The organism is Ruegeria sp. G12, from assembly GCF_056533565.1.
The window spans coordinates 1-57671 of the sequence record NZ_JBQFOO010000013.1 but is presented as its reverse complement, the minus strand read 5'-3'; the positions used below and the strand labels follow the sequence as shown (position 1 = coordinate 57671).

Annotated in this window: 46 protein-coding genes (1 of these 46 running past the window's edge); 18 read left to right on the top strand and 28 right to left on the bottom strand. The window is 59.2% G+C overall.

Annotation, left to right across the window (positions count from 1 at the left end; all coding sequences use genetic code 11):
• The 3 genes in view from ACR0JN_RS21535 to ACR0JN_RS21525 are tightly spaced (at most 10 nt apart) and all read right to left on the bottom strand, a layout consistent with a single transcriptional unit that may run on beyond the window.
• Nucleotides 1-451: the start of a protoporphyrinogen/coproporphyrinogen oxidase gene (locus ACR0JN_RS21535; protein WP_480888541.1), read on the bottom strand. It extends 989 nt beyond the left edge of the window; only the first 451 of its 1440 coding nucleotides appear in the window; it begins with the start codon at nucleotides 449-451; the stop codon falls past the left edge of the window.
• The gene (locus tag ACR0JN_RS21530; protein ID WP_480888540.1) at nucleotides 448-1410 is read right to left on the bottom strand and encodes a lysylphosphatidylglycerol synthase transmembrane domain-containing protein; all 963 of its coding nucleotides are present in this window, start codon (nucleotides 1408-1410) and stop codon (nucleotides 448-450) included. Before ACR0JN_RS21530 ends, ACR0JN_RS21535 begins: the two co-directional genes overlap by 4 nt.
• A gap of 10 nt (nucleotides 1411-1420) precedes the next feature.
• On the bottom strand, nucleotides 1421-2338 hold the full coding sequence (locus tag ACR0JN_RS21525) for a glycosyltransferase family 2 protein (RefSeq protein WP_480888539.1): 918 nt from the start codon (nucleotides 2336-2338) through the stop codon (nucleotides 1421-1423).
• Between the two features lie 493 nt (nucleotides 2339-2831).
• Between ACR0JN_RS21525 and ACR0JN_RS21520 the strand changes: the two genes are divergently transcribed.
• Nucleotides 2832-4265 (top strand): lipopolysaccharide biosynthesis protein, encoded by a 1434-nt coding sequence (locus tag ACR0JN_RS21520; RefSeq protein ID WP_480888538.1) that lies wholly within the window; start codon nucleotides 2832-2834, stop codon nucleotides 4263-4265.
• Nucleotides 4266-4267: 2 nt separating this feature from the next.
• Here the strand turns inward: ACR0JN_RS21520 and ACR0JN_RS21515 are convergent, their stop codons facing one another.
• Nucleotides 4268-5773 (bottom strand): PepSY-associated TM helix domain-containing protein, encoded by a 1506-nt coding sequence (locus ACR0JN_RS21515; RefSeq protein WP_480888537.1) that lies wholly within the window; start codon nucleotides 5771-5773, stop codon nucleotides 4268-4270.
• A 256-nt stretch (nucleotides 5774-6029) separates the two neighbouring features.
• On the opposite strand from ACR0JN_RS21515, the gene ACR0JN_RS21510 reads away from it, so the two are divergent.
• Together ACR0JN_RS21510 and ACR0JN_RS21505 are read left to right on the top strand one after the other, a co-directional pair.
• Entirely contained in the window at nucleotides 6030-7013 is a 984-nt protein-coding gene (locus ACR0JN_RS21510) for a glycosyltransferase (RefSeq protein ID WP_480888536.1), read from the top strand.
• Nucleotides 7010-9061 carry a hypothetical protein gene (locus ACR0JN_RS21505; protein ID WP_480888535.1) on the top strand — a complete coding sequence of 684 codons (2052 nt, stop codon included), beginning with the start codon at nucleotides 7010-7012 and terminating at the stop codon, nucleotides 9059-9061. Before ACR0JN_RS21510 ends, ACR0JN_RS21505 begins: the two co-directional genes overlap by 4 nt.
• Before the next feature lie 11 nt (nucleotides 9062-9072).
• Here the strand turns inward: ACR0JN_RS21505 and ACR0JN_RS21500 are convergent, their stop codons facing one another.
• From ACR0JN_RS21500 to rfbF, 5 genes are read right to left on the bottom strand one after another with little or no spacing between them, the layout of a single operon-like run.
• Nucleotides 9073-9438: a GtrA family protein gene (locus tag ACR0JN_RS21500; protein WP_480888534.1), complete on the bottom strand. Its 366-nt coding sequence runs from the start codon at nucleotides 9436-9438 to the stop codon at nucleotides 9073-9075.
• Between the two features lie 32 nt (nucleotides 9439-9470).
• Entirely contained in the window at nucleotides 9471-10349 is an 879-nt protein-coding gene (locus tag ACR0JN_RS21495) for an NAD-dependent epimerase/dehydratase family protein (RefSeq protein ID WP_480888533.1), read from the bottom strand.
• Nucleotides 10349-11581: a methyltransferase domain-containing protein gene (locus ACR0JN_RS21490; protein ID WP_480888532.1), complete on the bottom strand. Its 1233-nt coding sequence runs from the start codon at nucleotides 11579-11581 to the stop codon at nucleotides 10349-10351. The genes ACR0JN_RS21495 and ACR0JN_RS21490 overlap by 1 nt, the downstream gene beginning before the upstream one ends.
• Complete coding sequence (locus tag ACR0JN_RS21485; protein WP_480888531.1) at nucleotides 11578-12663, bottom strand: NAD-dependent epimerase/dehydratase family protein; 1086 nt, start codon at nucleotides 12661-12663, stop codon at nucleotides 11578-11580. Before ACR0JN_RS21485 ends, ACR0JN_RS21490 begins: the two co-directional genes overlap by 4 nt.
• Nucleotides 12645-13418: a glucose-1-phosphate cytidylyltransferase gene (rfbF, locus tag ACR0JN_RS21480; RefSeq protein ID WP_480888530.1), complete on the bottom strand. Its 774-nt coding sequence runs from the start codon at nucleotides 13416-13418 to the stop codon at nucleotides 12645-12647. Before rfbF ends, ACR0JN_RS21485 begins: the two co-directional genes overlap by 19 nt.
• A gap of 630 nt (nucleotides 13419-14048) precedes the next feature.
• Here rfbF and ACR0JN_RS21475 point away from each other — a divergent pair.
• Together ACR0JN_RS21475 and ACR0JN_RS21470 are read left to right on the top strand one after the other, a co-directional pair.
• A complete protein-coding gene (locus tag ACR0JN_RS21475) occupies nucleotides 14049-15575 on the top strand; it encodes an NAD(P)/FAD-dependent oxidoreductase (protein WP_480888529.1) in 1527 nt (508 codons plus the stop codon).
• 75 nt (nucleotides 15576-15650) lie between these two features.
• Nucleotides 15651-17618 (top strand): hypothetical protein, encoded by a 1968-nt coding sequence (locus tag ACR0JN_RS21470; protein ID WP_480888528.1) that lies wholly within the window; start codon nucleotides 15651-15653, stop codon nucleotides 17616-17618.
• A 9-nt stretch (nucleotides 17619-17627) separates the two neighbouring features.
• Here ACR0JN_RS21470 and ACR0JN_RS21465 read toward each other — a convergent pair whose 3' ends face one another.
• From ACR0JN_RS21465 to ACR0JN_RS21440, 6 genes are all read right to left on the bottom strand, one after another.
• Nucleotides 17628-19733 carry a hypothetical protein gene (locus tag ACR0JN_RS21465; RefSeq protein WP_480888527.1) on the bottom strand — a complete coding sequence of 702 codons (2106 nt, stop codon included), beginning with the start codon at nucleotides 19731-19733 and terminating at the stop codon, nucleotides 17628-17630.
• A gap of 8 nt (nucleotides 19734-19741) precedes the next feature.
• On the bottom strand, nucleotides 19742-21085 hold the full coding sequence (locus tag ACR0JN_RS21460) for a glycosyltransferase family 87 protein (protein ID WP_480888526.1): 1344 nt from the start codon (nucleotides 21083-21085) through the stop codon (nucleotides 19742-19744).
• A gap of 198 nt (nucleotides 21086-21283) precedes the next feature.
• Complete coding sequence (locus ACR0JN_RS21455; RefSeq protein ID WP_480888525.1) at nucleotides 21284-22207, bottom strand: sulfotransferase family protein; 924 nt, start codon at nucleotides 22205-22207, stop codon at nucleotides 21284-21286.
• Nucleotides 22191-23213 carry a glycosyltransferase family 2 protein gene (locus tag ACR0JN_RS21450; RefSeq protein ID WP_480888524.1) on the bottom strand — a complete coding sequence of 341 codons (1023 nt, stop codon included), beginning with the start codon at nucleotides 23211-23213 and terminating at the stop codon, nucleotides 22191-22193. The genes ACR0JN_RS21455 and ACR0JN_RS21450 overlap by 17 nt, the downstream gene beginning before the upstream one ends.
• A complete protein-coding gene (locus tag ACR0JN_RS21445) occupies nucleotides 23213-24694 on the bottom strand; it encodes a hypothetical protein (protein WP_480888523.1) in 1482 nt (493 codons plus the stop codon). Before ACR0JN_RS21445 ends, ACR0JN_RS21450 begins: the two co-directional genes overlap by 1 nt.
• Complete coding sequence (locus ACR0JN_RS21440) at nucleotides 24691-25695, bottom strand: UDP-glucuronic acid decarboxylase family protein (protein WP_480888522.1); 1005 nt, start codon at nucleotides 25693-25695, stop codon at nucleotides 24691-24693. Before ACR0JN_RS21440 ends, ACR0JN_RS21445 begins: the two co-directional genes overlap by 4 nt.
• 624 nt (nucleotides 25696-26319) lie before the next feature.
• Between ACR0JN_RS21440 and ACR0JN_RS21435 the strand changes: the two genes are divergently transcribed.
• On the top strand, nucleotides 26320-26865 hold the full coding sequence (locus ACR0JN_RS21435; RefSeq protein WP_480888521.1) for a VPLPA-CTERM sorting domain-containing protein: 546 nt from the start codon (nucleotides 26320-26322) through the stop codon (nucleotides 26863-26865).
• 63 nt (nucleotides 26866-26928) lie between these two features.
• Here the strand turns inward: ACR0JN_RS21435 and ACR0JN_RS21430 are convergent, their stop codons facing one another.
• The 4 genes from ACR0JN_RS21430 to ACR0JN_RS21415 form a co-directional block, all read right to left on the bottom strand.
• A complete protein-coding gene (locus ACR0JN_RS21430; RefSeq protein ID WP_480888520.1) occupies nucleotides 26929-27813 on the bottom strand; it encodes a glycosyltransferase family 2 protein in 885 nt (294 codons plus the stop codon).
• Nucleotides 27794-28618 carry a CpsD/CapB family tyrosine-protein kinase gene (locus ACR0JN_RS21425; RefSeq protein WP_480888519.1) on the bottom strand — a complete coding sequence of 275 codons (825 nt, stop codon included), beginning with the start codon at nucleotides 28616-28618 and terminating at the stop codon, nucleotides 27794-27796. The genes ACR0JN_RS21430 and ACR0JN_RS21425 overlap by 20 nt, the downstream gene beginning before the upstream one ends.
• Nucleotides 28619-28649: 31 nt before the next feature.
• Entirely contained in the window at nucleotides 28650-30113 is a 1464-nt protein-coding gene (locus ACR0JN_RS21420; RefSeq protein WP_480888518.1) for a GumC family protein, read from the bottom strand.
• 79 nt (nucleotides 30114-30192) lie between these two features.
• On the bottom strand, nucleotides 30193-30969 hold the full coding sequence (locus ACR0JN_RS21415) for an ExeA family protein (RefSeq protein ID WP_480888517.1): 777 nt from the start codon (nucleotides 30967-30969) through the stop codon (nucleotides 30193-30195).
• Between the two features lie 807 nt (nucleotides 30970-31776).
• Between ACR0JN_RS21415 and ACR0JN_RS21410 the strand changes: the two genes are divergently transcribed.
• The 7 genes from ACR0JN_RS21410 (at nucleotide 31777) to ACR0JN_RS21380 (ending at nucleotide 41939) form a co-directional block, all read left to right on the top strand.
• The gene (locus ACR0JN_RS21410) at nucleotides 31777-32406 is read left to right on the top strand and encodes a sugar transferase (protein WP_480888585.1); all 630 of its coding nucleotides are present in this window, start codon (nucleotides 31777-31779) and stop codon (nucleotides 32404-32406) included.
• Nucleotides 32407-32498: 92 nt separating this feature from the next.
• Entirely contained in the window at nucleotides 32499-34931 is a 2433-nt protein-coding gene (locus ACR0JN_RS21405; RefSeq protein WP_480888516.1) for a tetratricopeptide repeat protein, read from the top strand.
• A 108-nt stretch (nucleotides 34932-35039) separates the two neighbouring features.
• Nucleotides 35040-35654 carry a polysaccharide biosynthesis/export family protein gene (locus tag ACR0JN_RS21400; protein ID WP_480888515.1) on the top strand — a complete coding sequence of 205 codons (615 nt, stop codon included), beginning with the start codon at nucleotides 35040-35042 and terminating at the stop codon, nucleotides 35652-35654.
• Nucleotides 35655-35833: 179 nt separating this feature from the next.
• Nucleotides 35834-37255: a hypothetical protein gene (locus ACR0JN_RS21395; RefSeq protein ID WP_480888514.1), complete on the top strand. Its 1422-nt coding sequence runs from the start codon at nucleotides 35834-35836 to the stop codon at nucleotides 37253-37255.
• A gap of 133 nt (nucleotides 37256-37388) precedes the next feature.
• A complete protein-coding gene (xrtD, locus tag ACR0JN_RS21390; RefSeq protein WP_480888513.1) occupies nucleotides 37389-39008 on the top strand; it encodes a VPLPA-CTERM-specific exosortase XrtD in 1620 nt (539 codons plus the stop codon).
• Between the two features lie 217 nt (nucleotides 39009-39225).
• Nucleotides 39226-40800, top strand: a complete 1575-nt coding sequence (locus ACR0JN_RS21385) for a hypothetical protein (RefSeq protein ID WP_480888512.1) — start codon at nucleotides 39226-39228, stop codon at nucleotides 40798-40800.
• A 38-nt stretch (nucleotides 40801-40838) separates the two neighbouring features.
• Nucleotides 40839-41939 (top strand): acyltransferase family protein, encoded by a 1101-nt coding sequence (locus ACR0JN_RS21380; protein ID WP_480888511.1) that lies wholly within the window; start codon nucleotides 40839-40841, stop codon nucleotides 41937-41939.
• A 7-nt stretch (nucleotides 41940-41946) separates the two neighbouring features.
• Here the strand turns inward: ACR0JN_RS21380 and ACR0JN_RS21375 are convergent, their stop codons facing one another.
• A complete protein-coding gene (locus ACR0JN_RS21375; RefSeq protein ID WP_480888510.1) occupies nucleotides 41947-43197 on the bottom strand; it encodes a glycosyltransferase family 4 protein in 1251 nt (416 codons plus the stop codon).
• Nucleotides 43190-44452, bottom strand: coding sequence for a nucleotide sugar dehydrogenase (locus tag ACR0JN_RS21370; RefSeq protein ID WP_480888509.1), 1263 nt, complete (start codon nucleotides 44450-44452; stop codon nucleotides 43190-43192). The genes ACR0JN_RS21375 and ACR0JN_RS21370 overlap by 8 nt, the downstream gene beginning before the upstream one ends.
• A 412-nt stretch (nucleotides 44453-44864) precedes the next feature.
• Here ACR0JN_RS21370 and ACR0JN_RS21365 point away from each other — a divergent pair, with 412 nt between their 5' ends.
• A complete protein-coding gene (locus ACR0JN_RS21365; RefSeq protein WP_480888508.1) occupies nucleotides 44865-46331 on the top strand; it encodes an oligosaccharide flippase family protein in 1467 nt (488 codons plus the stop codon).
• A gap of 3 nt (nucleotides 46332-46334) precedes the next feature.
• Here the strand turns inward: ACR0JN_RS21365 and ACR0JN_RS21360 are convergent, their stop codons facing one another.
• The 3 genes from ACR0JN_RS21360 to ACR0JN_RS21350 are packed head-to-tail and all read right to left on the bottom strand — an operon-like array spanning nucleotide 46335 to nucleotide 49134.
• A complete protein-coding gene (locus tag ACR0JN_RS21360) occupies nucleotides 46335-47501 on the bottom strand; it encodes a DegT/DnrJ/EryC1/StrS family aminotransferase (RefSeq protein ID WP_480888507.1) in 1167 nt (388 codons plus the stop codon).
• A gap of 15 nt (nucleotides 47502-47516) precedes the next feature.
• Entirely contained in the window at nucleotides 47517-48149 is a 633-nt protein-coding gene (locus tag ACR0JN_RS21355) for a GNAT family N-acetyltransferase (RefSeq protein ID WP_480888506.1), read from the bottom strand.
• A gap of 37 nt (nucleotides 48150-48186) precedes the next feature.
• Nucleotides 48187-49134: a GNAT family N-acetyltransferase gene (locus ACR0JN_RS21350; protein WP_480888505.1), complete on the bottom strand. Its 948-nt coding sequence runs from the start codon at nucleotides 49132-49134 to the stop codon at nucleotides 48187-48189.
• A 306-nt stretch (nucleotides 49135-49440) separates the two neighbouring features.
• On the opposite strand from ACR0JN_RS21350, the gene ACR0JN_RS21345 reads away from it, so the two are divergent.
• The 4 genes from ACR0JN_RS21345 to ACR0JN_RS21330 are packed head-to-tail and all read left to right on the top strand — an operon-like array spanning nucleotide 49441 to nucleotide 53326.
• Entirely contained in the window at nucleotides 49441-50400 is a 960-nt protein-coding gene (locus ACR0JN_RS21345) for a glycosyltransferase family 2 protein (RefSeq protein WP_480888504.1), read from the top strand.
• Nucleotides 50397-51614, top strand: a complete 1218-nt coding sequence (locus tag ACR0JN_RS21340; protein WP_480888503.1) for a GNAT family N-acetyltransferase — start codon at nucleotides 50397-50399, stop codon at nucleotides 51612-51614. The genes ACR0JN_RS21345 and ACR0JN_RS21340 overlap by 4 nt, the downstream gene beginning before the upstream one ends.
• A gap of 7 nt (nucleotides 51615-51621) precedes the next feature.
• On the top strand, nucleotides 51622-52644 hold the full coding sequence (locus ACR0JN_RS21335; protein WP_480888502.1) for a lipid II:glycine glycyltransferase FemX: 1023 nt from the start codon (nucleotides 51622-51624) through the stop codon (nucleotides 52642-52644).
• A 1-nt stretch (nucleotide 52645) separates the two neighbouring features.
• The gene (locus ACR0JN_RS21330; RefSeq protein WP_480888501.1) at nucleotides 52646-53326 is read left to right on the top strand and encodes a polysaccharide deacetylase family protein; all 681 of its coding nucleotides are present in this window, start codon (nucleotides 52646-52648) and stop codon (nucleotides 53324-53326) included.
• Nucleotides 53327-53331: 5 nt separating this feature from the next.
• On the opposite strand, the gene ACR0JN_RS21325 is transcribed toward ACR0JN_RS21330, so the two are convergent.
• From ACR0JN_RS21325 to ACR0JN_RS21310, 4 genes are all read right to left on the bottom strand, one after another.
• The gene (locus tag ACR0JN_RS21325; RefSeq protein ID WP_480888500.1) at nucleotides 53332-54261 is read right to left on the bottom strand and encodes a sulfotransferase domain-containing protein; all 930 of its coding nucleotides are present in this window, start codon (nucleotides 54259-54261) and stop codon (nucleotides 53332-53334) included.
• Between the two features lie 53 nt (nucleotides 54262-54314).
• Entirely contained in the window at nucleotides 54315-55646 is a 1332-nt protein-coding gene (locus ACR0JN_RS21320; RefSeq protein WP_480888499.1) for an O-antigen ligase family protein, read from the bottom strand.
• 154 nt (nucleotides 55647-55800) lie between these two features.
• Entirely contained in the window at nucleotides 55801-56592 is a 792-nt protein-coding gene (locus ACR0JN_RS21315; RefSeq protein ID WP_480888498.1) for a sulfotransferase family 2 domain-containing protein, read from the bottom strand.
• A gap of 150 nt (nucleotides 56593-56742) precedes the next feature.
• The coding region (locus tag ACR0JN_RS21310; RefSeq protein ID WP_480888497.1) for a hypothetical protein at nucleotides 56743-57671 on the bottom strand (929 nt) is incomplete at its 5' end.

Here is a 57671-nt window from a genome sequence, read left to right as displayed (position 1 = left end):
GCCCGTCATAAAGCACGGTCGAGAATGTCTCGGGGCCCGCGCTTTTTTTGCGGAAGGGTTTCAACGCCATGTCCCCGATCAGCGATGCGGCAAAGGGCTTGGGCAGGCGCATCAGCGCGTCGGTCAGTTTCAGCGGGAAGTGTATCCACTTGCCGCCCAACCGGATGCGCCCGTGGCGCGGACGCAGCAGCAGATCGTCGCCCAGCAGGGATTTCACATCGGCCAGTACCTCGGGCTCTGCCGCCGGGTGAAACCGGTGCGAGCCATAGTCGCAGATCACCCCTTCGACCGGGAACGAGGCCGAGTTGCCGCCCGCGATGGACGCACGTTCGATCACGGTCACCTTGGCCTGCCCGGTCAGGGCATGGGCGGCGGCCAGACCAGCCGGTCCGGCACCGAGGATAATGATTTCAGGCGTGTCACCGCCGTTGGGTCGGGAAACATCCGTCACTTGCACTCTTCCTTTTGGGAACTTGCCGGGGCGCTGAACCGCATCCCGGACATGGTCAGAACCAGCGCGCCTAACCCGCCCGCTGTAAACAACACAACCTGCCAGACCAGCCCGGCAGCCACGACTGCGGGCGCGCTGGCACCGAAGGGGGCCAGAAAGCTGGCCAGCGTCGCCTCGCGCAGGCCCAGCCCGTTCAGGGATACCGGCAGCACGGCGATGATCTTGGCCAGCGGCCAGGCGAATATCCACGGGCCAGCCACCACATCGACACCCGCCGCAATGGCCAGCCACCAGGCCAGCAGGACCAGCACCAGCTGGATCAGGACCGAGGCGATGAAGGCCACGGCCAGCGTGCCGGGTTTGCGCCCCATCCCGGCCAGCGCATCGGCCAGACGATGGGCAAATCCTTTGCCGGGCAGCGACGGGATGTAGCGCCAGGGCAGGGGCAGCAGGCGCGGTAGCGCGACCATGCCCGCCAGCGCCGCCAGCAGGATCAGCGCGACAGGCCAGATCGCATGCCCGCCTGCCGCACTTTCCCATGTCAGCACCAGACCCAGACAGGAGAGCGTCAGCAGCGCCACCATATCGATCAGCCGGTCAACCGTGGCACCCGCAACGACCTGCGCTCCGTCTTTCATCGTGGCTTGCGCCAGACCGGCGCGCACCGTGTCACCTCCGATTGCCCCCGGCAGGCACAGATTGGCGGCTAGCCCTGCAAAATGCGCTCGGATGGCCAGCGGGGCGGCAAACCCACGTCCCAGCAGCAACCACCATTTCAGCGCCGCGCCCACATGGGCCAGCAGGAACAGGATCAGCACGCAGGCAAAAACCCAGATCGGGATCGCCTTCAGCGCGGCCACGATGGCGTCAGCGGGCAGAATCCAGAACAGGACCGCCAGCACCAGAACTGACCCGGCCACCCGGATCAGCCACCGCCGTTGGCTTGGATCGGAAAGCATACCGCTCACCTCACGGTCTGAGATGCAGCCGCGAGATCATGTCGGCGATCAGCCCCAGCGACCAGATCATGATCGCCGCCAGGAACGAGAACACCGCCGTTTCGCTGAGGTTCCAGTAGAACATGTCGATAATGAATTTCACCGTGCCTAATGTGAAAAACGCCAGACCCAGCGGGATGAACACCCGCAGTGGGTTGAACAGCGTGCTGATGCGCAGGATCAGGATGATGAAGTTCAGGAAATCGATGGGTCTGATTTTCGACTTGCCCACCCGCTTACCGTATTCGATCGGCGTATAGATCATCCGCTTGCCGTTCGAGGTCATGCACAGCGTGATCGTGGTGGTGAACGAAAAGTTCTGCGGCAACAGCGGCAGGAACGGGACCAACTCGGATTTGCGGAACACCCGCAGGCCCGAGTTCAGATCGTTGATCTTGCGCTCGGCCAGGAACGAGGCAAAGGCGAACAGGAATTTCTTGGCCGGCCTGCGAAGCAGCGGCACGTTTTTCATCGCCGCACCCCGGTCGCCGACGACCATGTCCTGATCGCGGCACATGGCCAGCATGCCGGGCAGGTAACGCGCGGGATAGGTGCTGTCGGCATCCAGAATGGCCACATATTCATACTGCGCCATCCGCACCCCACGCTTGAGGCTGGCCCCATAGCCGGAGTTGACGTCGTTGAAGGTCACGGTCGCACCGCTGGCCTCGGCCTCGGTGCGGGTGTTGTCCTGGCTGGCATCGTCGACCACGATGATCTCGTAGGGAATGCCCAGCGGTTCCAGATGGGTGCGCACGTCCTCGACGGTGCCACGGACGGCGTTTTCTTCGTTATAGGCGGGGATGACCACACTCAGGCTCATGCCTGATGTGTCCGGCGCACCGGTTGTGGAGTTGTCCGGGGTAATCTGCTCGGCAACCTTGTTCATGAAAATGGAAACCCTTTACGTACTTAATATGTATTCTGCCCGGCTTTGTCCGCACGGCGTCTGTGGCGACGGGCCTAATTCCTTCCGCCGCCCATAGTATTCAAACACAGACAGGCTGAATATAGACAATAATTTTGACCAAATTCGATCTTTCCGGCGTCCTGTTGTAAGCGTCGCCCACAAACTGTCATCCTGCCTTGTATTTCAATGCTTTCAACTGTCTCTGCGCCTGTGCGGCAGCGCAACACAAGGTTTTCCGGAATGTTTGGTCGTCTGGGGCCCTGTATGCCGCAAAGCGAATGTTTCCAAATTGGCTCTTATCAGGGCCTAAGCGCCGGTTTGATCCCGGATTCACCAGACTGCTCTGAGTTACAGCGCAGGCGCGTGACCGGGACATTGGCAGGCGTCTCGACAGCGTTGTCTCTAAACCGATACGCTACACCCCAGAATGCCGGCGGTTTCGTTTGGCAGTAGGGCAGTGGGAAGGATTTTGATGTCACGGGGGCGGCGTTTCACCAGCGGCGTTGCATGGATGTCCGTTGGCGTCTGGGCCGAGCAGGCATTCAATTTCATAATCATTGCCATTCTTGCGCGACTGCTTGGGGCCGAGGCCTTTGGCCTGGTGGCAATGGCCGCTGCCTTTGTCCTGTTTTCCGAATTTCTGGTCCGCGAAACCATATCCGAGATTTTGCTGACCCATGACACGCTGACGCCTGAACGGCTGAACTCGGTCTTTTGGCTGTTGGCGCTTCTGGGGGTTGGCCTGACCGCGCTTATTATTCTGGGTTCGGGGCCGGTCTCGGGGTTTTATGACGAGCCGATTGCCGGGCAATTGCTGATCGGGTTGTCGCCAACGGTGCTGATGATCTCGCTCACGGCGGTGCCGGTGGCGCTGTTGCGGCGCGAGATGCGGTTTCGCGTTCTCGCCCTGCGTGCGGTGCTTGGGGCCATCGTTGGCGGGGTGGTCGGGATCGGAATGGCCCTTGCGGGCTATGGGGTCTGGAGCCTGGTCGGCCAGCGGGTGGCGATGACCGCCACCAATATCGTGATGGCCTGGGGGGCCGTATCGTGGCGGCCCAGTTTCCACGTCTCGGGGCATCAGATCCGGCAGGTTCTGCATTTCAGCCACCGCATCATCGGGCTGCGCGCGGCCGAACTGGTGGCGGTGCAGTCCCCTGCGGTTCTGATCGGTGCGATGCTGGGTCCGGTCTCAGCCGGGTATTATGCGATAGCCTGGCGGGTTGTGGAAACGGCCTCGTTCCTGACCATCACGCCGTTGCGCATGGTCTCGCAGCCCGCATTTGCGGCGGTGACGCGCGGAGGCGGCAAGGCGTCCGAGATGCTTTTGGATGTCATGCGCCTGACCGGGTTCGTGACCTTTCCGGCCTTTGCCGGATTGGCGGTTCTGTCGGAGCCGGTGCTGGTCCTGCTGTTTGGCCAGAAGTGGATTCCGGCAGCCCCGGTTCTGAGCCTGATGTCGGTTTTCGGAATGTATCTCTGTACTGAGAGGGTGCAGCAGACATTCTGCCTGGCGTCAGGTCAGCCCGGCAGGCTGGCGGTGCTGTCGTGGATCGAGGTGGTGTTGGCCGCCATTGCGATCACGGTCGCCGCCCCCTACGGGGTGCCGGTTGTGACAGCCGCCTTTATCGCCGTCTTTCTGTTCATGTGGCCGTTCAAATTCGCCAATCTGGCCGCGATCTCGGGGCAGCCTGCGGTTGGGCTGGCGTCGCTGCATGCTTTGCCCCTGATCTCGGCGGGGATCATGGCGGCGGGTGTTGCGGGATGTCTGGCGCTTTTGGGCGATCAGGCAAACATTGTGCGTCTGGCCGTGGGCATCGCGACAGGTGTGGTGATTTACACATGCCTCGCCTTCATGACGATGCGGGACAGGTTCGCTGTGCTCAAGGCGCTGGCCGCCCGGGTGTAATTTCACCAGATGGGGCTGCCCATTCGGAACGTGACCTTCTGTTCGTCGCCCCCCTGTTTCTTCAGGTAAGCGATGACCTCATTTCCCGCCTCCAGCGGATCAAATCCGAAACGGCCCAGAGCTTTATCTCCGTCCTGGGTCAGATCGACCGGCTGGGCTGCAGCGCCGTTGACCTCGATCAGGGCCGTGTCGACATCCGCAGCACCAATTTGCAGCTCGATTTCGATCGGGGTATCGCGCCTTAGCGGTTGATGCAGGATCAGCTGTGCCACCGCGCCTTTGGCATCAACCGGGTTCACGCGCGACGGTATATAGGCATCCGGATTCACACGCCAATATATGACGGAAAGCATGCCCAGCAGGAGCAGCGGATAAATCCAGCGCAGAACGCCCATCCCGCGCCAGATGCGCCTGAAAGACCCCTGCGCCGGGGCCGCAGGGGCCAGACGGGCCGCGTAGATCAGCGAGCCGGTAAAGGCCAGACCCGTGGCCACAAGCCCCAGCACAATCCAGAGCGCCATTGAAAACGCGCCGCCCCAGAGCCCGTAATGCAGCAGTTCCATCAACAGCTCCAATGTGCCCAGCCCCTTTAGGTCAGCGGGTGTGTGGACGCCAAGAACCTCAAGCGTCAGCGGGTCCACGGCGACGGTGCTGCCGCCGAGAAGCTGGGAAAAATCCGGATGCGGGCCACCGAATTTCAAAGCGCCACCCTTGCCGCCGGGAATGACCAGGATGTTCGGCTCAAGGCCGGGCAGGGCGGCGCGCGCATTGGCTTCGGCCCGGTCGATAAAGGCCCCGTCAAACCCTTCGGGCAGGGCGGTTTCGCGCGGGGCGGGGGGTGGGAATTTCAGCTTTTCCCCTTCGATCCCCAAACCACCCAGCAGGAAGTAAAAACTGGTGATGGCAATCACAAGAACCAGCGGCAATGTCCACAAGGCCGTCAGCCGATGGGCCCCCCCGGCCCATGATCTGATCCCGCCCGCGCTGCTGGGCCATCTGAAAAACCCTTTCCAGAACCGCCGGTAGGTGATCAACCCGCTGACCATCTGAAACAGCAGCAGGATCGACGTCGCGCTAAAAAGAATGAACACGATTCTGTTGTCGGTCAGAAACGTATCGTGAAGGCCCGCAAGAATGCTGGCGAACCCGGGATCGCCTGTCTCATAGACGACGGCCCCGGTGGTGGGGTCCGTCCAATAGCTGACGCGTTCGCCCCATCCCGAACGTCCGAACGTGCGGTCCACAAACCACGGCGCGGGACGTTTGAGGATCACGAAAGCATCGCCTTCGGGGTGGGCGGCTTTGATCCCTTCGTAGATATCGCCAAAGCTGGCTGTACGTTCTTCCTCTGTGGCAGAGGTCCAGATCGCGGGCCTGCCTATGGATTCAAGCTCGAACCCGGCCACAAGCAATGTGCCTGTCAGAAACATGAAGGTGAAAAAGACGGAAAGATATAACCCAATCCAGGTGTGAAGCCGGAATAACTGGTTACGGATTTTACGAGTCATGTGAACACAATCGGCCAATGGATTCGGGTGATAGTAATGCAATTAATTGGGTCGAAAAGAAGGACGCAAGAACGCAGGCTGTATCCGGTGCCATGCCCGGGGAATTAGACCGGGTCTGTGGCGGCAAGCACACTGCATTTTAAAACATTCCCGCCGATTGCCTGTTGCGCGAATCTGCAAGGGCGCAGGATGGTATAAGCGTGACCGAACCGGCGGTGGGTAACCGGTGTTTGTAGTTGTTAAGCAAAGATATGATATGAAAACCATTTCTGTTGTCTCGCCGTGCTTTAACGAAGAAAACAACGTGGCGGATTGCTACGAGACCGTTAAAGCGATTTTCGACAAGGATTTGCCTGGGTACAGGCGGGAACATATTTTCATCGACAATGCCTCGAGCGATAGAACCGTGGAAATTCTGCGGGACATTGCCGAAAAAGATCAGGATGTGAAGATCGTGGTGAATGCCCGTAATTTCGGGGTGTTCCGGTCCACGTTCAACGGGCTGCGCTATGCAACCGGCGACGGTATCGTCGTCATGCTGCCGGTCGATCTGCAGGACCCGCCCGAGATGATCCCCGAATTCGTCGAGCTTTGGGAAAGCGGGTATGACGTGGTGGCCGGTGCGCGCAGCACGCGTGAAGAAGGCTTCCTGATGCGCAGCGCACGCGGGGTATTTTACAACATAATCAACGGCTTGTCTGATGTTTGGTTGGAGCCTTCGGTTGGAGAGTTTCAACTGATCGACCGCAAGGTTCTGACTGCGGTGCTGTCCCATAAGGATCATTATCCCTATATCCGCGGCATCATCGCAAGCTGCGGGTTTCGCAGGATCATCCTTCCTTATGTCTGGAAGGCGCGGAAAAAAGGCCTGTCCAAACACAGCCTGATGGCGCTGACCGATCAGGCGCTGAATGCCATTTTCTCATTCACGCGCGCACCGATGCGGTTCTGCACGCTCAGCGGCCTGGTGATCGCCACAAGCTGTATCCTGTTTTCCCTGATTTCCGTGCTGCTGTATTTCATCAATCCCGATCAGGCCCCGCGCGGGACCACGACCATCATCGTGGCGCTGTTTTTCCTGTCGGGGATTCAGATGCTGTTTATCGGCATGCTCGGGGAATATATCACTTCGATCCACAATCAGGTCCGAGGCGGCCCGATTGTCACCGAACAGGAACGTATAAATATCGAAGGCCCCGCCCGGGATCCAGCACTGATCAAAGACGAGCATCTGGCATGAAGACATGTCTGATTCCACTGCGGTGGTGGGGTGCTGCGCTGGCCCTTTTGGCATGCGCCGGGCCGGTCTGGGCTGCGGATGCTGCGGTCACGAATGCCACGCTGGCCGAGATGCGTATCTGGTTTGCCGCGATGGCTGCGGCATCGGTGCTTTTGCTGGCCGTGTTCTGGTCTCGCGGGCAAGTGCTGTTTGGCCTTTTGGGCGCGGCGGTGCTTTTGGGCAGCGCGGCCAGATTGTGGCTGACGCAGCCGCTTTGGTTTCCCAGGCTCGAAATTTCGGCAGACCCGCCTGAAAACCTGATCATGCTGGCGATACTGGCCGCGCAGGCGGGGCTGGCGTTTTTCGTCCTGATGCGGCCTGCCGGTCGGGCCGCAATACGTGGCCTGTTCGCGCAGGCAGGGGGATTGCGCCTGACCCTGCTGGTGGTGCTGATCGCGGCTTTCAGCGTATCGGCCACGCCTTACATCAACTATGGCTACTACACCGCCTTCGGGCTGCAGATCGGTGTCGGGGGCGTTTTGTCCCTTGTGCAGATCGCCACGCTGATTGCGGTCTTCACCGTCTCTGGCCCCGATCAGGCCCCGCGCCTGCCGGTGTCCGGTCTGGCCCTTTTTGCGACCCTTGCCAGTGCCGTACTCGCCTGGACAGCCTTTGACCGCGTGCCGCATGTGGAGGATGAGCTGTGCTATCTTTTCCAGGCCCGCATCTTTGCCAGTGGTGCATTGTGGAGCCCGGCCCCACCCGAGGCCGCCCAGCCTGCGTTGGAATATTTCCTGCTCGATATCCGGGATGACCGGTGGCTTTCGGTCTTTGCGCCGGGCTGGTCTGCGATCCTGTCCATCGGCGTGCTCATCGGGGCACCTTGGCTGATCAACCCGCTGCTGACCGGGGCCTCGGTCTGGCTGACCCATGACATCCTGCGGCGCACCGTCAGTCAGGAGCGTGCCGATCTGGTGGCTCTGCTGATGGCGACCTCACCATGGGTTCTGGCCGTGGGCGCGTCTTTGATGGCGCATTCGGCGACCGTCTTCATGATTCTTGTTGGCCTGTGGTGCCTGCTGCGGGCAGGGTCGGGATCAACGCTGCGCAGTGTTGCGTTGACCTTTGTCGCCGGTTTGGCCCTGGGCTGGGTTTTTGTAATCCGACCGCTCGACGGGGTGATCGTAGGAGGCTTGGCGGGCCTGTGGCTGCTGCGTCGCCTGCCCACCGGGTTCGGGCAGGTTGCGACCTATGCCGTGGGCGGGGTGCTGTCCGGGTCAGCCTTCCTGCTGTTCAACTATGCCTTCACCGGGCAGATTTTGCTGACGCCGCAGGCGGATTACTTTGTCCGCATCTGGGGGGAAACCGGCAATGCCTTTGGGTTCGGCCCAACCGTCGGGCCGCCCGCGAAAAACTTTGGTGCGCTCGACATGTGGCCCGGTCACAGCCCGCTGGAAGGGCTGATCAACATGCTGCACGGGTTTGCGGCGCTCAATATGGAGCTTCTGGGCTGGGTTTTCGGGTCCCTCATACCGATCTGGGTCGCCTTGCTCTGGCGCAACAGCCTGACAAAGTTCGACTGGGCGATGCTTGTGGTTTTCATGACCATCATCGGCGCACTGTTCTTTTACTGGTTTATCGGCGGGTTCTATATCGGTCCGCGATACTGGTACACGGCAGCCCTGCCGGCGCTGGTTCTGGCCGGGGCCGGGATTGAAGAGGTTCGCCGCCGCCTGCCGGAAAAATACCACGGCCGTCTGGGTGGTGTTGTGCTGTTGTTATGCGCGGTCTCGGTCGTCAGCTTCACCACATGGCGCGGTGTTTCGAAATATCAGGATTACGGCAACTATTCCGGCGATATCAGACGAATGGCGCAGGCCGACGATATTGGCAACGCGCTGGTGTTTGTGTCCTCGCAACGCAATATCGGGTCCGCGCTTTACCTCAACGATCCGTTTCTGCCGCCCGACAAGCCGATTTTCCTGCGCGATCTGGGGGCCGAGCAGAACGCGGCCGTGATTGAGGCCTTCCCCGGGCGCGAGGTTATCTATCTGGGAGATACCGAGTAGACAGCGGCCTGTCAGGTTTCGGGCTGCCAGGGAAAGCGGTCGGTGAGCGCCTTTGAAACAAGTACAAAGGCCAGAACAGCAGCCGGCAGGACCACCAGCCCTTGTGCGACGATCGGTGGCAGGCCTGCGATCAGCAGCCCCTCCAGCGAGAGGGCGTTGAATATGTAAACCACCCCGTAGGACAGCAGGTAAAGCGGCAGTCTTCCGAACCCTTTGGTGTCGAAGACAAGCCGGGCGTGGGTCATGAAATTCCACATTATGCCGACAATGAAGGCCAGGATCAGGGCCACCTGCGGCGGCAGGCCCGCAAGGTTCAGAACGCTGAAAAGCGCAAAGCCAAAAGCGGTATTCACCACGCCGACCAGGGCGAAAAGCATAAAGGACTGCTTGCGAAGAACAGGTGCGCGTTTCATGCCGGTTCCTTTTTGGTCCCAAGAACCTGGGCCACCCCCGAAACAATATCATGCTGCGGCACAAATTCGGCCTCGTCCCGCAGCCGGGTCACGTCTGCGGCCAGCCGGTCCGGGTCGTCCGGTGCGCGGGTGATTGCGCCCAGCCGGATCAGATCGGGGTGATGCATCTGGTGTGCGACCTCTGCGATCAGGTCCCGCACCGGGATTGTGGTGCCGCTGGCCACATTGACCGCGCCGGTCACATCGGTTTCCAGCAGGCAGAGCAGTGCGCGGGCCAGATCGTCCACATGCAGGAAATCCCGCTCCTGCAACCCGTCGGTACAGTCCACCGGCTGACCCGCCCGGAGGTTCGAGATCAGATCGCCAAACAACCGCCCCGGTGGCTCCCCCGGCCCGTAGACAAAAAAGATGCGCGCCCAGACCAGCGACAGGCCAAGCGCGTCCTGCGCCTTGCACAGCGCCAGACCGGTCCCGGCCTTGGCCGCCCCGTACAGAGTGCGGGGCTGCAAGGGGCTGGTTTCGGTCAGCTCCGGTACAGACCAGTCATATTCGGCGCAGCTTCCGGCGCAGACCGCACGCTGGCCGCCTGCGCGTGCGAAGCCCTGAACCAGATGCAGCGTAGCCGCCATCCAGTCCAGATTGGCCGGGGAAACCCAGCGGTCGCGCGGCCCGTCATGCCAGGCCAGATGAACCAGATGGCTGGCGCGGGCTGTTTCAAGGGCCTTGGTCGTCGCATCGGGGTCCAGAAGATCGCAGGGGATATCGCTGGTCGGGTTCCGGCCCAGCGTGATCACCTCATGCCCCGCTTTGGTCAGAGCCGAGGCCGTCGCGCGTCCGATCAGGCCGGTTGCGCCGGTCAGCAGGACCCGTGCCATCAGCTGATCCGGACCTCGGGCACGGCGGTGGCAAACCGGGTGCCATGGTCTTTTAGGTCGGCCAGTTGGTCCGTGACCTCGTCCCGAATGTTCCAGGGCAGGATCAGCACGTAGTTGGGAGGTGCCTCGCGCAGCGCCTCGACCCCGTGCACGGGGATATGGCTGCCGGGCAGCAGGGTGTTCTGCTTGGCGGGGTTACGGTCGACGCAGTAGGAAATCAGATCGGGTCCGATCCCGGCATAGTTCAGCAACGTGTTGCCCTTGGCTGCGGCACCATAGGCGGCGATGGTATCCCCCCGGGCTTTGGCCTCGCGCAGGAAGGCAAGCAGCCCGTCGCGCAGCGCTTCGACCTGACCGGTGAAATTCATGTAGCCTTCAGGCCGGTCAAACTGCGCCGCAGCCTCGTCGGCGCGGACTTTGGCCAGACCGGGTCCTTCGGAATGGCTGGCTCCTTCAAGGCAGGCAAACACCCGTAGCGAACCGCCATGGGTGGGCAATTCTTCGACGTCGAACACGCGCAGACCCGCTTTGGCAAAGATCTTCTCGACCGCCAGCAGCGACAGATAGGAATAATGCTCGTGATAGATCGTGTCGAACTGCACTTCGTTGATCAGGTTCAGAAGGTGCGGGAATTCGACCGTATAGACCGCATCACCCGTCAGCAGCGTGGCGATCCCGGCAACGAAATCATTGATATCGGGCACATGCGCCAGAACATTGGCCGAGGCGATCAGCGACGGGGGTTTTTCGGCCGCTGCAACCTTTTGTGCCAGCGCCTCGCCAAAGTAGTCGACCAGCGTGCGCACGCCTTTTTCTTCGGCCGCCGCCGCCACGCTGCCCGAAGGCTCGATCCCCAGCACCGGGATGCCCTGTTCGACGAAATACTGCAGCAGATATCCGTCATTCGAGGCGATCTCGATCACCAGATCATCCGGCCCCAGATCAAGCCGGGCGACCATTTTCTCGACATAAGCCTTGGCATGGGCCAGCCAGCTGTCCGAATAGCTTGAGAAATAGGCGTAATCCGCATTGAATATCTCATCCGCCGGTACCGCATCTTCGACCTGAACCAGATAGCAGTCGTTGCAGACCCAGGCGTGTAGCGGATAGCGCGGACAGGCTGTATTCGCGCGTTCGGGCGGAACATAAGAGTTGGCCAGCGGCGAAAGCCCCAGATCGACCAATGTCTGGGTCAGGGTCGCGCCACAGCTCCGGCAAACGGGGTGTGTCATTGCGGCATCCTCCAGCGCAGATCCTCGCTCAGCGTGCCATTGCGGATATGTTCTTCGAGCGCTTTCAGCCGCATCAGTGGCGAGGACCGGAAGTCGGCATCGCCAAAACCGATATCGTTCAGCAATTGCAGCAGGTCCCGGATGGTGCCTTCAAGCGTCTGAACCGGCTGATGTTCGGGGGCCAGTTGGCTGTAGAGCGAAAAGTCGACCTTATAAGACCGGTTGTCGGGCGAGGCGTCGGGATTGATCGAATAGCTGGCCCCGGGGACAGCGTCGGCCACGGCCTGCGCCAGATCGCGGATCTGGTAATTCCATACGTCCGACCCGGCATTGACCGCCAGCCATTGGCCACCGGCTTCCTCGGTTCGGGTAATGGCCCAGTCGATGGCCCGCGCCATGTCGCGTACATCGATCAGCGGCCGCCACGGGCTGCCATCGCTCAGTACGGTGATCTTGCCGGCGGTGGTGGCGCAGGCGGCAAAGTCGTTCAGCACCAGATCAAGCCGCAACCGGGGCGACGGCCCGCAAGCGGTGGCGAAACGCAGCGCGGTGCGCAGCATCCCCGGCGTGTCCATGGCCGCCAGCGCGCGCTCGGTTCCGATCTTGCTGCGGGCATAGGCGGTCAGCGGGTTCAGGGGCGCATCCTCGGACCGGGCGTCGCCCTCGGCAAAGCCATAGACCGAACAGCTGGAGGCGAACACAAAGCGCGACACTCCCGCCTCGGCGGCCAGATGCGCTGCCTGGACAATGGCGTCCTGATTGATCTCGGTGGTGACGGTTTCGAACCGCGCACCCATCGGATCGTTCGAGATGGCCGCCAGCGCAACAACCGCGTCCGCCCCTTGGAACAGCGAGGCGTCGATGTCACGAATATCGGCAATGATCTGCTGGTTCAGAACCCGTTCGGGCCAGGCGTCATGCGTGGTCAGCCGGTCCGAGAAAAACCCGGGATCAAGGCCGATCAGATTGGCGTTGGGATAGGATTTTCGCAAGGTCGCGGCCACCACCGGGCCAATATAGCCCAGATTGCCAAGCAGGATAATTTTCGGAGCGGAACCCAGCGTCATTCCCAGACCTTCCATGGAGCATTGCCTTCCTGCCAGCGTTCTTCCAACTGACGCCTATCCCGCAGCGTGTCCATCGGCTGCCAGAAGCCGTGATGGCGGAAAGCCATCAGGTCGCCCTCGGCGGCCAGTTTTTCCAGCGGATCGCGCTCCCAGATTTCCAGATCCCCATGCAGCAGTTCACCGACCGAGGGGTGCAGCACGAAGAACCCGCCATTGATAAAGCCGCCGTCGCCGCCCGGCTTTTCGGCAAAACGTTCGATCTGGTCACCGGCCAGTTCCAGCGCGCCAAAACGCCCCGGCGGCACAACCGCCGTCAGCGTCGCGCGTTTGCCGTGGTTTTTGTGAAACGCAACCAGCGCACTGATGTCGACATTCCCGACCCCGTCCCCGTAGGTCATGCAAAAGGCCTCTTCATCCTGAAGCAGGTGCATGACCCGGTTCAGCCGCCCGCCGGTCTGGCTGTCTTCGCCGGTGTCCACCAGCGTCACCCGCCACGGTTCCGATTTGCTGTTTGCAATCTCAAGCTTGCCATTGGCCAGATCGACCGTCACATCCGAATTGTGCAGAAAGAAATTCGCAAAATATTCTTTAATTACATAGCCTTTGTAACCCAGGCAGACGATGAAATCGGTAATTCCATGGGCCGCATATATCTTCATGATGTGCCAGAGGATGGGCCGCTCGCCGATCTCGACCATGGGTTTTGGTATTCTAACGGTTTCTTCGCTGAGCCTGGTTCCGAAACCACCAGCCAGAATAACGCACTTCATAAAATTGCTCCCTTTGCAATAAGGGGTCAGTCATCAATCGTAAACGACGAACCTTGGCCAGCCATGACCGTGTTCCCAACAAACATTCAAGCGCAGTAGGCGGAAGCACCATGCCCATGTCAAGATTCACCGGACAGCGAAGTTTGGGGGTTGGGAATTGCACCCGAACTGATCCTGATGGGCGCACAATGCGGGCAAGTTGATCGCATTGTTGATGCAGATTTCTAACCGGTGGTGGGGCGGATTTTTGCCCCTGCCGCTGCTTGGGCGGTCCTTCTGGTACAGCATGGGGAATACGGCTTTGGGGACCACTCGCGATATGTTTGCCGCGCCGTCGGAGTGATCTTTCATGCTGCCCCCGGCATTGCAGAAATAAACCTTACAACTCAAGCCGTTGAACGGTGCCGATGGACGCCCCACCCGTGAACCCACTTGGGGTTCGGGCAATCCGCTGCTATCCGGTTTGGCAGGAAAACAGGCATACGTTATGCGGTGACTTTTCACGGGGTCATCGGCCCGGCCCATGTGACATTTTTTCAGCACGTATCAGCCGCACGAAAATCCCGCGCTCATTATTTGGACGGCTTGTGAGGATTTTGTTGTGAATCGATGTTATCCTCTTATAGCTTGATGTCAGTTTTTTTGAGTACGGGTGTTAGTCATTTGCAAAAAGATACCGTTCCTGTCGTAATTATCGGTGGCGGTCCTGCCGGGTTGACTGCAGCCCACGAGCTTCAGAAACTTAGTGAGACGCATGTTCCCAAGGTCTACGAGGCCTCGGATATGGTTGGCGGCATTTCCCGCACCGAAACCCATAAAGGCTACCGCTTTGATATCGGTGGCCACCGGTTTTTCACAAAAGTGCGCGAAGTCGAGGACATGTGGCATGAGGTGATGGGCGATGATTTCATCACCGTGCAACGCCTGAGCCGCATCTTCTACCGCAACAAATTCTACGATTACCCGCTGCGCATCTTCAATGCCTTGGGCAATATCGGTCCTTACGAGACCTATAAGATCATCGGCAGCTTCGTGAAATGGAAGCTGCGTCCCAAGCCGCAGGAAGACACCTTTGAAGAATGGGTGATCAACCGCTTTGGCGGGCGGCTCTATATGCATTTCTTCCACAGCTACACCAAAAAGGTCTGGGGCATTCCGCCGTCGGAGATCCGGGCCGACTGGGCCGCGCAGCGGATCAAGAACCTGTCCCTGCCCAAGGCTGTCTGGAACGCCATTTCCGGTGCCAATGACACCGCCAGCCTGATCGAGGAATTCCAGTATCCCCGTCTGGGCCCCGGCATGATGTGGGAAAAGACCCGCGATCTGATCCGGGAACGGGGCGGCAGCGTCGAGATGCGGTCCGAAGTGGTGCAGGTGAACCGTGATGGCAACCGTGTCACCTCGATCGATGTGCGCCATTGGGACGAAAGCGGCAACAAAACAACCGAGCGGGTCGAGGGTGAGGAATTCATCAACTCGATGGCCGTGCGCGATCTGATCCATGCCTTTGATCCACCGCCGCCGCCCGAGGTTGTCGAGGCCGCCGATCGCCTGAAATACCGCGATTTCCTGATCGTGACTCTGGTGCTCGATCACGCCGATCCGTTCCCGGACAACTGGATTTACATCCACAGTCCCAAGGTCAAGGTCGGACGCATCCAGAACTTCCGCGCCTGGTCCAAGGAAATGCTGCCTGACGAAAATACCTCGTCCATCGGGATGGAATATTTCTGTCAGAAGGGGGACGGGCTGTGGTCGTCTTCCGATGAGGACCTCAGGGAACTGGCCAGCCATGAGCTGGAGCAGCTGGGTCTGGCCAAGGCCACCGATGTCGTCGACTTTACCGTGATCCGGCAGCCCAAGGCCTATCCGGTCTATGATGGCGAATACAAAGAAGCGCTGGATACCGTCAGTGACTGGCTGAAAACGCTTGAGAACTTCCAGACCGTCGGCCGCAACGGCCTGCACCGGTACAACAACCAGGACCATTCGATGCTGTCCGCCATGTATGCGGCCCGCAACATCATGGGCGAGGAAAACGACATCTGGGACGTCAATGTCGAACGGTCCTATCACGAGGAATTCGAGGCTAAGCCGAAAAAGAAAACCTCTGATACAGCGTTTGAGAAAGGAAGCCGTCCTCGAATGAGCGGGTGAGCTTTAGGGCTCACCTAAGCAGGCATTTTGGGCGCATAGCCTCCTGAGTTTCGAAACGACGGGTTGACCGGAACTGTGAAGCAACTTGGATATCTTGTCTTGCTGGCGCTTCTGGTCGGTATTGTCTGGAGTGGACAGGATATCGCAGGCCCGATTGCGGCAAAGGTCGCGTTTGCAGACGGGCCGTCGCCCTATTTCATCGCCAGCGATGCGCTGTTTTTGTATGTTTGGGTGCCTCTGGTGGCGGTCGCGGCCTCGGCGCTTATTCTCGCCCCCGGTTTGCTGCTGGCGCTGGGAATTGCCCGGCCCGATGACCGTTTCGAACTTATCCTGCTAAAAGGATTTACGCTCTCGCTGTTCGGCGTATCCACGCTGGCGGCCATTGTGCAGGCCCTCAGCGGCATCCAGATGACGGGAACGGCCTTCATCCTGCTGATCGCTCTGCTGTGTCTGCCCGGGATTGGCTTAATCCGGGGAAAGCCCGCGTCGGACATCTTCCGGGGCCGGGGGTTGGATATAGCTGGCATGGTGCTGTTGCCGCTGCTGGTTTTGCTGTTGCTGACGCCCAAATTTTATTGGGAAGCGTTCAACGATGACGGGGCGCATAGCTTGCTGAGCGCGGCCCTGTTCATCACCCGTGGCCTGCCCTTCTGGCCGCCGGAGTCCGGGCCGCTGACCAGCTATCCGAACCCGAAAATGATGACCGAGGTGTTCCTGCAAACCAGTTTCATTCGGGTGTTTGGCGCGTCCGAGGCCGCCCTTCGGTTCGCGTATCTGCCTGGCGTGGCGGTTCTGTTCGGCGTGACGCTGGGTTTTATCCGTGCGCCGGATAACCGCACGACCGTGTGGTCCGTTTGCGGGCTGGGTGCGGGCTTGCTGCTGTTTTCTTTCGCGATGGCATTTAACCCGTCCTACAACCCGTATTTTGCCGATATCGCCATGCCGATGACGCGCGAGCCGCTTATCCTGCTGGGGGTTCTGGGCTACATCCTGTTCTTCCGTGACAGGAAATTCGGCTGGATGGCGGGTGTTTCGACACTGGCCCTTTGCACGGCGCCGAACGGCATTCTGCTGATCGGGTTCTTCCTGATGGCGCATCTGCTTTTGGGGTGGTTCCAACCCATCAAGCAGGTGATCCTGGGCGGGCTGATTGCTCTGGCGGTTCTGATGCTGACCTCTTTGGCCATGGCCGTGCTGGAAAAAACGGGCCTGACAGGTGTTTCCGGTGAATTCAGCACAGGCGCCATTCTGCGGCGTCTGCGCTATGTGACGATATTCGATACACATCGGTTCCTGTTCTGGCTTTTGCCCTGCGGGATTTTACCCGGTCTGGCGCTGTCGGCGTGGCGCTGGCAGGACACGCTGTCCAGAACGCTGACGCTGATGACGGTCGCCTATGTTCTGTTCTTCTACGTGCAGGCCTATCGCATTCTGCCGCATCATTTCGCCCCGGTGATTGTGTTTCCGCTGATCGTGTTCTGGCGATTGCGCCCGGTTCAGGCCGCCCCGGCCCCGGCATTTGCCATGGCGCTGGCGGGTCTTGCCTGCGGTGCCTGGCTTAGCTGGCCCGAGACATTGCGCCCCTTTACCGTGACCCGGGATCTGGGGCAGCGTATTGCGATTGAGATCGAAGCCGATCCGTTTTTTGACCTTGATGAGATCCGGGTCACGCCGACCCTGATCCGGAATGCCTTTCCCCCGGTCTGGTCCGACGCCGAGTTACAGGACCAGTACGTGGCAGGAAGCGTCTCGGTCTATATGTATGCGCGGGGGCCGGTTCCGGCTGGCGTCACGCCCAACTATTTCGTTCGCATGGAATCCGAGCCCTTGGCGGCTGGTGAAACAGTGCTGGGTGACGCTCTGGACGGCAGAGTTCTGGTGACAAACCATTTGCCCGCCTATGAGGCGGATATGCACAACGCAGATGCCCCGGTCAGCATTGCGCCCGCGTATCAGGTGCCGCTGGAAACGATTTTTGGCCGCGGTGCCCAAAGCGGTCCGCGCCAGGTCTGGGATGTCGCAAAGCTGTTGGGGCTCAGATAACCGGACGGCCTATTCCTGACGAAAGGTCTCTGCGCGCTCGTCGTAATACAGGACGGGACGGCCCGGAAAGGCTTTGATCACGGCCTCATTCGCGTCGCCCCCCAGATCCTTGGCATAAACCGGCTTGTCCAGCGGGAACCACGGATCATTGAAGAACAGCGCTGATGCAAGCTGGCTTCGGAGCGTGACCAGCACAAGCGGTTGCGCTGTGCCTTCGGTTTCGGGCAGCACGACCGAGCGGTAGTGATCGTCGTAGGTGCGATGGTCGTGATATCTGGTGACGCCCCGATAAGATAAAAAGACCGTCACGGAAAACAGACACAGAATAAGCAACACGGCGTTCAGCTTATCCGGTGCTGACGCAAGGCCGACAGCTTCCAACCGGGTGCCGGTTTTCAGAACCCCTTTGGCGCTTAGCAGCACCAGCGGCGCGATCATCATGAACCAGTACCGAGGGCCCACGTAGAAGCTGGCGACGAACCAATACAGGGCGTGCGCACCGGCGACGACGATAATGATCGCAAGCATCATCCGGTCTGTTGCATCGATGCGGCCATAGATCAGCAGAACCCAGACAAAGACCAGCGATCCGATCCCCCAGCCCATGAAATCGGTATGCAGCGCGCTGATATTTGTCAGCGTGTTGATCACACCTTCGAACAGGGAATGCTCGTGCGGGCGCAGCTCCATATGGCCCCAGCCTTCGGGTGCGCCGATGTTCTGGCCGAAGCCAAAGGCGTTGGACCCGTCGATCCAGACCCGGTGATAATAGTCCGACAATGTTGTCAGCAGCGGGTCGCCGGTGAAGTAGTAATTGTAGAAAAAGATCAGGCTGCCGGTTGCGATACATCCCGCGCTGTAGCTGATCACGGTCAGGGGGTGACGCAGAACACCGCCGCGCCACAGCAGGAACAGACCGGTCAGAATGCCAAGCAGCAGGCCATCCAGATTCCGGGTCAGAAACAGCCATCCCAGCGCCAACCCGGCAACGAAGACCGGCAAAACAGCCCGCTTCAGCTCCCCTTCTTCAGCGCGCAGGATCAGAAACCACGCCAGCAAAAGCAGGAACAGCGCGAATGTATGCGCCATCAGAGAGGCCGCCATCGCAATGAACCAGGGGGATGTGGCCAAGATCAGGGTGCTGATGCTGGCCGTGCGGGCATTCGTTAACCGTTGCGCCACGCCTTGCGCCAGAAAGATGGACGCTGTGCCCAGGATTGGGTTCACCAGCCAGGGTGCACCCAAAAGAACCCCCAGTGCCAGGATCGCAGGCCAGCCGGGCGTGAAGACTGATATCCAGCGTCCGTTGTGATGGTCGAGTAGGTAGTGCTCAAAAGCCGCCCGGGGGGCTTCCGGCAGGGCCGGTACATGCAGGGCACCGCCCGCATAGGTCTGGGCCTGAAACATATAGGCAAGCTCATCCTGAACATGGGGAACCCGTTCAAAGGCGAACCATTCCAGCACCAGCGTCGCAGTCAGAAAGACGGCCGCCATACAGCCTGCCCATCGCCAGCCCGTGGGTAGCTGTACCCCTTTGGGCAAGGTGGTGGCGAGCGCGATCACCGTCACCAAATTGATGAGCACAAGGATCAGCCCCGCCACAAGCTGAAGGACATAGACGTCGATCTCGTCCAGACGAAGATGGTTGAGGATCGGCACGGTGAACGCGCCGCTGAGCAAAAGGAATACAGCGATGCGTTTTGGCCCCAAAGCGCCGATAACCTGCGCGATTTTGGTGCCACCTGAATGTCTGACCAGCACAAAGGTGGAAAAGACAGCCTGCCCGACAATGATGGCATACATCGCCATTTCGATGGCCGATCTGGGCGGCAGGCGCAGGGCCGGGTACCAAAGCGGCTGTGTCACATAAAGCTGCGATGCCCCGCCCACAAACAGAACCAGCAACATCAGGCCCGGCAGTGTCAGATCCCTCAGCGCAAAAAGCGAGAAGACGGCCAGCGACAACGCCACCATCAGCACCCACCAATGCGCCAGATCGCGGACACCGGACAGGGCACCCTGCGCTGAACCGGCGAAGATCAACACCGCTGCCAGACCGGCAAAAGCGGCCAGCACAAACCTTAACCTCCGTGACGGCGCGGGCGATGAGTTCATGAAAACGGTCATGCGCGGGAAGACTGGTTTGATGCGCTGGCGTTTTGGCTGTTCAGGCGCAGAACCGTGTCAATGACCGCCACCAGAAACAGCAGCGCACCGATGGTTGCCAGACGCGAGCTTGGGAAGATTTCGACGCCCTCCACATGGAAGGCCCAGACATCGACAAGGTTTTCTGACCGCCAGATCAGCAAGGCCCCAAGCCCGGCAAACAGGGTGCTGACGATCCGCCCCCTGAACAGCAGGGCAAGCGGGGCGGCCAGCAGCACAAAGTCATAAATATGCAGCGGGGCCAGCGCGACGATGGCAGCACTCGCCAGTCCGAAAACCTGCCAGCTGTGTTCGTTGGCGTCATTGGCTCGCGTCAGCCGGGTGGGGCCGTAACACAGCGCCAGAATGATCACGAGCGTGATGACCGTCGCCGCTGAGCTGCCGATATCAAGGCCCGTAAACTCCCATATGATCAGCCGCAGGCCGGTCATGGATTGCGGCAGGTTGGCGATTGTAAAGCCGTCATAGGCGGCCAGGTTGCGGAAGAAATCCAGAATGGTGCTGGGGGCGGTGAAAAGCGACGGCAGCGTCAGAAGAACCGAAAGAAGAATGGCCATCAGAACCACTTTCCGGGACTGCGCATCGAACAGCAGATACAGAACCACAAAGGGCGCACCGATCTGCGGTTTCAGCAAGACCAGCGTCAGCCCCACGGCATCGAAGAAGAAGCGCCCGCTGACGCGCCCCCAGAGCATCAGGGTAATGCCAAGCCCTGCGATCAGCGTTGTCTGGCCAACGGAAAACAGGATCGCCGTGGCCTCGAGAATAGCCAGAAGAAAGAACAGCACGCTGAAGAGGGGGACATAAATCTGCCCTCCGGTGAATTCGGCGATCATCTGGCTGCGCGCGGGAAAGGCGGTTGTGAAGGCGCTGGTCAGCAAGCCGCACATGGCGATGACAATGCCAAGGCCAAAGATATTCCAGACGACATTTGCCGTGTTCAGATCCAGCGCGCCCAGGGGGGTGGCAAACACCCACCATGTCGGCGGATAGGGCCACAGAACCGGGACATGTCCGACATCGATATTGGCTTCCCCATGCGCCAGATAGGTTGGCCCATAGGGGTTTATGCCCGCATGCCACATATCACCGGCCACCCAGATGAACCGGAAATCATACCCCGCGGGCAGGGCGGATAATTGCGTGATCTTCAGCAGCAGATAGGCCATCGCCATGGCGCACATGAGCAGCGAAAGACCAAGGGTGACGCGCCGGGCCAGAACGGGGCTCATGAACAAGCGTCGCGATGTGCTGTCCGGGGTCATTCCGGGCGAGGCTGTTGCTCTGTCAATTTTGTCCATGAAAAACCGTCACCATTAAACCGCCCTTGTCCGGCGTAAATTACGATCAACCGTGTAACGGGCCTAAAAACACAAGGCCTATCCTAAAGCATGCGGCTCAAAATCAAAGTATTGTCGGCGGAGCCAAGGCAGAAATGCAAAGCGCCGGGTGCAGCATGCACATTCTGTGGGTTTTGGGGAAATTGTTGCCATGCGCGATCAGGCCCGCCAGCTACTCAGATCGTGGTCCAGAAGCTGTTCCAGATCCTCGATTTCAGGCAGCAGCTTTTCGCGCAGGATCGCGCGGGCCCGGTCCGGCATCTCGACCTCGCGTTTGAGGTTGAACTGCGACAGGCGGTCCCGGATTTTCCAGCGCAGCTCCTGCGACATGACGCGGGCGATCATGCCGGTGATCGGGTTGGGCTTCATCAGAAAGTCCTGAAACAGACGGCTGCGCGGCACACCGCCTGCATTGACCCGCGACGACAGATCAGGGCGAAAACCGGTATCGGCCCCGATGAATGCGGTGATGCTGTCCAGGACGTCTTCCGGATCGTTTTGGAATTCTTCATAGGTGCGGATCAGGAATTGGTTGCGGTCGAACAGCTTGAAATAACGCGACAATTGCTGCGCATAGAGCGGAAAGCGGGAATATCCGAACAGGGGCTGCCAGCCTGCGGCAAGGCGCTCGTCTTCGGCACCCAGCGCTGCGGAAAAATCCTCCAGCGGCTCGATCCGCTGCTTCACCGCATAGAGGTAATGGGACAGCGCCTGATCAATCGGATTGCGCAGAATGACCACCATGCGCACCTGCGGGATGCGGCGGTGAATGCGCTCTGGTGCTTTGGGGGCATACAGATAAAGCGGCGACGCCTCACCACAGACCGCGCCCGCCGGTGCATCGGCAAATAGGGCGCGATAATCTTCGATCTGCGTGACCGAGTTGTTGACGTAATCCGCACCCGGGCCCGCGAAATTCAGCGGCTCTCCTTCGAAAGCGAAGAAATTCGGCTCTTTCGCCGTGGGCATGAAGATGCTCGGGTTTTGCCGCAGATAGCTATAGAGCGCCGTCGTCCCGGCCCGCGCGGCGCCGAGGATCAGGAAATCCGGCATCCGTGGCGCAGCTTCAGTTCCGGGTGACATGGAGTTTCTGCTTCTGCCCCAACACGTGATATTCGAACAGGCACCAGACATAGATGGTGGCCGAATAGACGTAGTAGACCTGATGATAGAGCAGGCATTTGAACGCGAACCACGGCCCGCCATGCCCCGCCATCGTGCGCACCAGATCGAAATTGGCGATCAGAGCCGCCACAAGCAGCAGCACGGGCAGGGGCCAGGCCCCCGGCCAAAACGGCAGAGCCAGTATCGACAGCAGCAACAAGCCCGCAATCGCCGCCCGCGCCCGTTCGGCCATCGAGGTGTTCAGATCATCCGTCAGCCCTTCGCGCGAAATCATCAGCCGGGCCCAGGGCAGGGCGCGGCAATAGATATCGGTGCTCAGGCTGTTGCGCATGGTCCAGACCTTCAGGTGTTTGCCCTGCAACAGCGGTTCCACAAGGATGCGATATCCGGCATTGGCGATCCGGTAGCCCAGTTCGATGTCTTCGATCGAGGGGACTTCATAGGTTTTTACGTCGAAGCCGCCGACCTCGAGGAATACATCGCGCCGGATGGCCCCGCACCCGGCCCAGAAGGTCCGCGCCTCGCGCCGGGCGCGCTGGTGGTGATAACGGTGCAGCAGGTTCTTGTAGCGTGAAAACCACGACTGCCCGTCGGGCGCGTCATCGTAAGAACCGAACACCGCCCCGACATTATCCTCGGACATGGCCCGGCGGATATGTTCTGGCCCGTCAGGCCAGGCGATGACGTCGGAATCGACGAACCACAGGATGTCGCCCGTGGCGTGCTCTGCCGCCAGATTGCGCGCCGCGCCGGGCCCGCCATTGACCGGTGTTGTCAGAACCGTCGCGCCCATTTCACGCGCCAGCGCGGCGGTGCCATCGGGGGATTGATCATCCACAACCAGCACCTGCTGCACCTGACCGGCATTCAGCATTTCAATCAGGGGCGTCAGGACGCGCGGCAACAGATGCTCGGCCTTGTATGCGGGCATGACGACACTGATGGACAGAGACTGATCCGACATCACAAATCCTTTTTGGCGGCCTGCAACCGTACGACAAGAAGAAAGACCGCAGTAAACGGCAATAACCACATCACGCGCGCGCCATAGCGGTCCGCTGGTTGTGACACGCCACCGCAAACCAGCGCGTTGACCGCAATTCCGATCAGGATGAACAGGGCGAACAGCTTGATATCCCGTGGCACGCTGCGCGGTATCAGCAACAGAACCAAAATGACGGCAAAGGAGGCCGCATAGAGGGTGCCGTGCAGAATATCAGCCGCCGCAATCCACCCGCGATCTTTCGACAACAGGCCGCCCTGAATCATATCCACCTGAGAATCCTCCAGCCGGGCAAGATGGCGGGCATTGTCCAGCGCCTGCTCGGTCGGGATCGTCATCCTGACGCTGTCGCGCAGGATTTGGCGATAGCCATTCTCGGCTAGTGCCAGAGACGTGGCGACGGGGCGCGAAAGAAATACCGACTTGGCGAATTCACGCTGGGAAAGGGCAACGTTCTTCTGGTCTTCCGCTGACATGAGCCGGAATGACCCAAGCTGGGGGGAGCGTTCGAAGATGATGTGCGAGGCTGTCAGCCGGTAGGGATCATCGGACCACGAAAGCGCCTCGTGCAGGGCGCAGGTCGGGATGTTTTCATCCGGGCAAACCTCATTCAGATAGTCCATGCCCGGCCCGTCGACGATCAGCCGCGCGGTGATATGAGGGGTATAGACGACCTCTTTATCCGTTCTGGTTTCGACGGTGATCTGAAAGGCTTTGCGTTCGGCAACGGCAAGCGCAAGAACCATCACAACCAGCGTCACCGCCCGCCAGCGCCCCGGGCCTTTGACGGTCAGCGCGGCCAGAATGACAAACGGCACCATAAGCCCCGCGATGGCCAGATGCGACGGGTGCGAGATGACGGAAAACACAGCCAGGCCCGACATCAACAGCAGTTCCCAAACCCGCATCGTGCGGCCGAACGCTGTCAGCGCCGCGATGACGATCAGCAGAATGGGCGCGAAGATGTCCGGCATCATATAGGCGATGTAAAAAGGCAATGAGGTGATGGCGGCAGCCAGCAGCGGAACCGTGGTCATCAGGGTTGTGTTCTGGCCCCCGTCCAGCGACCGATTGGCCGCCCGCACCAACAGCCATGCGGCCAGCAAAACCCCCGCCAGATGAAAGAACGGAATGGCCGTCAGGGCATTGGCGCGAAAGAACAGGGCCATGACCAGGCCGTAGATCAGCGACCGGGAACCGGTTGCCGTACTGTCCTGATCCGCGCGTATCCCGCCAGCGGCACCGCCGCCGCCTTCGGTCACCGTCGGCAGCAGGCTGTTCAGCGCCACGTTGCCCTGCCGGATATAACTGCCGGTGTCGTAGTAGTAGAGCGGGCCGCCATTGATCAGCAGCGCTGACAAGCAGGCAAGCACGGCCAAGGCAAGCAGCAGGAATGCGCCAACCCTCCAAGATGATTTATCAGAGGGAACCGATACGTTCATATCCGTTCTACAGCGTTCTCCGCTGCCACAGCTATGCGCTGGAAATAAGCAATTGTGGCTTTCAGCCCATCCTCCAGCGCCACCTGCGGGGCCCAGCCCAGCTGTTCGCGGGCACGGGTGATATCCGGCTGGCGCTGGATCGGGTCGTCCTGCGGCAGCGGGCGCATCACCAGTTCCGATTTTGAGCCCGTCAGCCGGATCACGGCTTCGGCCAGTTCGCGGATGCTCATCTCGACCGGATTGCCCAGATTGATCGGCCCGGTGACATCCTCGGGGGATTCCATCAGCTTGATCAGCCCGCTGATCAGATCGGACACGAAGCAGAAAGACCGGGTCTGGCTGCCATCGCCGTAAATGGTGATCGGCTCGCCGTTCAGGGCCTGCATGATGAAATTGGACACCACGCGCCCGTCATCGGGATGCATGTTCGGCCCGTAGGTGTTGAAGATCCGCGCCACTTTGATTGGCAGGTTATGCTGGCGGTAATAGTCAAAGAACAACGTCTCGGCGCAGCGCTTGCCCTCGTCATAGCACGAGCGTGGCCCGATCGGATTGACGTGACCGACGTAATCCTCGGTCTGCGGATGGATTTGCGGGTCGCCATACACTTCGGAGGTCGAGGCCTGCAGGATGCGCGCGCCGACCCGCTTGGCCAGACCCAGCATGTTGATCGCCCCATGCACCGCCGTCTTGGTCGTCTGCACCGGATCGTGCTGGTAATGAAAGGGCGAGGCCGGGCAGGCCAGATTGTAAATCTGATCCACCTCGACATAGAGCGGAAAGGTCACGTCATGGCGCATGACCTCGAACCGGGGATTGTTCAGCAGATGGTACAGGTTCCCCCGCCGCCCGGTGAAAAAGTTATCGACACATATAACCTCGTGCCCCTGTTCCAGCAGGGCTTCACACAGGTGCGAACCCAGGAACCCGGCGCCTCCTGTTACCAGAATCCGTTTGGCGGTCAGATGCATGTCGTTGTGGTCAAAATCAGACGCGTTCATCAGCGTTCTCTGCAGTTAAGTCCCGACCGGCATCAGCGCGTATCGGATTTATAAAAACGGCCAGACACTACAAACGAATAAAATACAGAATTCGGCTGCAAAATTGAGTGCCCGCACTCAGTATGTACATCTTGTCCGACGCTACACGAAGTTTTTGGGGGGACGAAGGATAAATATGAAAGCGTTGCGGATTTCATGATTTTTTCCCGCAGGATGCAGCCCTCGGAACCCGCCGCTGACGGCGAGTGCAACAATCCGGGAATCGCGGCGATATTGTTCCGTAGGTGGCAAAGGACGCTGCGCGAAAGAGGCTGGAATCTTTGACAGAGTGTGAGCGACGCAAGGGCCCGGGTTTGCAGGCATGGTTGTGCTCAATTACTGCGGGAATCGGGTGGTGGGCCAAGCGCACATGGTGAAGGGTCGTTCACGATGAGGAAACAGTGCCCACGTCAACTGGCCATTGGGGGACCAAAGCCACCTAAGTAAACACAAAAAAACCATATTTTTGCTAAAAACGCTCGCGTCCAAGTGACAAAATATGTAATCGTTAATCAAGTCTTAAGGGTGCTGCCGAAGGCAAAGACGTGCGGTGCGCCATATTAATGAGTTACGAGGGTGGGAATAATGTTCAAAACCTTAAAGACGATGGCGTTCGCTTTGGCAGCCGCCGTATTGATGACCGGAACCGCCAGTGCCGTGACAACGGTGACAACCGGCGGAGGTCCTTACGACATCACGGCCGACAACCTGTTCATCGGTACAGCGACAAGCCCGGGTGGCCCCGGTTCTTACTCGGTGGATTTCTTTTCGCCCGTTGATCCGCTGGGCGGGAAGGCAAACGCGTCGGTCACGATCAATGTGTTCGGCTTGTTCGAAGGCCTGACCATGAGCTGGGTCGATACGGCCAACCCCGGCGGTGTGCCATTTGCCACGGCTTTGATCCTGGGCAACGGCTTCCAGACGACGCTCAACACGATCTTCAGCAGCGCAACCACCAGCTTGAACCAGACCCTGGTGTTCTCGTGGGCGGCTTCGGCCACTCCGACAAATGGCGGAACGATCGGTTTCGACTTTGACGTGGCTGCGGTTCCGCTGCCTGCTGGCGGTGTGCTACTTCTGACCGCGCTTGGCGGGCTGGGCCTGATGCGCCGTCGCAAGATGGCGACATAAGAACAGCTTCATAAGCGATGTTATGGTAAAAGGGCCGTCACGCGGCCCTTTTTTATGTCCGGATCAGATTTTGCCGCCGGTTGCCTGCCGCAGCATCCAGATCATGCGCGTGCACCTTAGCCGGATCAGCGTCACGACAGCCTTCAGGGTCTCACCTGGTGACGCCAGCTTGCGGCTTGCCAGAACTTTGGGCGTATGCACCACCGCACTGGCGGGCATAGCCAGACCACGCAGGGCCCATCGCAGGCGTGCGGCCAATCCGCCACCGTTCAACTGATAGGCTTCCTGCGTTGTCCGCCGCCATTTGGTCTTGAGCGCGGGCCAGTCCTGCCGCGACGGATGGCTGACCTTGAACCGGTCTTCATAGATCAGAGTGTACCCGCGCGACACCGCCCGCATGGTCCATTCCCGATCTTCCGAGACGCCGTTGATAAACCCGCCAATCGCATCGAACACATCGCGCCGGGTCAGCAGATTGCCCGCGCCGGAGAACCCCTGAACCTCGATATATCTGCGGAAGTTGAAGGCAAAAACCGCCTCGAACGCCTCGGCACCGCTGCGTGGCGGCGGGGTTTCGTCAAAGACATCGACCCGCCCCCCGATCAGATCGGCCCGGTCTGCAATCTCGCGACCGACCGTCAGCCAGTCAGACGCGGGCACACAATCGGCATCGATAAAGAACAACCGCTGCGCCGTGGTTTCGGCCACGCCCCTGTTGCGGGCATGTGCTGCGCCCTTTTGCGTTTCGGTTATGAACCGCACCTGCGGGAAGGCCTGGCTTATCCCCTCCAACGAGATCGGTGAGGCATTGTCCACCACCACGATTTCGGTGTCGGCGATGTCATTGTCCATCAGCGCCCGCAGGCAGCGTTCCAGCCTGGGAAGATCGTTGTAATGGGGAATTATGACCGCATCTGCCGGGCCCGGATCAGTAAGAGCCGTACTCATAGCCGAAAGCCTCACTGATATAGCGGCATTTGGTCAGCACGATGCCCATGACCTTGGTCAGTTCCGCCAGCTGCTGTTCGGCCACATCGATATGGTCGATGCTGGTTTCCTCGGCCGCACCCAACAGCAGGGCGCAATCGACGTTCTTCAGAAACCCGTGGCTGTCGTCGCTTGCCATCAGCGGCGGGGTGTCGAACAGCATGATATCCGGCTGATACTCTTCCTCGATCCGTTCCAGCGCCTCGATCATGGCCCGGCTTTGCAGAACCTCGGCCGGATTGCGCGTCGAGGAATAGTTCAGCCCGAAGATGACATTCTGACCATGGCGCAGGCCATGCTGATGAAACGAGATGTCACCATGAATGACATCCGCCATGCTGTGATTGCCGGTTTGCCGCAGGATCTCGGCCAGTCCCATGCGCCGCATGTCAAAATCGATGACGATTGTGCGCAGGTCCTTTTGCCGACCCAGGCTAAAGGCCAGATTGGCTGTGGCCGTGCTTTTGCCGCAACCGCTATAGGGGGATGTCAAAGCCACACGACGCCAACCGTTGGCCTGAATCTGCTGCAGCATCTTTGTGCGCAACATGTCATAGGGCGCGGCCTCGGCACCGCCGTGATAGGCGATCAGGCGATTGCGCGTAATCAGGTGCTGTTCAATCTGCAACTCGGGCAGAGCATCCCAGGCCCCGCCCCGGCTTTCCGCTGGAACGGGCTGCGGTGCTTCGGGGGACACGGGCGGTTCTGGCTGGCGGTTTGCGCGCTCATCGCGGGCTTTGCGAATTGCCTCCTGAAGACGGTCCATTATGCCCTATCCAATCCTGTAGAAGCAAAAATCACCAATAAACCTCCAACTTGTCGATCACTTTTTCAGCGATCAGGTCCAGCGGTAAATAATAGGTATGCACGGCCCAGACCGCTGCGGGTGCACCGATCAGAATGGCCAGAATCACCGCAATCCAAGCAACGCGACGGCGGATCATCTCACCGCGCGAGGGTGCATAGGGAATGGTCGCGATCGGCCAGACATCCAGCTTGTTGATCAGGTCTTCGGGCCGGCGCACCGAGCGGTTCAGAAGCTCCAACAGCACAACCAGGGCCGTGCCAAGCAAGATCCCAAAGGCAATGCCCCCCGCGGCAATGAACATGCGGTTGGGTTTGGTCGGCGAACTTGGGGCCACGGGATATTCGATCACCGAAATGCGCTGACCTTGCGAGGTCACTTCGATCCGCTCACCGGTCGATGCTGCGGCCAAGCGGTCGACAGCACTATTGTACTGGGCCTGGATGTTGTCGTGATCCCGCTGCAGTTCCGCCAGCGTGATCGCATTGGCTGGGGTCTGGTCGATGGTCAGCGTCAGCTTGGCAAGGCGTTCCGCAATCGAAACGCTCTGATCTTCCAGTGCTGCGATCTCGGAATCAAGCTGGGCCAGTTGCAGATCCACTGACGAGTTCCCCGTCTGAGGGTTGACCGGCGCGGTATTGGCCGCCTGCTCGGCAGCCACCGTCTTTTCCAGCTGCGCGATTCTGGCCCGCAGGAGTTTGATCTGCGGATTGGCCTCCGAATAGATCGCACGCTTCGCGTCAAGCTCGCGTCGCAACTGTTCCAACTCCAACTGTGCAGTTGTCTGGGTTTGCGGTGCTACGTTACTGATCTGACCGGTCGAATTGTAAATCTCCAGAAGATTTTCCCGCTGGGTTTTTTTTGAGAAAATCTGCTGATCCGTTTGTTCGAGGTTGGTCTGCATCGCCCCCTGCTGCGCCAGCCGGAACTGCAGGCTGCTGGGCAGGGCGCCCGAGTTCTCTCTTTCAAACTCCAGAATACGGGAGCTGCGCTTGTCCAACTCGTTGCCAAGGCGTTCCACTTCCTGCTGGAAGAAGCTCAGCGTGTCCGACGCGCGCCCTTTGCGGTAAGACACGTCGAGCTTCTGGATTTCCGTCAGGTATTCATTGAGCACCCCGGCGGCAATCTGACCGGACCGGGCCTCGAAAGAAATGCTCATCAGGCTGGCCTGGTTCAGGCCCGAGTTGATGCGGATTCGGGTGCTCGACCGCATTGCGTCAACGATCTGATCCGGGGTTGCTTCGTCCTGGTTGGGCAATACGGAAATCTGGCGGGCGATATCCAGAAGGACCGGCCGTGTAAGCAGGCGCTGTTCAACGATCTGCAACTGTTCACCGGCCGAGGTATTGACGGTGCTGGCCGCAAGGTTGCCCGGAATCTGTGGTGATTCAACGATCAGCCGCATCTGCGACACATAGGTCGACGGCAAGCTCATTGCGATGATGACGGACGTCACCGAAACAACCAGCGCCACAACAAGAAAATACGGGAGCCGTCTCAGGAAAATGGAAAAATAATAACGAACCGGACCCATCTCAGACCGTCAGCTCCTTCTCAAGCGAGTTGCCACCAAAGAACACACCATCCTCGATCACCTGATTGACGACGCCTTCATCCACCTTGTCTGACTCACTTGTCCAGGCATAGAGAAGGGCGAAATCACAAAACTGGTTCACAAGACGCGGCACGCCGCGTGTTTGCTGGAAAATCGTCTTGCAGGCGTCTTCCGTGAACTCTTCGCCCGAGCCGCCGGCGATCTTCATTCTGTGTTTAATATAGCGTGCGACCGAGGCCTCATCCATCCGTTCCAGATGAAAACTTGCGGCCACCCGTTGCGTCAGCTGACGCATCTTGGGGTCCAGAACCATGTCACGCAGCTCGGGCTGGCCGACCAGAACAAGCTGGATCAGCTCATCCGTGTTTGCGTTGATGTTCGTCAGCATGCGGATTTCTTCCAGACCTTCGACGGTCAGGTTCTGCGCTTCGTCGAAAATCAAAATCACCCGGCGGCCCGCGGCATATTCCGAGACCAGGAAATCCTGCAGCGCCCGGAACAGTTGCACATAGGTTGCATCTTTCTCGATCGGCAGCCCCAGGGCATGCAGCACCCATTGCAACAACTCTCCGCGCCCTCCTTGAGCGTTTGAGATCAGCCCGACCGTGATCGATTGCTCCATCTCGCTCAGAAGGTGCTGGACCAGAGTTGTTTTTCCCGCCCCGATTTCGCCCGTCAGCACGGTAATCGGTGCGCAGCTCATGACGCCGAACTGCAAAACCGAATAGCCCCGCTTGTGAAGCGGCGACCAATACATGAACCCAGGGTCCGGAAGCAGTGTGAACGGCCGCCGGTCAAGCCCGAAGAAATCTAGATAAAACCCGTCGCTGGACGCCATTGCACCACGGTTGCCTTCCGCCTTGTCAAACCTGATCCTGGCCCCCCTGAGATCATCCGAAATCGCACCCTGAACCACCAGTAAACCCTTATACAACGCAGATTATCATATGAACTAAAAAAGCACTTGGTAATTACTCTGCCATAAAATCAAGATAGCGGGCATTACTAAAATTCACAGCCTCGAAATTGACGCCTCGCCCCTCTCAATCCGGTGGAATCCAAGCCATTGTTTCCCCGACACTCTTACGCAGACTGCCTAATTGAACGGCACTGAGTCTCGGAAAACGCCACCCGCCAGAAATGCGTCTGATTTCCAGGATTGGAACCAAAAACGCCAAGCTTTGCCCATTATCCACTATTTTCGAACAAATACCCCGCATACCTTCCCCGGTTGGTATAAATATTTTGCGTTGTCAGCCTTCGGCACGCCCGGTATGTCACGAACTTGGGACAACCGTCTTTATGATTAATGTTTTGCAAGCAGGCAGGAATTTGTTAACACTTGGTAACGGGGGTCTGCCTGTGATGTGAGTAGTGGCAGAACTTTAAGAGACATAAAAATATAATACTTTTCGCATATAAGTAAGTTTGAGGTTGAGCGTAGTAAGTTCCTGAGTTTGGTAAGTGGTTCTTGGGTATGAGTTGTGTGTTGGGGGTTTAAATAGTGACAAGTCATTCGAAAGAGGTGGCCAACGCTGGTGCGGGCTACCCTAACATCTCTGTTATGCGGGCCCCGACACAGTCTTCGGGGTTTTACAGAAGCACAGGGAAACGCGTCTTCGACGTGGCATTCGTGCTGCTTACGATACCATTTGTCGTGCCGGTGGTTCTGGGCCTTGCTGTATTTCTGGCCTTTCAGGGCGTTACGCCGTTTTACCGGCAGGAACGGGTCGGCAAGAACGGTCAGGTATTCAAGCTGCTGAAACTGCGCACCATGGTGCATGACGCCGAGACGGTGCTGAAGGACCATCTGGCGGCCAATCCCGACGCGCGCGCGGAATGGGACCGGAATCAGAAGCTGCGTAATGACCCGCGCATCATCAAGTTCGGCTCGTTCCTGCGGAAATCCTCGATGGATGAGTTGCCGCAATTCTGGAACGTGCTTGTGGGCGATATGTCCATGATCGGTCCCCGCCCGATGATGGTGAACCAGCAAAGCATTTATCCCAGCACGACCTACTATTCGATGCTTCCCGGTATCACCGGGGCATGGCAGGTTTCAAAGCGGAACAATTCCTCGTTCGCCGAACGTGCGCATCACGATACCGAATACTGGAAGAACATGTCCTTTACCTCGGATATTTCCATCCTGGCGCGGACGGTTTCCGTTGTGCTGCGTGGCACCGGCTGTTGACGACCTGACCCGCTGCCGGGTGTAATCGGGCCTACCACCTTTCCTCCGGCACCGGGTAAATGAGCATGTCAATCATAAGAAGAATGTCCCTTGTGGCCAGCAATCGCCTGGCGATTGTCTTTTTTGCCTTATCTCTGGTTCTCAGCGCCTGCGATTCAGCCGAGGAACGGGCAGAAGCGCATTTCCAGGCCGGTCTGGCCCATCTGGAAAACGGTGATGTTGAACGCGCGCTGGTCGAATTCAGGAATGTCTTCAAGCTGAACGGCCAGCACAAAGAGGCCCGCCTGACCTTTGCCCGGCTCGAGCGTGACCGCGGCAATATCTCAGCCGCATACCGGCAATATCTGCTGCTGGTCGAGCAATATCCGGACAATCTGGAAGGGCACCGCGCTTTGGCAGAGATGGCCCTGGGAATAGGGAACTGGGAAGACCTGCGTCGTTACGCCGGGGCGGCAAAGGACCTTGCCCCCGATGACATCGAAATCAAATCGCTCAACAACACGCTGGCCTATACCGATGCCGTCAAGGCCAACAACGATGTCGGGGCGGCCCAGACCATCGACACCGCCCATGAAATCCTGAATGACCGCCCCGATCTGATGACCGCGCGGCAGATTGTCATCGACGATCTGGTCCGGTCCCGGGATTGGGCGGCTGTGCTGGACGAAACCGACATAGCCCTTGGCTTTGCCCCGGAGCAGAGCAATTTATATGCCATTCGGCTGCGCGCCTTGCAGGAACTGCAAAAGCCCGACGAGATCGAAAAGCAGCTGATGCAGATGCTGCAGATCTTCCCCGAAGATACCAGCGTGCAGCAGACGCTGTTTGAACACTATGTCGACCAGAACAATCTGGATGCCGCCGAAGGTGTTCTGCGCGATCAGGCAGACCCGCAGGCGCAGGACCCGTTTTCGATACAAAGGCTCATTGCGTTTCTGTCAGAACACCGTGGCTCTGACGCGGCAATTGCCGAGTTGGATGACATCATCGCAACCGGGGGGGCCAATACGCCGCGCTTCAAAACCATGCGGGCGGCGCTGAAATTCCAGCTTGGTGACACCCAAACCGCGCTTGGCGAGATGCGGGAACTGCTTGAAGGCGCCGAACGCACCACCCAGACCCGCGACAGCGAAGTGGAACTGGCCCGGATGCTGTTGATTGTCGGCCAGTCCGACGAGGGGCGGGCCGTGATCGAACAGGTTCTGGCCGAAGACCCGACACAGACTGAAGCGGTAAAACTCAAGGCCGCCTGGCTGATCGAGGAAGAACAAACCGGCGATGCGATCGTGCTGTTGCGCGAAGCGCTGCACCAGACCCCTCGGGATTCGCGGCTGATGACCCTGATGGCCCGCGCGCATGAGCGCAACGGCGACCGGGAACTGATGGGGGAAATGCTGGCGCTTGCGACAGAGGTGTCCCAGAACGCGCCGGAAGAGACGCTGAACTATGCCCAGTTTCTGGTTGCGGGGGGCGATCTGGAAATCGCCGAACGTATTCTGATCGACGCCCTGCAGCAAAATCCCGAGAACCCGGATTTGTTGCTGGCACTCGGCAGCGTCTATCTGAACCTGCAGAACTGGGAGCGGCTCGAGGTGGTGCTGAACACTGTCCGCGCTCTGGACGACCCCGAGGCGTTGCGGCGGTCAAACGAACTTAGGGCACAGATGCTGGCGACCCAGGAACGCAAAGATGAACTGGAAGCCTTTTTGCAGGAACTGGCAAATGACCCTGAATTCGGGCTGTCCGCCGACATTGCCCTCATCCGGCTGATGCTGACGCAGGGCGACGTGGCCGGGGCCACCGAACGCCTGGATGAGCTGCTTGCGGAAGATCCGGACTCGCTGATCCTGCGGTTTGTGAAGGCCCGCGTTCTGACCGGTGAAGGAAAGCTTGACGACGCCGAACAGCTTTACCGCGCGATCCTGAAGGATCACCCGAATGCGGCCCGTGCCTGGGCCTCATTGTTTTCGCTGCACAATCAGCGGGCACAGCCCCAGCAGGCCCGCGCCGTACTGGTGGAAGCACTGGCCGCCCTGCCCGAAAACCCGGATCTTCTGATGCTGCAGGCGGCAGAACATGAACGCGCCGGAGAGCTGGATCAAGCGATTGCGGTCTATGAAACGCTATACCCGCTCAGCAACCGGTCCTTGGTCGTGGCCAACAATCTTGCAAGCCTTCTGACAACCCACCGCAGCGATGACAAAAGCCTGGAGCAGGCACAGCATCTGGTGCGGCGGCTGCGCGGGACAAGAGTACCCGCCTATCAGGACACCTATGGCTGGGTTGCCTATCGGCTGGGCCGCTATGAGGAAGCGCTGATTTACCTTGAACCGGCAGCCCGCGCCTTCCCGGATCAACCCCTGGTTCTTTATCATCTGGGCAAGGCCCTGGCCGCGGTTGACCGGACAGACGAAGCCATGCGCGCCTTTCAAGCCGCCCAAAAGACCGGGATTGCCCTGGATATCTCCCCGACGCTTGAGGAGGAAATCGAGCAACTGAACGCGGCAAACGTCGCAGGGCAATAAAAAAGAGCGCTGTATTTCTGCCGCATCTTGCCCTCTTCAAACATCCCGTGGATTGTCTAGAAAGTTGCAGGCAGGCATAAACGAAGAGAAAAAGTGAAAGATTTGAATATGCGTACAGTTATCGGATCATTGATCACTCTTGTCATTGCCATGATCGTGGCGACGGGATCATGGGCGCAAAGCTCATACCAAATTCAGCCGGGCGATGCGCTGCAGGTTGAGGTTCTGGAAGATCCCACGCTGAACCGGACCGTTCTGGTTCTGCCCGATGGCTCTATCAACTTTCCTCTGGCTGGCTCATTGCGGGCCGCCGGTCAGTCTACCAACGGGCTAAGCTCGTCTCTGTCTTCGGCGCTGTCGCGGAATTTCAACACACCGCCGACCGTATTCATCTCGATCGCATCGCTTGCGCCACCGCCGCTGGTGGGTGGACTGGCCCCGACCGGGCCGACGATCGAGGTCTTCATAATGGGCGAGGTCAACGTACCCGGAAAACATTTGGCGACCGAGGGCACGACCATCCTTCAGGTTTTGGCGCAGGCCGGCGGCCTGACCAATTTCGCGGCCCGTAAGCGCATCGAATTGCGTCGGGCTGATAATAAAACAGGCGTGATGAACACATATACTTACAATTACAACGGCTCGGGCGGTGGTATTCAGGGCAATACAGTCCTTAAACCCGGAGACGTGGTTGTCGTGCCAGCACGCCGCTTGTTCGAATAGGGGCTATACAGGTGGGGAAATCCAGGAACAGGCTGTCCACCGCACTGGGGGGCGGGGTAGCTTTTGCAGTTTCGCTTACACCGGCAATCGGGCAACAGACCCAGCTACCGCAGGCCCCTGTACAGCAGGCGACGGCACAGCCAACGGCTTCGGCGCAAACGACCCTGCAACAGACAACCGTGCCGTCAACGGTCGTTCAGCAGACGCCCAGCCAGCAGCTGATCACGCAACAGGCCCTGCAGAACCCGGCCCGGCAGGTTGGTCTGCCCACAACCGGTCTGGCGACCGGCACAGGATCGGGTCTGAGCATCACGCTGGATTATCTGACCTCGCTCAGACATGACAACAATCTCCGGCTGACCGACCCATCGCTGGGGTCGACGACATGGTGGGAAAACACGCTTGCCCTGAGCGTTCTGCGGCAAGCCTCGGATTCCACTCTGGCGCTTGATCTGTCGGGTTTGTACCGGATCGCCAACGAGCCGATCATCGGGACGGAATCGTCGTTTTCAGATCCCTCTGCGCAGCTGGCGTATCAGCGCACCCGGTCGAACAGCCAGCTTGGCCTGGTGCTGGATTATCGCGAACAGGATCTGGCCTTCAACCGGTCGCTGACGGACACCAATTTCGACGGGATCATCGACTCGGCCGACGTGATCGGCACCGTCGGGGATCAGGTCAACACCCGCGCAAACCTGGATTGGGCCGTGGGCTTGAACGCCCCTTTGGGGTTCCAGTTCAACTACAGCCACCGCGAACGCCGCTATAGCAATACCATCGATCCGAACCTGTTCGAGAACAGTTCGGACATTTACACCGCAACCACGTTGTTCAGGTTTTCACCAGTTCTGCAGGGAAATCTGAGGGTCAATTACGAAGACTTTACGGCGGATGACACCGTGCAGACCGACCGGCAGACAACGACCGTTACGGCGGGCGGGACCTATAATATCTCGGCCATAACCACTGTCACCGCCAATGCCGGATACACCCGGGTTGATGACACGGAACGCGCCAACAATACGAATAACGTCACCGAAGATTTTGTCTGGAATTTCGCCTGGAACAAGACACTGGCCGACGGTAATGCCGATGTGCAGATTGACCAGATTTTCGGGGTGAACGGCTCCAGGCTTAACGCAACCGCCGGACGCAACTATCAGCGGGCCAGCGGAACATTGGGTTTCAATGTGGGATTCACCCGGGGACCGTTTGATGAGATCACCCCAATCGGTCAGATCGACTATTCGTACCGGCTGCCCAGTTCCCGGATCGGGGCAACGATCCAGCGCCGGGTCGGCACCAGCACTGACAGTCTGGAAACCCGCCAGACACTGGCCTTTCTGACATATGACTATACCATCAACTCCGTGTCTGCCCTGTCCTTCAGCGTCGATTTCATTGATCAGGAAACCGAAGGGTCAGGCCCGTCGAACCCGCGTCAGCGCGGCACGTTCAACGCGTCTTACTCGCGCGCGATCACACGGGACTGGGCGATGAACGTCGGGTACCAATACGAAAGAGATGACCAGAACGGCTTTACCGCAAGTTCAAGCTCGGTCTTTTTGACCCTTGGGCGGCGGTTCATCCTGAAACCCTGACCTGTTTTAACGCAGCCAGAAATCTCGAACAAACGCACCCCGGTAAGCTGATTGTTTCCGCACGGGATCAAAAGCCCGCGACCCCGAACCCCTGTAATTCCAGATCACATCCGATTGTGCATGATGAAAAACGATGCAGCATTTCGAATCGAATGACAGCCGCACCAAGGTGATTGAGGCGGCCCGACTGTCCCTGCCGGCGATCAACGCCGCCGGGCTGTTTTGGTTTGTCCTGCTGCTGGTCGGATCGATCCCCGTTTTCTGGATCGGAATTGTCTCTCTGGGCGCGGCGTGGAGCACGCCTGAATACAGCCACGGGCCGCTGATCCCCATTATCTCGCTGTATCTGTTCCTGCGCGAGCTGCGCAATTACCCGCCCGCCACTCCGGCCGTTCACGACCGCTGGCCGGGCATCGCGATCATTGCCGTGGCTCTGGCCATCGCCATTCTCGGCAATCTGGCGCGTATTCCGGATATCGTCACCTATGCCATGATCATATGGACCGGCGGCGTCATGCTGACCGTGTTCGGCTGGCAGCGCGGTAAATACCACCAGCTGCCGGTGATCCATCTGGTCTTCATGCTGCCCTTGCCGCAGTTCGTCTACTGGAAGCTGACGATCTTTCTGCAATGGGTCTCGTCCGAGCTTGGGGTCTGGTTCGTACAGATGGCCGGGGTTTCGGTCTTTATCGAAGGCAATGTCATTGATCTGGGGGTCTATAAACTGCAGGTGGCCGAGGCCTGTTCCGGGCTGCGCTACCTGTTCCCGATCCTCAGCTTCTCGTATCTGTTCGCCCTGCTCTATCGCGGCCCGGTCTGGCACAAGGCCGTGCTGCTGATCTCGGCCGCGCCGCTGACCGTTTTCATGAACTCGGTCCGCATCGGCGTGATCGGCGTTCTGGTCAACCATCACGGTATCGAACAAGCCGAAGGGTTCATGCATTTCTTCGAAGGCTGGATCATCTTCCTGCTCTGTGTGGCCATTCTTTTTCTCATGGCGATCGGGCTGCAGCGCCTTGCCCCCGATCCAAAGCCTTTTGCCGAGACCATCGACCTGGATACTGACGGGCTGGGGGCCATTGCGCTGCGCATCTTCAGCATTCGCGCCTCGGTCGCGCTGGCGGTGGCGGCGCTGCTGACACTTGCGGTCTCAACCGCCTGGGCCCTGCGACCGGCCTCGGACGTGCAGCCCATTGAGCGCGATCCGTTTGTCCTCTATCCCCGTCAGCTTGGTGACTGGTCCGGGTCGACCACCAGCCTTGATCCCAAGGTCGAACAGACCCTGGGCGCGGACGACTATCTGAATGCCACCTATATCGACACCGGGTCCGGCGATTTCGTGAACATGTTCGTGGCCTTCTACAACAAGCAAACCGATGGCGACGGCATCCACTCGCCCGAGGTCTGCCTGCCGGTCGGCGGCTGGGAAATCTTCAGCCTGGAACCTTATGAGATCAATCCCGGCGATACCCCCTATGGTAGCTTCACCGTCAACCGCGCAATCATCCAGAAAGAACTGTCAAAACAGCTTGTCTATTACTGGTTCGAACAGCGCGGCAAACGCATGGTCAACGATTTCCGCGCCAAGATCAGCGTCATTCAAGACGGGTTCACCATGGGTCGGACCGATGGCGCATTGGTCCGCTTTGTCACCCCCATCCTGCCCGGCGAAACCGAGGCTGACGCAGATGCAAGACTACAACGCTTCATGGAACCCAGCCTGAGACCGCTGCCCCGCTTTGTCCCGCAATGACGGCCATTTCAGATATGAGCGACCAACCCATTTCTTTCCCCTATTCAGAACGGCGCATGTGAAGGAGATATTTCCAGAACGCGATCAATTTACACGGCTGCCAAACCTTTGCCGCATGACAGGTGTATCTAAAATTTCAAATCACTTCCGAGCCTAATAACTGTATGGTGAAGTGGTTCTGATTATTCGCCGACAAAACGTTCTGATTATTGAGTATATGAAAAAGTATGAGTGTACGGCAGAGATGAATACGTCGATCCGAAGTGACGACCAGCGCATGGTTCTGATACTGACCATATGCGTCAGTCTGGTTCCGTTGTTCGTGACGCCCGTCCTGCCTCTGACCGATTTCTACGCCCATATTGCGCGCTATTATGTTTTGGCGAACCTGCCGGATTCAAATGCGCTGCAACAGTATTACGAATCCGCCTGGCAACTGCTGCCCAATCTCGGCCTCGATATCGTGGGGGTGAGCATCATGAAAGTGCTGCACCCGCTGCTTGGGGCCAAACTGATCGCGGGGCTCATCATCGCCGCGCCCTTTGCCGGTGTCCTGTACCTGTCGCATGTCCTGCATGGCCGGATCACAACGCTGAACGTGCTGCTGGCCGGGCTGGTGGCTTATAACCACATCCTGATCTGGGGGTTTTCGAACTTTCTGCTGGGGCTGGGCGTTCTTTTGGGCGCAACCGGATACTGGATCGCGGCGCAGGACCGCCCAACGCGCCAGTTGCTTGTGACAGCAGCCTTGGGTCTTTTGCTGTTTTTCATCCACGGCTTTGCATTCGCGCTTTGGGGCCTGATCCTGGGCATGGTCGAGCTGTCGCTTGCGCTGCGGGCCGGGCATTCGGGGTTTGCCGCCCTTGCACGACGGGCGGGCCGGCTGGCCTTGATCGCCGTCGCCCCGGTCCTGCTGTTCCTGCAGACGAAAACCGCAGGTGGCGGCGCGGCCTCATCGGTTTCAAACCTGCTGGCACATGCGGAAAAAGGAACCTTGTGGGAGCGGCTGAGCACCGAGGTTTTCCTGCGCATCGACGGCTTTCTGCGCGTGGCAGATTCGACCTGGCGCGCATTCGATTACGGGTTCGGCGTTGTTTTGTGGGGGGCGCTGATCTGCGGCCTGCTGGCCGGTGTCTGGCACATCGACAAACGCATGAAGCTTGCCGTTGCGCTCTGTGCCGTGCTGGTCCTGATCATTCCGCCCAACCTGTTTGGGGTCGGGCATCTCAGCGAGCGGACCCCGCTTCTGTTGCTGACGCTTCTGGCGGCCAGCCTGTCTCTGAATCCGGATGCAAAACTGCCTTACCGGCAGGCAGCGATCGCAACGCTTGCCGGGCTGTTGCTGATCCGGAATCTGGTGCTGACCACCGGGTGGTATCAGGATGGCAGGAACTACGCGGCCTTCCTCGACGCACTCAACACCCACGACACGCTCAGCCTGGGCGCGGGGGCTTATCTGGAGGACACCCGGAACCCGCAGATGTTCAGGCCCAGTTGTATCCCCTTGTCGTTTCTCATGGTGTTCAACGGGACCGCTGTGCCGACATTTGCCAACCCCACACAGCAGCCCATTCGGCTGGTCGGACCGCTGAACGATATCCAGACGGCAACCCGGCAGATCAGCGGAGATACGGAATACACGGTGCCTTCCGCTCTGGCTGTCTTGTCGCAGGCAAAGGCGGATACCGTCGTGGTCTGTGCGGTGGATTCCTTCCGGCAACAAGTCGATGGTTTCAGGATATTGGCCGCAGCCGAGCCGTGGACGCTGTATCAGCGCGCAACATCCCCATAGCCCCGCCTTCAGGATATGATCGACCCAGAGACCCATAGATGAAAGCAAGCGCTGCGAGCATATCACCCACAGGGACCATCAGGTTCATCGCGGACCGCGCGGACGGCCGCGATAACAATTTCAACCTGATCCGCATTCTTGCGGCCAGTGGTGTTCTGGTGTCGCACGCCTACCCAATTAGCTGGGGCGGAGGGGCCCCGCAGCCGCTTGAAAACCTGCTGCACGGCCTGACATTGGGAACGGTCTGTGTGTGGATTTTCTTCGCCATTTCCGGGTTCTTCATCACGCGCAGCTTTGACCGGCAATCATCCGTGGTTTCATTCCTGACAGCCCGGCTCTTACGGCTGTTTCCCGCCCTTGCCACAGTGCTTGTCGTGACCATCCTGGTGGCCGGCTTCGTGGTGACCGACGCTGATCCGTCTGTGTTCTGGGCCGCAACCGGCGAATATTTCGCCCGCAACATGCTGTTGTTCGATCTGAAATACGACCTGCCCGGCGTGTTCGAATCCAACCCCGGCGGCGCGGGGATCAACGGCTCGCTCTGGTCGCTGTCCTATGAGGTCACCTGTTATACCGGCGTCTTTATTTGCGGCCTTCTTGGCCTGCTGAAAAGCCGAAAGGTCTTTGCCGGGATAACGCTGCTGTTCCTGTGCATCTATGCCGCGACGATGGCCTTGCAGCTTAACCCGCGCATTGAACAGCTTGCCGAGCTTGGGCTGACATTCCTGACCGGGATGGTGTTTTACATCTGGCGCGACAAAATCCCCCTGTCTTGGGGCGTGCTTGCAGGGGCGACAGCCGTGACCGTCGCCGCCTGGTTCACGCCACTGTTCATGCCTGTGTTTGCTGTCAGCCTGTCTTACGCGGTGTTCTTTGCCGGATACGCCAAAGTACCGCTGCTGCTGAGCTACAACCGGCTGGGTGACTATTCCTATGGCGTTTACATTTACGCCTTTCCCATCCAGCAGCTTGTGGCGCAATCGGGGGTCACGACCCCTGCCATAAACATGGCCATCGCGATGCCCTTCACCCTGATCTGCGCCGTTCTGTCCTGGCATCTGGTTGAAGCGCCCGCCATGAAACTGCGGCATCGGATCAAAGCACCAGAGCGCATCAAAGCCAAGCAAACCGCCAAATAGGTGGACCCTACCCTTTCCAGATCCGCTTATAGGCGGCAATCAGGGCAGGCACCTGATGGGGCCAGGCCATTTCCGCCTCGACCCGGGCGCGGCCGTAACGGCCCATGACGGCACGGCGCTCTTCATCCGCCAGCAACTCGGCGATCTTGTCGGCCATATCCACCGGATCATTGGCCTTGGCGTACAAAGACGCCTCCTGCGCCGAGAACCGCCCTTCGGTCACGTCGAACTGAACGATGGGTTTTTCGAAGGCCATGTATTCGAGGATCTTGTTCATGGTGGATTTGTCGTTCATCTCGTTCACCCGGTCCGGGTTCACGCAGACATCGGCGGTCGACAGGATCTCGAACAGATCCTGATCGGGCGCACGGCCGGTGAAGGTGACATACTCCGACAGACCCATCTCGGCAGACTGTTCTTGCAGCTTGTCCAGGCTGGGACCACCGCCCACAAGACAGAACTGGATGTCCTCACGCCCCTGCACCTTGACCAGATGCGCCACGGATTCCAGCAGCAGGTCGATCCCTTCCTGATCGCCCATGACGCCGACATAGCCCACCATATATTTGCGCCCGTTGCGCCAGTCCGGGTTTGGGGGCAGATGCTGCAACCGGCTCAGATCGGGGCCAGAGCGGACGATAAACACATCCTCGGGCGCCATGCCGCCGCGTTCGATGGCGATCTTGCGATAGCTTTCATTGGTGGCAATCGACACCCGGGCCGAGGCGAAAGTCAGCCGTTCGAACGTCTTCATCAGCTTCCAGAAGAAGCCGCGTTTGTCGAACTTGGCCTCGTAGAGCTCGGGGTTGATGTCGTGGTGATCGAACAGATAGCGCACGCCGAACAGCTTGAAGGGCAGCGCCACCAGAAAGATCAGATCGGGCGGGTTGCAGCCGTGGATGACGTGAAAGCCGCGGGTGAACTTGATCTTCAGCGCCAGCCAGCTTTCCCAGAACAGCGCCGCGCCATATTCCAGCAGATACCCCAGCGCCCCGCTGGCATCCAAAGGCAGCGGGTGGCGATAGACCTTGATGCCTTCGTCTTCCCAGACCCGCTCCTCATGACCTTTGCCGGTGGGGCAGATGACCGAGACCAGCGCGCCGGCGGCGGCCAGCGTGCGCGCCTCCATCCACACACGGCGGTCGAAGGGCACGGGCAGGTTTTCCACCACGATCAGAACCTTCAGCCCCTTCAAGGGCTGGCTCTGGCGTAGCTCGTCGAACGAGATCGGCTGAACGGCGGATACGGGGCTAGTCATATTCATAGGTTCTTACCACCTCTGCATCGCCAAGGGTCAGCTCGTTCACGATCCGGTTCGATCCGATCACCAGATCCCAGGGCCCGGCCTCGGCCGTGGCGCGATCCACCAGCAAGCTGCCCACGTTGGGCAAATGGGTAAAGGCATAGCCCAGGTTCTGACCGCGCAGATCGGCGGGTTTGATCGCCGGGTCATAGACCGATAGCTGATAGCCCGCCTGCAGCAGACGCCGGGCAATATCGACATTGGGGCTTTCGCGCAGATCGTCGGTTCCGGCCTTGAAGGCCAGCCCCGCCATCAGCACCCGACCACCCTCGGGCAGGCGCGCCATGACGTCCTGCGCCTGATAGGTTTTGTGCGCCTGATTGGTCTGCAACAGGCTGTCGATCAGATGGGTATGCGCGCCCACCTCACCGGCGATATGCTGCAAAGCACGGACATCCTTGGGCAGGCAGGACCCGCCAAAGGCCCCACCCGGACGGGTGTAATAGGCCGAGATATTCAGCTTGGTGTCTGAGACGAAAATCTCGTGCATGGTTTTGGCCGACACGCCCATGCTGTGGCAGATGCGGCCCACCTCATTGGCGAAAGCCACCTTGGTGGCGTGCCAGGTGTTGTCGACGAATTTGGTGATCTCGGCCTCTTCAAAGGCGGTGTAGAAAACCGGCGCGTCCAGCCCTTCGTGCATCTCGTCCATCACTGCTGAGCGATTGCCATCGGCCGTGCCGACTACGATCTTGGGCGGGTTGAAGAAATCTTCCACCGCCGAGGCTTCGCGCAGGAATTCGGGGTTATAGACGATCTCGACCGCCTGCGCGGTCTGATCGCCCAGATAGCTTTGAAAGATCGGCTCGATCAGTTGCCGCACCGTGCCGGGCCGGAAGGTCGATCGATAGGCCACGGTCAAAGGCCGCGCCCGGTCGGGCGAGACGGCCTTGGCGATCTGGCGCGTCACCTCGGCCACGAAGTTCATGTTGTGCGAGCCATCGGTGGAACTGGGCGTGCCGACACAGACGATGGCCAGATCCACATCGGACAGGTCCGGGATTTCGACCGTGGCGCGGATCAGGTTCTTGCCCAACGCCTCGGTCAGCAACTCGGCCACCTGCGGTTCCTTGATCGGGGGCTGCCCCGCATTGATCTCAGAGACCTTGTCGGCGTTCACATCGACACCGACCACCTCGTGCCCTTCACGGGTCAGACAGCACGCCGCCGTGAAGCCCACATAGCCCAAACCAAAAATCGCAATTTTCATACCGTAATACCGCTCTAAAACTCAGCACCCAAAGACATGCGAACCGTCACGCTTGGTTTCTTTCTGTATTTGATGTCCAATTCATGACACCAATTGAGAATACACTTTGAAGCAGAATTCAATCTACTGGTACGAGATACGAGTATCTTCTGATACATGAAACAAAATCGTTGCGAGGCACATACAAAACAGCACTATGCGGGCACCTATCAGCCGTCCGGCCAGAATGCCAGAATCGCGTTCCTGTACGTCTCGGGGCCTCCCGCAGGATCGCCGATTTGGAAACACTAACGCAGCAATGCGTCGTTTGTTATGAGTTTGGAAAGTTAAGAACTTGAAGCAGCCGTCTGACCCTGCTCCGGCTAAAAGCACATCTTCCCGCACGTCCGCTCTTGCGGTGGGGGCAACCACATTGTTGGCCTCCAGCCTGTTTCGGCAGGTGCTGGGGCTGCTCACCCTGATCGTAACCGCCCGGCTGCTGACGCCCAAAGATTTCGGCATCGCCGCCTACTTCCTGGTTGCGACAGCCTTTCTTGAGATGATGCAGCGGCAGATCGCCGTCGTTCTCATACGGCTTGACGACGTCACTCAGGAACACCTGAGCACGGTGTTCACCTTTCAGGTGATCCTCGGCGTTGCCGGGGCGCTGTTTTTCTACGCGACCCAGCCCCTGCTTGCCCTTCTGGACATACCCGAGCTGATCCAGCTTGCCCCGGTGCTGTGTGTCCTGTCCCTGATCATCGCCCTGAAAAGCCCGCGCTTTGTCCTGTTCGAACGCAAGCTGCGCTTCGGTTTCGCGGCCGGAGAAGAAACCATCAGCCGGATCGTGTATTCGATCATTGCAATCAGCCTGGCCTGGCTGTGGGGTGATTTCTGGGCCATCATTGTCGCCAGTTTCTGTGCGCTTGTAACCCGCAGTATCCTGACATTCAGCATGGCGCCCATGACCGTGCGGCTGTCATTGGCCCGCTGGCGCGACTGCTTGTCCTTTTCGGTCTGGACCACGGGTGCCCAGGTTTCGTTGTTCTTTTCAAACAACATGCCGCAGCTCATCATCGGCGCGACCCTTGGGCTGGCCGATGCCGGTATTTTCCGGCTGGGCAACCGGCTAAGCACGCTTGTCACCACCCAGCTGTTTGCCCCGCTTCAACGGGTGCTTTACCCCGGGCTGGCAGATATTTCGCGCAACACCGACCGACAGGATGAGGCGTTTAACCGGCTCAACGAGTTGCTGCTGGCCATCGTGCTGCCGATTTCGCTTGGGATGGCGCTGGTCGCCAATCACATCGTCGTTGTGGTGATCGGCTGGCAATGGCTGGGCGTGGCACAGGTGATCTGGATTCTGGCACCGCTCAAGGCGCTTGAAACACTACAGGAAAACGTCCGATCGGCCTCGTACATTGAAGGGTCGACCAAGATCCTGTTCATCCGGAACACGTTTCTTCTGATCTTTGTCTGCCTGCTGATGCGCGAAGGCGTTCAGTTCGGCTTTACAGGCGCGTTGCTGGCAGCGGGGGGTGCCAGTCTGGTGACGATCTTTACGACCCTGATGATCGCGAAGCGCTATGGAACCCGCACGTTCTTTGGGCCACTCACCGTCGCCTGGCGGTCTTTTGCATCCACGCTGGCCATGATCGTAGCTGTGCTGTTCGTCAGCAGCGCCTATGGCAGTGGCGACGCGGTGGGCTGGGCCTACGAAACGGCGGATGACCTGCCGCTGCTGCGCTTCCGGTTTGCGGTCAAGGTTCTGGTCGGGGTGTTCGCCTATGTCGGCACACACCTGCTGCTGTGGCAACTGGTCGGACGACCCAAGGGTGTTGAAAGCCTGGTTTTGGAACTGGTGGCCAAGATCAGGTCCAGATTCGTCGCGGCGCATTGAAGCTCAGACCGGCAGCGCGTCTTTCAGTTCGGATACGATGTGATCGACATGCGCGTCTGACAGATATTGGTGCAACGGCAATGTCAAAGTGCGGTCCTTGATCGCCATCGCCTCCTCCTGACCTGTCCAGTCCAGATTGCGGTTGAACCCTGCCCACCAGGGCGTCGCCCCGATCCCGCGGTCCTGCAACCGCTGCACGATCCGGTCCCGTCCGTCCACCATGATCGGCATATTGAGCGGGCAGGTCGAGGGCGCAAGCTGCGGAACAAGCATCTGTAGGCCCGGCATGCCCTCCAGCAAGTCCCGGTAGCGTTTCCAGTTCGACCGCCTGATCGCAATGGCCTGAGACACGGAAAAAGCCTGTAGCGGGCGTGACGCAAAAAAGCTCATGCGCGCATTCCGCAGGGTCGGGTCGAAATAGTAATGCCACGGGATATCTTCGAGCTGCCCGTCGACAGGACCAGCCTGTGGTTCCGCCTGATCCGATCCGCGCAAGGCCTGTTTCAGCCCTTTGATACGCTGCGGACCCAGCACATTGACCAAACCGGTGCGGGCAAGTGTCTTTGCCACCCGTTTATGCGGCGCAGGCCGTGAAAACGGATTTGCAGTGGTCAGGTCCGGAGCGTTGATCACCAACGCCCCGCCCCCCAGGACGGGAAGGAATTTGTAGAAGCAGAACACCGAAACATCACCGGTGCGACCCTCCGCCGGAGAGGTGCCGCTCAGCAGGCTCAGCGCGCAATCTTCGATCAGGCGCAGACCGTGCCGGTCACACAGCGCGCGCAACTCTGCCAGGGCCGGTTGGATCACCCCAAAGAAATGCGTCACGTAGATGGCCCGCGTCCGCCCTGTGATCAGCGGTTCGATCCGGTCCGGATCGGCCAGCAGATCTTCGGCAACCGGGTACTGCCGGACCGAAAGACTGGCGTCGATCAGCGGGTCAACCTCGGACCCGCAATTATAGGCCGGGGCCAGAACCTCATCCCCGGGTTTCAGGTCAAGAAGATCGCAGGCCGCCCGGATCGCGACACGGGTGTTGAAGCTCCAGAAAACCGAGCGGTCCTGAAACAGGGCCGCATATCCGCCCGCAGGGTCACGGCGGAACAGATTGGCCAGCCGCATTGGCGGATCACCGCAATAAAGCGCGTTCTTCCCTGTATCGGTGGTCATCTCACCCCCTGCCCTTCAATAGCTTCGCCAGACGCGACGGCGTGTCAGGCGGCTTTCATCGCAATGTCCAACGGGCACAAACCCCACTTTTTGAATATTCAGCTTGGAGGGCACATTGTAATCCCGGCAATTGGTGAAAAACCCCTGGACCCCATCGGCCACCCGGTCGGCGATGATCGCGTTCCAGAGTTGGCCCTGCAAATTCCGGCCCCGATACTGCGGCAGGACGTAGATATGCCAGAACAACTCCTCGTGCTCATTCAGGGGCACAAAAAAATCGCGGCTATGGGCGGCATCCCGGACCCAGGCCAGCGCCTGAACGTGACCGTCTTTTTCCAGCACCCAAAGCCGCCATCCGGCCTCGAGCCAGCCCATCGCCCCCCAGTCATGCGAGGCCTCGGAGTCATTCAGCAAGGCCAGTTCGTCTTGAGGGAAATCGTCCGGCGACAGGATTTCCCGGACCTGCGCCGCCTCCTGATCAGCCTCAAGGCCGCCTTCACGGCTGCCTGCGTCCAGCCGAAAAACCAGATGGCGCTTGCGGACAAAGCTGTCCATCAGGGCCAGCCAGACCTGCCGGACCAAGGCCCCCGGTCCCCGCTGCGCGGCCCCCAGGATCAGCTGCGTCTTGCCTTTTTTTGCCAGCTTCATGTTTCGTGTCACCAACCATTCGTCCGGGCGTGCGGGGTCACCCCGTAACGGCCCGCTTGACCTTTTTCAGCTGCCCCCGGATCAGACTGCGCGCATTCCCTGTCAGATAGACATGCCTGTTCACAATCTTTTCCCGCGCGGAAATGCGCTGGACCACCTGCGGATTGAATTCCGATTTATACTTGTGGATGTTGAACTTCTTTTCGCCCGGAACCGGCGTCCGGTACCCTTCGACATCCAGAATGGTGCAGCCCTTTTCCCTGGCCCAGATCATCGCCTCCAGCCACAAGGCGGGCGCGATCCGCAGGTTGCCCGCTGCGCGCAGATGGTCCGGTTCGGTGGTGAAATGCCGCCCGTGCACGACATCCTTGCTGCGATACACCAACAGCCCCGCCAGAAAGACCTCTTGCTGCCAGGCCAGAAGCACGGTGCCCAGATCGCCCGGCAACAGCACGTCTTCGAACGTCGCCTTGTAGGCGGGCACATCCAGTTCCTGCAGCCCCCGCTGGTGCCGCAACCGGTTCATGCTTTCTATGAAGATGCGGAATTCATCGGCTGTGCGTGCGGCACGGAACGAAACGCCCTGCCGCTCGGCACGCCGGACCTCGCGCCGCGCGCTTTTGGAAAACGCTTTCATGATCTCGTCCGGCGTGCCGGTTATGTCGACCCATCCGGTTTGACGAAACTGTTCTTCTTCGGCGATGCGCCACCCTGCGCGTGCAAGAACCGCATCAAGCGTTTCGGCATCTTTTTCGGTCCAGAACGGCGTGACATTCAGGCTGCCGACCCGGGCAAGCTCGCGCTGTTGGCGCAGGGCCTCCAGAAAGCGTTCCATGTCTGCTGCATTGTCGCAAACCGGCCCGCTCAGGCAAAAGGCACGGGACCAGGCACCGGGCAAAAACGGGTGCGGTTCAAGCGAAAGCAGGGCGACACCTGCAAGCACCTCACCACGACGCGCCAAGGCATAAATCACCTTGTTTCCCAACTTTTGTTCCGAATTTGCAAACAGTGGCGATTGCCGGGGATGCTGGCGCTTGGCCGCATTCAGGAACGCCACCCACTCGGCACGTTGCTCTGCGCTCAGGGCCTCAGTGCATTCAATCTTAACGCTGTCTTGCCCCGCAAATTGCTGCACTGCCAAACTAATACCTCAATACGCTGATATATTTACTTTGAATTTCACAGCTACTTTTTAACAACAGTCATCGTTTGACCGAGTTCAGTGTATTCATAGATTCGAACAATGGCTAAACAATTTGAAGATGTAAGCGGTTAAAGAGAACAGGGTTTCATGATTTCATCGTCGCACAGCACGCATGCCGAATGCGCTGTTTCCATCGTAATCGTGAACTGGAACACCCGGGACATCCTGCGGGACTGCCTGATCTCGATCGCGCGCGAAACGCAGCACCCGCATGAGGTCATCGTTGTCGATAACGCCTCAAGCGACGGATCGGCCGATCTTGTCCGCGATGAGTTTCCCGATGTCCGGTTGATTGCCAATGACGCCAACCGGGGGTTTGCCGCCGCGAACAATCAGGGGCTGGAGATCGCGCGCGGCGATAACCTGCTGCTGCTTAACCCCGATACGATCATCCTGAACGGTGCCATCGACACCATGCTGGACTGGCTGGCGCAGCATCCGGACGTGGGCTGTGTCGGATGTCAGGTTCTGGAGGATGAGGACACAATCCAGCGCACCTGCTTTGCCGATCCCGGTCCAGGCAATCTGGCGCTGAGCGAGTTCGGATTGCGCCGCCTGTCACCGAAGAACAGGTTCCTCAGCCATGCCGAATATGGCGACTGGGACCGGCGGTCCGAGCGCGAGGTCGATGTGGTGTCCGGCATGTTCATGCTGGTGCCCCGCCGCGTTTTCGAGGCTGTGGGTCTGCTGGACGAGGCGTTCTTTGTCTACTCGGAAGAGGCTGACTGGTGCCGCCGCATTCGCGATGCAGGCTGGCGTTGCGTTTTTGCGCCCGAGGCGCAGATCCTGCATCTGGACGGCGGTGGAAAAAGCACTGTTCAGATCCGGTCGCGCATGTTCGTCCAGATGCAGAAAAGCAAGATGATCTACCTGCGCAAGCACTATGGTCTGAGCGGCGCGCTGCTGGGCCGGATGATCTTTGTCGGCTCTTCCATATTGCGTTTTGCCCTGTCAGCCGCAAACCAGCAGGACGAGGCTGCCGCAAGGCGGCGTCTGGCGCGGGCCTCGCTGCGGTATCACCTGACCCGGCAGGAGCCGGCAGAGTGAAGGACACAGGCACCCAGATGATGTTTCAATGGGTCGACGGGACAGAGCCCCTTGAAGACATCACCGCAGAATGGGCCGCTCTGGCCCAGCGGACGGGGGCGGATATCTATGCCACGCCGGTCTGGGTCCTGACCTGGTGGGCCCATTTCGGACGCGGCAGGACGCTCCGAACCCTTGTGGTGCACGATGCGCAGGGCCAGTTGGTCGCCCTGCTGCCCTTCATGATCCATTCGGTCTGGGCCGGGCCGGTCAGAATTCGCATCGCCAAACTGGCCGCGACTGACCCAAATACGGTGCTTTTCCGGCTTGCAGCCGAAAACCACGTGCTGGCACAGAGCCTGACCGAAGCGCTCACCGGCCTGCTTGATGAGGGGCGCGCCCATCTGGTCAGCTTCAGCCCGGCATCCGAGCGTGGAGACATACTCGCCGCTGTCCGGGATGTCGTGGATCAAAACGACAACGCCCCGGCCCTGACCCTGTCCGATGCCCCCTCGGGCACACATACCGTTTTCGAACTGCCCGACACGTTTGACGGCTATCTTGCAAACCTGTCCAAGAAACGGCGCAGCCAGTATCGACGGGACCTGAAACATCTGCAGAAAGATCACGGGCTGACCACAGCGCTGGTTCATCCCGGCAGCGATCAGTTCCGGGATTTTGTCGGCTTTCACAACCGACAATGGCAAGAGATCGGAAAGGGTGGCCATTTCGTGGACTGGCCCGGCAGCGCCGCGTTCTACAGCGATCTGGCAGAGGCAACGTTACAGAGCCATGAAACCTGGTTCGTCGAACAGCACGGCGGGGATGGGCCCCTTGCCACACAGTTTTGTCTGGTCTCGGGGCAGGTCTGCCATTGGCGGCTGCCTGCCAGATCGACCGACCCGGAACTGGAACGCCTGAGCCTGGGCAAGATCGGCCTGATCCAGATGATCGAGCAACTGATCAGCGCAGGCGTAACCCGGATCGAGGCCGGAATCGGCGCATATGGCTACAAACTGATCTATGGCGGTGAATCGGTGGCCACCCACCGTCTGATCGTCTCGCGGCAATCGGCGTGGTCATCATTCGTGATCAAAATCAGCCTCGGCTGGGCGCGTTTTCTGCATCTGGCCTATTACAGGCTCTGGTTCGGTCGCATCGCCCCGCGCCTGCGATCGGTGATCCCGCTGGGGCACAAACCTTTATGGTCCGCCTGGATCAGAACACGGATATGACCCCGGCATGATCACTGAACAGCTGTCCGTAAAAGTTCTGTCCGAACAGGAATGGCCCGCGCTTAGCGCGCGGTTCCGGGACCTGACCTATGAACAGAGCCTGACCTACGCGCGCGCGGCAGCCAAGCGGATCGGCGCAACCACGGAATTTGTCGCCCTGTATGATGCGCAGGAAACGCCCGTTGCCGCGGCCTGCCTGCGGATCAAAAGGATTCCGGTTCTGAACCGGGGCATTGCGTGGGTCGCCGCAGGGCCGCTGACCGCTTCCAACGATTTGCCCGAACCCGACCCGGACACCCTCTGTTCAATTTTGTTGGGGCTGCGCGATCATGCGCATGCCGCAGGACATATCCTGCGCCTGCGCTTTCCGGTTCATGCCTCCCCGGCAGAGGATGCGATTGCGCGCGCAGGCTTCACACCGACCGAACGGGCCGCACCCTATCGCACCGTGCTGATCGACCCGGATCAGCAGGACGACGACCTGATGCGCGCCCTGCATGGCAAATGGCGCAACCCTCTGCGCAACGCGCTGAAAGCCGGGTTGGAGCTTGAAACCGGCCCGATCTCGGACCTGTCAGGCCGCTTCAGCCACCTTTACGAACAGGTGCGGGATGCCAAGGGGTTTCAGCCCGATATCCCTCCGGAATTCTACTATGCGCTGTCGGGGCAGGATTTCGACCATGACGTTCTGACTGCCCGCAAGGATGGCGAAGATATCGGCGCGATGACGATCGGAGTGTCCGGTCCAAACGCCACCTATCTGTTCGGCGCCACGTCCGAGGCCGGGCGGAAGCTCAATGCCGGGCATTACCTGATGTGGCAGTCCATGCTGTATTGCCGCGAACGGGGGGTGAAATGCTTCGATCTGGGCGGGATCGACGCCGAGGCAAATCCAAGCGTCACCCGCTTCAAACTGCGTACGGGCGGCACGGACGTCACGGCGGCGGGGCCTTATGAAGCCCGGCCAAGCGGGCTTGGGGCCGGTCTGATCGATCTGGCCGAAACCCTGCACAAAAGGCTGAGGTCCTGATATGGCCCGCCTGATCGGTTTGAACTTCCACGGCATAGGCACCCCGGCCCGCGACCTGGAAGAAGGTGAGGCACCCTACTGGCTGTCCGAGGCCCAGTTTAGCGGCGTTCTGGACCGGGTTGCGGCAAGCCCCGATCCGAAGGCCTTTGTTCTGACCTTCGATGACGGCAACCTGTCGGATTATGAAATCGCCCTGCCCGCCCTGACCCGGCGCGGGCTGACCGCGACGTTCTTTGTGCTGACGGGGCGGTTGGACGAAACCGGCTCTCTGGCCCGCGACCACGTCACGGCGCTGCTGGCCGCCGGAATGGGCATTGGCAGCCACGGGATCGCCCATGTCGCCTGGAGCACGCTTAGTGCCGAAGCGCTTGAACAGGAACTGACCCAATCCCGCCATGTGCTGCAGGAATTGTGCGGCACCCCTGTGACCCAGGCCGGAATACCGTTCGGCAGGTACAACGCCCGAGTCCTGCGCGCCCTGCGCCATCACGGGTATGAGACGGCGTTTTCAAGTGATACCGGGCCTATGAATGGCGATGCCTTTCTGCGCCCACGCACATCCCTGCGTGGGGATATGACACCGGCTGAGATTGACGCGATACTGGCGGGACAAATGCCTGTGGCCCGGCGCATGCGCCGCGCGGTCGGTATGATCAGAAAGCAGCTTCTGCCGCTGCGATAGGGCTATCAGACGGCGTCCTTCGATCCTGTGACCGAGGACCGGGCATAGCCGAATTTATCCAGAACATGCCCCAGTTCCTGTTCGATATAGGCCAGATGCTCGGGCTCTAGCTCGTCTTTCCACTGCCCGCTGCGGCCGCTGCGGATATGCGCGCGTTCGTTGGTTTTCGTGGCCGAAACCTTGCTGCGCTTGCCAGCCTCGAACAGGCGCATCAGACGGACACCCAACTCATGCTCCTGTCCGGTCAGCCCCAAGAAAGTGAACATCTCGGAATAGAGCTCATCTCGCTGATCACCCATGAGCGCATCATACGGGACCTCAAGGATATCCGGGTCATCCAGATCCCAGTTCTCAAGCGTTTCGCGGCTGAAAAAGATGAAGTGGCGGATTGTCATGAACAGACCTTCGGTCTTGTCCGCCGCCTGAAGCTTTTCCTGATAGGTCCGTCCGTTTTCATCCGGGACATGAGCCCAAAGCTCGTTCGTCCACAGATGGTAATGATAGGAGGATACGATCATATCGCGCGGATCCCGCATGATATGTATCCCCCGGTAGCGCCCGATTTCAGACCATGGTGTCCGGCTGTGCGTTGACAGAAAAACCCGGGTCTTCGGTTGCGGAGCCTCTTTCGAGATATCCTCGAACCGGGCGTTCAGCCCAAAGGCCAGAAGCTTGAGCACCGCCTTGAAATAGGTGGTCATGGCCTTGTGGTGCGTGCCCACAAAAATTTTCGGCTGCTCTTCTTCAGAACCCCGCGCCCGCATCCGGCTGGCCATCAGAAGCGGAAGGATTTGCCAGAATTCGGGGTTTTTCAGAAGCCCGTAATTCTTGCGAAACGTAATGGGAACCTGAGTCAGTTTTTTCTGCAGTTCCGACCGCTTCGGCTTGCGGCCAATCCCGGCATCTGTCGTAATCTTGCTTTGCTGAACTGACACCTGTCGACTTCCTTATACACTTATCACCAAACGCGCCGCCCCCTTTTGGCCGCTTATGTTCCCTCGGGCCCGAACCGCGTATAGCGAATCCGCCGCGTGCGGCGCTGGTTCGCCTCGACCTGCGGCTGATCGCTTTCCTCTTTGGCATTGACCATCCAGATCCCCGCACCCAGCAGGAACATCAAAAGACACAATGTGGCGTCCCAGACATGCACTGTGATGGCTGAAACACAGAACCCGGTCAGAGCAAAAAGATACCCCAAGCGGTAGCTTTCCAATTTGCTGGACAGCTTGGCCCGCCCCAGGATCACGAAAGTCATCACGATGGCCGCCACGATGAAAATCAGCGACGGCAACCCGTAGCGCAAGGCGACAACCAGCCAGAAATTATCGACGCTTCCAACAATCCAGCGCGGGCGCGACCATTCGTTGAACCCGATCCCAAATATCGGATTGTTCAGGATGTCGTCCGAGGAATAGGTGAAAATGAAAATCCGGTTCATCGCCGTCGATTTCTTGATCGTCAGATAGGCCGCGAAAATCTGGGCCGGAGGCCGGTTCGCGAAAATCTCGAGAAACAGATACAGTCCCGCAAACATGTAAAGCAGCAGGTTCCACTTTCTCTGGAGGAAGGAGAATATGGTCTTCCAGGCCATCAAGGCCACTTGCACCACGATCGACAGCCAGGCCCCCGAGGACAGAGAGACAAACGTGGCAAGTACGACATTGCTGACCCGGGACATCCTGAATGTGAACCCTTTGCCATATCCCAGGACATACCAGACCAGGGAAAAGGCAACGCTGCAAAAGACACCATACAGGATCGGATGCGGCATCGACCCTTGAGCCCGGTAGAAGCCCAAACGCGGCTCCTCCTGTACAACATTGTAAACATTTCCGATCTTCCCGAATATCTCGAGGATCAATGACCTGTCCGCAATGAACTGATAGACGCTGAACGGCAGCATCAGCAGCACGGCAATAAAGATCCATCGCACAAAAACCCGAAAGGCGTGTTCATCCCGTATCATCCAGCGGGCGATGAAATACGGGCCTGTCGTCTCGATGAACGAGATGCCGATATATTCCCACCTCCACAGGGCGTGGTGGTAAAAGATCGCCAGCGCGCCCCAGAGCGCATAACCCAGGACAAGGAAATCGGGCGCATAATACCCGCCCGAGCCGTCAAGCCAGCGGATCAGGGCCGGGAAAAAGAAAACCAGCAGAACAATGCGATACCCGCTGAGTTGCAGGCCCGCGAGTTCAAAATAAAGCGGCAACGTAAAGCCGATGAACAGCAAAGGTACGACAAACGGCCGGGATGTGCGCCCGGTGCTGTCACCCGCCGCCTGCAAATCCCGTCTTGTACCTGTCGATGCTACCAATGAAGTTCACCACCGCTTTGCGCATATGTTAGCAGATCTATGCCTTGCCTGACTGTTATCCCGAAAACAGATCATAGAAAAAAATCACTTTTGATGAATACCATGACGATAACGGGTTTTGTCCGGGGTGCGCCCGGACCGGAATTGGGTGTGATTATGCGACAACATCCTCAAGCGCTTTTTGGTGCAAAGCAATGTCTGCGGCATAGTAATCTTGCACAAATCCCCGGATTTCGGGCCGGTCAAACACGGAAGGCTCGGAAGAAGCGTTTGGTTTCATTAACAGTTTCCGGGCCGAGACACGCAGCTTTTCATGTATCGGTCCGGGCAGAACCCGCCTGGCAACGGCACTTCCCGCATACATGATGCGGCTCAGGCCCTGATAGCGAAACACCGTGGTCTGGTTGGCATGGCCGATTTCCAGCGCATCGGTGCCGATATGGCGGGCCAGATCAGAAACGAAACAATCCATCCGTTCGACGGGGTATAGGTTACGGACCATGCGTTTTCCGTCGACCTCGACAAACCCCGATTGCCGGGCGAAATGGATGTAATCCGGTGCGATCACCGCAGGATCGGATTGGAGATAAGAGATCACTTTGCCGATCTCGTCACGGATATCGCTGTCATCGAGCTGCGCGAATTCCTTGCCCAGATACATCTTGGCCCGTTGCGCCATGGCAGACCGGAACCTTTGAAACGGGTCACGCAAAAGCGCGTAGCTTTCGTAGATTTCAAGCTTTCCGAACGCTTCGGGGTCCAGTTCGCGCAGCAAGGACAGCGGCAAATGCCGAAAGTCGATCTCACCCAGTTTCGGATGATGTTCCACGGTTTTCAGGAACCGGCTGTCAGCATCGTGAAAGGGTAAAACGGCAGCGCGCACCGAGGTTCCCGCGCATTTGGGGACATGGATGAAAACAAAACGATACCGGTCAGACAAAATCATAAATCGAAACCATAAACACGAAACAGAACTTACATAGCGTTATGTGGAAAGAACCCGCAAAAGGCCAGATGCAGAAAGCAAAGACGGGGCGCAATTTCCTGCGCCCCGCCTCGATTTCATTCGTTTTGCCTGTGGTTGCACGCACTGGCGTCAGGCGATCATGGTGTCGTCCAGAACCGTCGTGTCGACAAACTGAACCTCATCATCGATCGCAAAGGCGCTGATCTCGCCATCCACGTCGCGACCCCACGGAGAGCCCAGCGACCAACCCCACTGGCCGCCGCCGGTGAAGTCGAAGTCCACTCCGGTTTCATCGATGACAACCTGATCATCAACGATCACCTGCAGCCGGTCCGCATTCTGGTCAACCAGAACGGTGATCGTGTGCGTTTCGGTATCGTTCAGGCCGAGATCATATGCCTTGAAGCCTTTGTGGAACTTGGCATCGTTGTTGGCAACATTCACAACCAGCCCGTCGCCGACGACGGACAGGCCGAATTTCGTGTGGTTCCAGACCAGACGCTGCCCGCTGCCATCTGCTTCGTCCCGGGTATACTCGATCGTAAAGGCGATCTGCTCGGAATCTTCGAACTCTTCAAGGCGACCGAAGCTTACGTAATCGTCCTTGCCGTCGAATTGAATCGCCGGTCCAGAGCCGGTATTCGCGACGGTCGCGTCCCCTTTCAGCTGGATCTCATCGTTGCCGAGCAATGATGCGATATCCAGAACGAAATCATCAAAGACCATCCCTGCCGTCGCCCCGCTGTCTGGCTGGGTCGTGCCAGCGTCGGGATGGGTGGTGTCAACGATAGGCTTGTTTACCCCACTGTCCGGCTGAGTGGTCCCGGTATCTGGCTGAGTGGTCCCGGTATCTGGCTGAGTGGTCCCGGTATCTGGCTGAGTGGTCCCGGTATCTGGCTGAGTGGTCCCGGTATCTGGCTGGGTTGTCCCGGTGTCCGGCTGGGTGGTCCCGGTGTCCGGCTGGGTGGTCCCGGTATCCGGCTGGGTGGTCCCGGTATCCGGCTGGGTTGTCCCGGTGTCCGGCTGGGTTGTCCCGGTGTCCGGCTGGGTTGTCCCGG

Coding starts and splice junctions, on each gene's coding strand:
- ACR0JN_RS21530 (WP_480888540.1), bottom strand. CDS start 1,410: ATGCTTTCCGATCCAAGCCAACGGCGGTGGCTGATCCGGGTGGCCGGG.
- ACR0JN_RS21525 (WP_480888539.1), bottom strand. CDS start 2,338: ATGAACAAGGTTGCCGAGCAGATTACCCCGGACAACTCCACAACCGGT.
- ACR0JN_RS21520 (WP_480888538.1), top strand. CDS start 2,832: ATGTCACGGGGGCGGCGTTTCACCAGCGGCGTTGCATGGATGTCCGTT.
- ACR0JN_RS21515 (WP_480888537.1), bottom strand. CDS start 5,773: ATGACTCGTAAAATCCGTAACCAGTTATTCCGGCTTCACACCTGGATT.
- ACR0JN_RS21510 (WP_480888536.1), top strand. CDS start 6,030: ATGAAAACCATTTCTGTTGTCTCGCCGTGCTTTAACGAAGAAAACAAC.
- ACR0JN_RS21505 (WP_480888535.1), top strand. CDS start 7,010: ATGAAGACATGTCTGATTCCACTGCGGTGGTGGGGTGCTGCGCTGGCC.
- ACR0JN_RS21500 (WP_480888534.1), bottom strand. CDS start 9,438: ATGCTTTTCGCCCTGGTCGGCGTGGTGAATACCGCTTTTGGCTTTGCG.
- ACR0JN_RS21495 (WP_480888533.1), bottom strand. CDS start 10,349: ATGGCACGGGTCCTGCTGACCGGCGCAACCGGCCTGATCGGACGCGCG.
- ACR0JN_RS21490 (WP_480888532.1), bottom strand. CDS start 11,581: ATGACACACCCCGTTTGCCGGAGCTGTGGCGCGACCCTGACCCAGACA.
- ACR0JN_RS21485 (WP_480888531.1), bottom strand. CDS start 12,663: ATGGAAGGTCTGGGAATGACGCTGGGTTCCGCTCCGAAAATTATCCTG.
- rfbF (WP_480888530.1), bottom strand. CDS start 13,418: ATGAAGTGCGTTATTCTGGCTGGTGGTTTCGGAACCAGGCTCAGCGAA.
- ACR0JN_RS21475 (WP_480888529.1), top strand. CDS start 14,049: ATGTCAGTTTTTTTGAGTACGGGTGTTAGTCATTTGCAAAAAGATACC.
- ACR0JN_RS21465 (WP_480888527.1), bottom strand. CDS start 19,733: ATGAACTCATCGCCCGCGCCGTCACGGAGGTTAAGGTTTGTGCTGGCC.
- ACR0JN_RS21460 (WP_480888526.1), bottom strand. CDS start 21,085: ATGGACAAAATTGACAGAGCAACAGCCTCGCCCGGAATGACCCCGGAC.
- ACR0JN_RS21455 (WP_480888525.1), bottom strand. CDS start 22,207: ATGTCACCCGGAACTGAAGCTGCGCCACGGATGCCGGATTTCCTGATC.
- ACR0JN_RS21450 (WP_480888524.1), bottom strand. CDS start 23,213: ATGTCGGATCAGTCTCTGTCCATCAGTGTCGTCATGCCCGCATACAAG.
- ACR0JN_RS21445 (WP_480888523.1), bottom strand. CDS start 24,694: ATGAACGTATCGGTTCCCTCTGATAAATCATCTTGGAGGGTTGGCGCA.
- ACR0JN_RS21440 (WP_480888522.1), bottom strand. CDS start 25,695: ATGAACGCGTCTGATTTTGACCACAACGACATGCATCTGACCGCCAAA.
- ACR0JN_RS21435 (WP_480888521.1), top strand. CDS start 26,320: ATGTTCAAAACCTTAAAGACGATGGCGTTCGCTTTGGCAGCCGCCGTA.
- ACR0JN_RS21430 (WP_480888520.1), bottom strand. CDS start 27,813: ATGAGTACGGCTCTTACTGATCCGGGCCCGGCAGATGCGGTCATAATT.
- ACR0JN_RS21425 (WP_480888519.1), bottom strand. CDS start 28,618: ATGGACCGTCTTCAGGAGGCAATTCGCAAAGCCCGCGATGAGCGCGCA.
- ACR0JN_RS21415 (WP_480888517.1), bottom strand. CDS start 30,969: ATGTATTGGTCGCCGCTTCACAAGCGGGGCTATTCGGTTTTGCAGTTC.
- ACR0JN_RS21410 (WP_480888585.1), top strand. CDS start 31,777: ATGCGGGCCCCGACACAGTCTTCGGGGTTTTACAGAAGCACAGGGAAA.
- ACR0JN_RS21400 (WP_480888515.1), top strand. CDS start 35,040: ATGCGTACAGTTATCGGATCATTGATCACTCTTGTCATTGCCATGATC.
- xrtD (WP_480888513.1), top strand. CDS start 37,389: ATGCAGCATTTCGAATCGAATGACAGCCGCACCAAGGTGATTGAGGCG.
- ACR0JN_RS21385 (WP_480888512.1), top strand. CDS start 39,226: ATGAAAAAGTATGAGTGTACGGCAGAGATGAATACGTCGATCCGAAGT.
- ACR0JN_RS21380 (WP_480888511.1), top strand. CDS start 40,839: ATGAAAGCAAGCGCTGCGAGCATATCACCCACAGGGACCATCAGGTTC.
- ACR0JN_RS21375 (WP_480888510.1), bottom strand. CDS start 43,197: ATGACTAGCCCCGTATCCGCCGTTCAGCCGATCTCGTTCGACGAGCTA.
- ACR0JN_RS21370 (WP_480888509.1), bottom strand. CDS start 44,452: ATGAAAATTGCGATTTTTGGTTTGGGCTATGTGGGCTTCACGGCGGCG.
- ACR0JN_RS21360 (WP_480888507.1), bottom strand. CDS start 47,501: ATGACCACCGATACAGGGAAGAACGCGCTTTATTGCGGTGATCCGCCA.
- ACR0JN_RS21355 (WP_480888506.1), bottom strand. CDS start 48,149: ATGAAGCTGGCAAAAAAAGGCAAGACGCAGCTGATCCTGGGGGCCGCG.
- ACR0JN_RS21345 (WP_480888504.1), top strand. CDS start 49,441: ATGATTTCATCGTCGCACAGCACGCATGCCGAATGCGCTGTTTCCATC.
- ACR0JN_RS21335 (WP_480888502.1), top strand. CDS start 51,622: ATGATCACTGAACAGCTGTCCGTAAAAGTTCTGTCCGAACAGGAATGG.
- ACR0JN_RS21330 (WP_480888501.1), top strand. CDS start 52,646: ATGGCCCGCCTGATCGGTTTGAACTTCCACGGCATAGGCACCCCGGCC.
- ACR0JN_RS21315 (WP_480888498.1), bottom strand. CDS start 56,592: ATGATTTTGTCTGACCGGTATCGTTTTGTTTTCATCCATGTCCCCAAA.